This window comes from Bacillus zhangzhouensis (genome assembly GCF_000715205.1).
GTDB lineage: Bacteria > Bacillota > Bacilli > Bacillales > Bacillaceae > Bacillus > Bacillus zhangzhouensis.
Genome location: NZ_JOTP01000020.1, coordinates 1 through 55,750, shown reverse-complemented (window position 1 = coordinate 55,750; position 55,750 = coordinate 1). Strand labels below are relative to the sequence as shown.

54 protein-coding genes and 2 pseudogenes are annotated in these 55,750 nt (G+C 41.3%); 32 read left to right on the top strand and 24 right to left on the bottom strand.

All coding sequences use genetic code 11. The annotated features are described in order from the left end of the window. Nucleotides 1-168 precede the first annotated feature (168 nt). A complete protein-coding gene (locus BA70_RS14580; protein WP_034323674.1) occupies nucleotides 169-1,218 on the top strand; it encodes a M42 family metallopeptidase in 1,050 nt (349 codons plus the stop codon). A gap of 33 nt (nucleotides 1,219-1,251) precedes the next feature. Here BA70_RS14580 and BA70_RS14575 read toward each other — a convergent pair whose 3' ends face one another. Then, nucleotides 1,252-2,541, bottom strand: a complete 1,290-nt coding sequence (locus BA70_RS14575) for a cation:dicarboxylate symporter family transporter (protein WP_034323671.1) — start codon at nucleotides 2,539-2,541, stop codon at nucleotides 1,252-1,254. A 338-nt stretch (nucleotides 2,542-2,879) separates the two neighbouring features. Then, nucleotides 2,880-3,017 (bottom strand): protein YhfH, encoded by a 138-nt coding sequence (gene yhfH / locus BA70_RS19620; protein WP_008359029.1) that lies wholly within the window; start codon nucleotides 3,015-3,017, stop codon nucleotides 2,880-2,882. Between the two features lie 156 nt (nucleotides 3,018-3,173). Between yhfH and BA70_RS14570 the strand changes: the two genes are divergently transcribed. The 3 genes from BA70_RS14570 (at nucleotide 3,174) to BA70_RS14560 (ending at nucleotide 6,637) form a co-directional block, all read left to right on the top strand. After that, on the top strand, nucleotides 3,174-3,917 hold the full coding sequence (locus tag BA70_RS14570) for an MBL fold metallo-hydrolase (protein WP_034323680.1): 744 nt from the start codon (nucleotides 3,174-3,176) through the stop codon (nucleotides 3,915-3,917). 2 nt (nucleotides 3,918-3,919) lie between these two features. Beyond that, nucleotides 3,920-4,909 carry a lipoate--protein ligase gene (locus BA70_RS14565; RefSeq protein ID WP_034323669.1) on the top strand — a complete coding sequence of 330 codons (990 nt, stop codon included), beginning with the start codon at nucleotides 3,920-3,922 and terminating at the stop codon, nucleotides 4,907-4,909. A gap of 174 nt (nucleotides 4,910-5,083) precedes the next feature. Then, a complete protein-coding gene (locus BA70_RS14560; RefSeq protein ID WP_034323667.1) occupies nucleotides 5,084-6,637 on the top strand; it encodes a fatty acid--CoA ligase family protein in 1,554 nt (517 codons plus the stop codon). A gap of 76 nt (nucleotides 6,638-6,713) precedes the next feature. Here BA70_RS14560 and BA70_RS20620 read toward each other — a convergent pair. Beyond that, a pseudogene (locus BA70_RS20620) lies at nucleotides 6,714-6,842 on the bottom strand (S8 family serine peptidase); the annotation flags it as partial. Between the two features lie 69 nt (nucleotides 6,843-6,911). Further along, complete coding sequence (locus tag BA70_RS14555) at nucleotides 6,912-7,328, bottom strand: YhfM domain-containing protein (protein WP_034323665.1); 417 nt, start codon at nucleotides 7,326-7,328, stop codon at nucleotides 6,912-6,914. A 177-nt stretch (nucleotides 7,329-7,505) separates the two neighbouring features. Between BA70_RS14555 and BA70_RS14550 the strand changes: the two genes are divergently transcribed. After that, the gene (locus BA70_RS14550; RefSeq protein ID WP_034323662.1) at nucleotides 7,506-8,789 is read left to right on the top strand and encodes a M48 family metallopeptidase; all 1,284 of its coding nucleotides are present in this window, start codon (nucleotides 7,506-7,508) and stop codon (nucleotides 8,787-8,789) included. A 45-nt stretch (nucleotides 8,790-8,834) separates the two neighbouring features. Here the strand turns inward: BA70_RS14550 and BA70_RS14545 are convergent, their stop codons facing one another. From BA70_RS14545 to BA70_RS14530, 4 genes and pseudogenes are all read right to left on the bottom strand, one after another. Then, nucleotides 8,835-9,980, bottom strand: a complete 1,146-nt coding sequence (locus BA70_RS14545) for a serine alkaline protease SapB (RefSeq protein ID WP_034323660.1) — start codon at nucleotides 9,978-9,980, stop codon at nucleotides 8,835-8,837. A gap of 389 nt (nucleotides 9,981-10,369) precedes the next feature. Then, a complete protein-coding gene (locus BA70_RS14540) occupies nucleotides 10,370-10,960 on the bottom strand; it encodes a histidine phosphatase family protein (RefSeq protein WP_034323657.1) in 591 nt (196 codons plus the stop codon). A gap of 61 nt (nucleotides 10,961-11,021) precedes the next feature. Then, nucleotides 11,022-12,323 (bottom strand): annotated as a pseudogene (locus BA70_RS14535) (globin-coupled sensor protein); the annotation flags it as partial. A 78-nt stretch (nucleotides 12,324-12,401) separates the two neighbouring features. Further along, complete coding sequence (locus BA70_RS14530) at nucleotides 12,402-13,934, bottom strand: FAD-dependent oxidoreductase (RefSeq protein WP_034323651.1); 1,533 nt, start codon at nucleotides 13,932-13,934, stop codon at nucleotides 12,402-12,404. A 141-nt stretch (nucleotides 13,935-14,075) separates the two neighbouring features. Here BA70_RS14530 and BA70_RS14525 point away from each other — a divergent pair, with 141 nt between their 5' ends. Then, entirely contained in the window at nucleotides 14,076-14,936 is an 861-nt protein-coding gene (locus BA70_RS14525; RefSeq protein WP_034323647.1) for an SDR family oxidoreductase, read from the top strand. Between the two features lie 62 nt (nucleotides 14,937-14,998). Here BA70_RS14525 and BA70_RS14520 read toward each other — a convergent pair whose 3' ends face one another. After that, on the bottom strand, nucleotides 14,999-15,229 hold the full coding sequence (locus tag BA70_RS14520; RefSeq protein WP_003210924.1) for an IDEAL domain-containing protein: 231 nt from the start codon (nucleotides 15,227-15,229) through the stop codon (nucleotides 14,999-15,001). 289 nt (nucleotides 15,230-15,518) lie between these two features. Between BA70_RS14520 and BA70_RS14515 the strand changes: the two genes are divergently transcribed. After that, complete coding sequence (locus tag BA70_RS14515; RefSeq protein ID WP_034323644.1) at nucleotides 15,519-16,097, top strand: competence protein ComK; 579 nt, start codon at nucleotides 15,519-15,521, stop codon at nucleotides 16,095-16,097. A gap of 518 nt (nucleotides 16,098-16,615) precedes the next feature. After that, nucleotides 16,616-17,095, top strand: coding sequence for a hypothetical protein (locus BA70_RS14510; protein WP_034323642.1), 480 nt, complete (start codon nucleotides 16,616-16,618; stop codon nucleotides 17,093-17,095). A 32-nt stretch (nucleotides 17,096-17,127) separates the two neighbouring features. Here the strand turns inward: BA70_RS14510 and BA70_RS20615 are convergent, their stop codons facing one another. Both BA70_RS20615 and BA70_RS20610 read right to left on the bottom strand, forming a co-directional pair. Beyond that, entirely contained in the window at nucleotides 17,128-17,931 is an 804-nt protein-coding gene (locus BA70_RS20615; protein WP_239646678.1) for an aminotransferase-like domain-containing protein, read from the bottom strand. Nucleotides 17,932-17,963: 32 nt separating this feature from the next. Next, complete coding sequence (locus BA70_RS20610) at nucleotides 17,964-18,566, bottom strand: GntR family transcriptional regulator (protein ID WP_239646677.1); 603 nt, start codon at nucleotides 18,564-18,566, stop codon at nucleotides 17,964-17,966. Nucleotides 18,567-18,711: 145 nt separating this feature from the next. Between BA70_RS20610 and BA70_RS14500 the strand changes: the two genes are divergently transcribed. The 7 genes from BA70_RS14500 to BA70_RS14470 all read left to right on the top strand — a co-directional run bounded on the left by BA70_RS14500 (nucleotide 18,712) and on the right by BA70_RS14470 (nucleotide 25,099). Next, the gene (locus BA70_RS14500) at nucleotides 18,712-19,881 is read left to right on the top strand and encodes an MFS transporter (RefSeq protein ID WP_034323639.1); all 1,170 of its coding nucleotides are present in this window, start codon (nucleotides 18,712-18,714) and stop codon (nucleotides 19,879-19,881) included. Between the two features lie 65 nt (nucleotides 19,882-19,946). Then, nucleotides 19,947-20,222: a barstar family protein gene (locus BA70_RS14495; protein ID WP_034323636.1), complete on the top strand. Its 276-nt coding sequence runs from the start codon at nucleotides 19,947-19,949 to the stop codon at nucleotides 20,220-20,222. 167 nt (nucleotides 20,223-20,389) lie between these two features. Then, nucleotides 20,390-21,340 (top strand): ABC transporter permease, encoded by a 951-nt coding sequence (locus tag BA70_RS14490; protein WP_034323633.1) that lies wholly within the window; start codon nucleotides 20,390-20,392, stop codon nucleotides 21,338-21,340. Beyond that, nucleotides 21,333-22,283 (top strand): iron chelate uptake ABC transporter family permease subunit, encoded by a 951-nt coding sequence (locus BA70_RS14485; RefSeq protein ID WP_034323630.1) that lies wholly within the window; start codon nucleotides 21,333-21,335, stop codon nucleotides 22,281-22,283. Before BA70_RS14490 ends, BA70_RS14485 begins: the two co-directional genes overlap by 8 nt. Next, complete coding sequence (locus BA70_RS14480) at nucleotides 22,274-23,032, top strand: iron ABC transporter ATP-binding protein (protein ID WP_034323627.1); 759 nt, start codon at nucleotides 22,274-22,276, stop codon at nucleotides 23,030-23,032. The genes BA70_RS14485 and BA70_RS14480 overlap by 10 nt, the downstream gene beginning before the upstream one ends. Nucleotides 23,033-23,054: 22 nt before the next feature. Beyond that, nucleotides 23,055-23,999 (top strand): siderophore ABC transporter substrate-binding protein, encoded by a 945-nt coding sequence (locus BA70_RS14475; RefSeq protein WP_034323625.1) that lies wholly within the window; start codon nucleotides 23,055-23,057, stop codon nucleotides 23,997-23,999. A gap of 143 nt (nucleotides 24,000-24,142) precedes the next feature. Beyond that, nucleotides 24,143-25,099: an LCP family protein gene (locus tag BA70_RS14470; protein ID WP_034323623.1), complete on the top strand. Its 957-nt coding sequence runs from the start codon at nucleotides 24,143-24,145 to the stop codon at nucleotides 25,097-25,099. Between the two features lie 38 nt (nucleotides 25,100-25,137). Here BA70_RS14470 and BA70_RS14465 read toward each other — a convergent pair whose 3' ends face one another. Together BA70_RS14465 and BA70_RS14460 are read right to left on the bottom strand one after the other, a co-directional pair. Further along, nucleotides 25,138-25,572, bottom strand: coding sequence for a hypothetical protein (locus tag BA70_RS14465; RefSeq protein ID WP_034323620.1), 435 nt, complete (start codon nucleotides 25,570-25,572; stop codon nucleotides 25,138-25,140). Between the two features lie 86 nt (nucleotides 25,573-25,658). Beyond that, entirely contained in the window at nucleotides 25,659-26,021 is a 363-nt protein-coding gene (locus BA70_RS14460; RefSeq protein ID WP_034323617.1) for a YhjD family protein, read from the bottom strand. A gap of 159 nt (nucleotides 26,022-26,180) precedes the next feature. Here BA70_RS14460 and BA70_RS14455 point away from each other — a divergent pair, with 159 nt between their 5' ends. Continuing rightward, nucleotides 26,181-26,798: a TVP38/TMEM64 family protein gene (locus tag BA70_RS14455; protein WP_034323615.1), complete on the top strand. Its 618-nt coding sequence runs from the start codon at nucleotides 26,181-26,183 to the stop codon at nucleotides 26,796-26,798. Continuing rightward, on the top strand, nucleotides 26,798-27,310 hold the full coding sequence (gene lepB / locus BA70_RS14450) for a signal peptidase I (protein WP_034323614.1): 513 nt from the start codon (nucleotides 26,798-26,800) through the stop codon (nucleotides 27,308-27,310). Before BA70_RS14455 ends, lepB begins: the two co-directional genes overlap by 1 nt. 35 nt (nucleotides 27,311-27,345) lie before the next feature. Here the strand turns inward: lepB and BA70_RS14445 are convergent, their stop codons facing one another. After that, nucleotides 27,346-28,491, bottom strand: a complete 1,146-nt coding sequence (locus tag BA70_RS14445; protein WP_034323612.1) for an AbrB family transcriptional regulator — start codon at nucleotides 28,489-28,491, stop codon at nucleotides 27,346-27,348. A gap of 288 nt (nucleotides 28,492-28,779) precedes the next feature. Here BA70_RS14445 and BA70_RS14440 point away from each other — a divergent pair, with 288 nt between their 5' ends. From BA70_RS14440 to BA70_RS14430, 3 genes are read left to right on the top strand one after another with little or no spacing between them, the layout of a single operon-like run. Further along, nucleotides 28,780-29,202 carry a BlaI/MecI/CopY family transcriptional regulator gene (locus BA70_RS14440; protein ID WP_034323609.1) on the top strand — a complete coding sequence of 141 codons (423 nt, stop codon included), beginning with the start codon at nucleotides 28,780-28,782 and terminating at the stop codon, nucleotides 29,200-29,202. Continuing rightward, nucleotides 29,195-30,034, top strand: a complete 840-nt coding sequence (locus BA70_RS14435; protein WP_034323607.1) for a M56 family metallopeptidase — start codon at nucleotides 29,195-29,197, stop codon at nucleotides 30,032-30,034. The genes BA70_RS14440 and BA70_RS14435 overlap by 8 nt, the downstream gene beginning before the upstream one ends. A 57-nt stretch (nucleotides 30,035-30,091) precedes the next feature. After that, nucleotides 30,092-30,502: a DoxX family protein gene (locus BA70_RS14430; protein WP_034323605.1), complete on the top strand. Its 411-nt coding sequence runs from the start codon at nucleotides 30,092-30,094 to the stop codon at nucleotides 30,500-30,502. 196 nt (nucleotides 30,503-30,698) lie between these two features. Here the strand turns inward: BA70_RS14430 and BA70_RS14425 are convergent, their stop codons facing one another. After that, nucleotides 30,699-31,145 carry a ferritin-like domain-containing protein gene (locus tag BA70_RS14425; protein ID WP_034323602.1) on the bottom strand — a complete coding sequence of 149 codons (447 nt, stop codon included), beginning with the start codon at nucleotides 31,143-31,145 and terminating at the stop codon, nucleotides 30,699-30,701. Between the two features lie 167 nt (nucleotides 31,146-31,312). Here BA70_RS14425 and addB point away from each other — a divergent pair, with 167 nt between their 5' ends. The 5 genes from addB to BA70_RS14400 are packed head-to-tail and all read left to right on the top strand — an operon-like array spanning nucleotide 31,313 to nucleotide 43,417. Then, on the top strand, nucleotides 31,313-34,822 hold the full coding sequence (gene addB / locus BA70_RS14420; RefSeq protein ID WP_034323600.1) for a helicase-exonuclease AddAB subunit AddB: 3,510 nt from the start codon (nucleotides 31,313-31,315) through the stop codon (nucleotides 34,820-34,822). Further along, nucleotides 34,800-38,504 carry a helicase-exonuclease AddAB subunit AddA gene (gene addA, locus BA70_RS14415; RefSeq protein ID WP_034323597.1) on the top strand — a complete coding sequence of 1,235 codons (3,705 nt, stop codon included), beginning with the start codon at nucleotides 34,800-34,802 and terminating at the stop codon, nucleotides 38,502-38,504. The genes addB and addA overlap by 23 nt, the downstream gene beginning before the upstream one ends. A 26-nt stretch (nucleotides 38,505-38,530) precedes the next feature. Continuing rightward, entirely contained in the window at nucleotides 38,531-39,706 is a 1,176-nt protein-coding gene (gene sbcD / locus BA70_RS14410) for an exonuclease subunit SbcD (RefSeq protein WP_034323594.1), read from the top strand. Then, a complete protein-coding gene (sbcC, locus tag BA70_RS14405; RefSeq protein WP_034323591.1) occupies nucleotides 39,703-43,098 on the top strand; it encodes an exonuclease subunit SbcC in 3,396 nt (1,131 codons plus the stop codon). The genes sbcD and sbcC overlap by 4 nt, the downstream gene beginning before the upstream one ends. 19 nt (nucleotides 43,099-43,117) lie before the next feature. Continuing rightward, nucleotides 43,118-43,417, top strand: a complete 300-nt coding sequence (locus BA70_RS14400; protein ID WP_034323589.1) for an HNH endonuclease family protein — start codon at nucleotides 43,118-43,120, stop codon at nucleotides 43,415-43,417. A 47-nt stretch (nucleotides 43,418-43,464) separates the two neighbouring features. Here the strand turns inward: BA70_RS14400 and BA70_RS14395 are convergent, their stop codons facing one another. The 8 genes from BA70_RS14395 to BA70_RS14360 all read right to left on the bottom strand — a co-directional run bounded on the left by BA70_RS14395 (nucleotide 43,465) and on the right by BA70_RS14360 (nucleotide 46,931). Next, on the bottom strand, nucleotides 43,465-43,683 hold the full coding sequence (locus BA70_RS14395; protein WP_003211468.1) for a spore germination protein: 219 nt from the start codon (nucleotides 43,681-43,683) through the stop codon (nucleotides 43,465-43,467). 22 nt (nucleotides 43,684-43,705) lie between these two features. Next, complete coding sequence (locus BA70_RS14390; RefSeq protein ID WP_034323588.1) at nucleotides 43,706-44,137, bottom strand: spore germination protein GerPE; 432 nt, start codon at nucleotides 44,135-44,137, stop codon at nucleotides 43,706-43,708. After that, entirely contained in the window at nucleotides 44,137-44,313 is a 177-nt protein-coding gene (locus BA70_RS14385) for a germination protein GerPD (protein ID WP_003210893.1), read from the bottom strand. The genes BA70_RS14390 and BA70_RS14385 overlap by 1 nt, the downstream gene beginning before the upstream one ends. Then, a complete protein-coding gene (locus BA70_RS14380; protein WP_034323587.1) occupies nucleotides 44,310-44,924 on the bottom strand; it encodes a spore germination protein GerPC in 615 nt (204 codons plus the stop codon). Before BA70_RS14380 ends, BA70_RS14385 begins: the two co-directional genes overlap by 4 nt. A gap of 31 nt (nucleotides 44,925-44,955) precedes the next feature. Beyond that, nucleotides 44,956-45,189: a spore germination protein GerPB gene (locus BA70_RS14375; protein WP_034323585.1), complete on the bottom strand. Its 234-nt coding sequence runs from the start codon at nucleotides 45,187-45,189 to the stop codon at nucleotides 44,956-44,958. A gap of 14 nt (nucleotides 45,190-45,203) precedes the next feature. Further along, complete coding sequence (locus BA70_RS14370) at nucleotides 45,204-45,425, bottom strand: spore germination protein (protein ID WP_003211745.1); 222 nt, start codon at nucleotides 45,423-45,425, stop codon at nucleotides 45,204-45,206. Nucleotides 45,426-45,552: 127 nt separating this feature from the next. Continuing rightward, a complete protein-coding gene (locus tag BA70_RS14365) occupies nucleotides 45,553-45,714 on the bottom strand; it encodes an aspartyl-phosphate phosphatase Spo0E family protein (RefSeq protein WP_008355160.1) in 162 nt (53 codons plus the stop codon). Nucleotides 45,715-45,836: 122 nt separating this feature from the next. Continuing rightward, nucleotides 45,837-46,931 carry a CotH kinase family protein gene (locus tag BA70_RS14360; RefSeq protein ID WP_034323582.1) on the bottom strand — a complete coding sequence of 365 codons (1,095 nt, stop codon included), beginning with the start codon at nucleotides 46,929-46,931 and terminating at the stop codon, nucleotides 45,837-45,839. 206 nt (nucleotides 46,932-47,137) lie between these two features. Between BA70_RS14360 and BA70_RS19615 the strand changes: the two genes are divergently transcribed. From BA70_RS19615 to BA70_RS14345, 3 genes are all read left to right on the top strand, one after another. Next, nucleotides 47,138-47,638, top strand: a complete 501-nt coding sequence (locus BA70_RS19615; RefSeq protein ID WP_078061734.1) for a CotG/ExsB N-terminal domain-containing protein — start codon at nucleotides 47,138-47,140, stop codon at nucleotides 47,636-47,638. A 126-nt stretch (nucleotides 47,639-47,764) separates the two neighbouring features. Then, a complete protein-coding gene (locus tag BA70_RS14350) occupies nucleotides 47,765-48,670 on the top strand; it encodes a fumarylacetoacetate hydrolase family protein (RefSeq protein WP_034323579.1) in 906 nt (301 codons plus the stop codon). Nucleotides 48,671-48,761: 91 nt separating this feature from the next. Further along, on the top strand, nucleotides 48,762-49,130 hold the full coding sequence (locus tag BA70_RS14345) for a YisL family protein (RefSeq protein WP_034323576.1): 369 nt from the start codon (nucleotides 48,762-48,764) through the stop codon (nucleotides 49,128-49,130). 38 nt (nucleotides 49,131-49,168) lie between these two features. On the opposite strand, the gene BA70_RS14340 is transcribed toward BA70_RS14345, so the two are convergent. Next, nucleotides 49,169-49,696, bottom strand: a complete 528-nt coding sequence (locus BA70_RS14340) for a DUF2777 family protein (RefSeq protein ID WP_034323574.1) — start codon at nucleotides 49,694-49,696, stop codon at nucleotides 49,169-49,171. Between the two features lie 154 nt (nucleotides 49,697-49,850). On the opposite strand from BA70_RS14340, the gene asnB reads away from it, so the two are divergent. From asnB to BA70_RS14320, 4 genes are all read left to right on the top strand, one after another. Then, nucleotides 49,851-51,692, top strand: a complete 1,842-nt coding sequence (gene asnB, locus BA70_RS14335) for an asparagine synthase (glutamine-hydrolyzing) (protein WP_034323676.1) — start codon at nucleotides 49,851-49,853, stop codon at nucleotides 51,690-51,692. Nucleotides 51,693-51,839: 147 nt separating this feature from the next. Next, nucleotides 51,840-53,357, top strand: a complete 1,518-nt coding sequence (locus BA70_RS14330; RefSeq protein WP_034323571.1) for a phytoene desaturase family protein — start codon at nucleotides 51,840-51,842, stop codon at nucleotides 53,355-53,357. Then, complete coding sequence (locus BA70_RS14325) at nucleotides 53,354-54,829, top strand: phytoene desaturase family protein (RefSeq protein ID WP_034323569.1); 1,476 nt, start codon at nucleotides 53,354-53,356, stop codon at nucleotides 54,827-54,829. Before BA70_RS14330 ends, BA70_RS14325 begins: the two co-directional genes overlap by 4 nt. After that, on the top strand, nucleotides 54,822-55,661 hold the full coding sequence (locus BA70_RS14320) for a phytoene/squalene synthase family protein (RefSeq protein ID WP_034323566.1): 840 nt from the start codon (nucleotides 54,822-54,824) through the stop codon (nucleotides 55,659-55,661). The genes BA70_RS14325 and BA70_RS14320 overlap by 8 nt, the downstream gene beginning before the upstream one ends. Nucleotides 55,662-55,750 lie beyond the last annotated feature (89 nt).

The following is a 55,750-nucleotide window of genomic DNA, read 5'->3' as shown; positions in this document are numbered from 1 at the left end:
ATTACATTATAAAGCGTTTTCAAGAATCTGATCCTTTCTCTTTCATAGAGAAAGGATTTTTCTATTAGAAATTAGACATCAGGAACCCGAAGAGATATATTTTAAGAAGAGATGCTGAAAAAGGCATACATGGAAGGAATTGCTTTCAGACAAAGGAGGAAATGCCGAATGACGACTGAAGTAAACGAAACGATTCAGCTTATTCAAAAGCTCGTATCAATCCCAAGTCCATCAGGGAATACAGAAAAGGTGATCGGCTTTGTTGAACGTTTTTTACAAGATTTGAATATTGAGACAAAGCGTAATCGAAAAGGCGGATTAATTGCCACAATAAAAGGAACAGATGACGAGGAACACCGCATGCTGACAGCGCATGTCGATACGCTCGGTGCGATGGTAAAGGAAATAAAATCAAATGGCCGAATTCGTCTTGCACTCATCGGGGGCTTTCAGTATAACTCGATAGAAGGCGAGTATTGTGAAATTGAAACAGCATCAGGTCATACATACACAGGAACAATCCTCATGCATCAAACGTCCGTTCACGTATATGAGGATGCTGGAAAAGCGAAACGAAACCAAGAAAATATGGAGATTCGCCTCGATGAAAAGGTGAAAAATGCAGACGATGTCAAAGCACTTGGGATTCAAGTAGGAGACTTTATCTCGTTTGATCCTAGAGTGGAAGTGACGTCTTCAGGCTTTATTAAATCAAGACATCTTGATGACAAGGCAAGTGTGGCGCTATTGCTGCGTTTAATCCACCGGATTCAAACAGAGAACATTACTTTGCCACATACGACACACTTCTTAATTTCAAATAATGAAGAAATTGGCTACGGTGGAAACTCGAATATTCCAGAAGAAACGGTGGAATACCTGGCAGTAGACATGGGGGCCATTGGCGACGGTCAATCAACGGATGAATATAGTGTGTCTATTTGTGTGAAGGATTCAAGCGGTCCTTATCACTACGGATTACGCAAGCATTTAGCTGCATTAGCAGAAGAGAATGAAATTGATTACCGCCTTGATATTTATCCTTATTATGGCTCTGATGCGTCAGCAGCAATTAGAGCAGGACATGATATCATTCATGGACTGATAGGTCCCGGCATTGATTCCTCGCATGCCTTTGAAAGAACACATGAAGATTCACTTATCCATACAGCTAATCTTCTTTATCATTATGTTCAATCAACATTAATCACAGCATAAAAAAAGAACCCCAGCTATTGGGGTTCTTTTTGGTTAGCTTGAAAGTTGTGTTGGCTCAGGAACATCTTGTCCAGTCATCACACGATGTCCTTTTTCAGGGTCATATTGCCCTTCCCATTTAGACATCACGACAGCTGCAAGTGCATTACCTGTTAAGTTGACAACAGTTCGCGCCATATCCATGATACGGTCAACACCTGCAATAAATGCGAGACCTTCAGCGGGTACACCGATTGTTCCTAGTGTTGCGAGTAATACGACAAATGAAGTACCAGGAACGGCAGCCATACCTTTTGATGTCACCATCAGCACAAGAACAAGTGTAAGCTGCTGTACGATCGTGAGGTCAATGCCATATACCTGTGCAAGGAAAAGCGCAGCGATGGCTTGATACAAGACGGAGCCGTCCAGGTTAAACGTATAACCAATTGGGATAACGAAAGAGACAATTCCCTTTGGACATCCGATGCGCTCCATTTTATCCATAACTCTTGGTAAAACTGTTTCAGAGCTGGATGTACTAAAGGCAAGAAGCATTTCGTCTTTCATGTAAGCAAGAAATCTGAAAATATTGACGCCGATCATCTTTCCAATAATTCCGAATACAACGATAAGGAAGAGAGCCAGCGCAAAATAAACAAGACCTACGAGCTTACCTAATGAAATCAGAGATTCTAGACCAAATTTTGAAACTGTCACACCAATGAGTGCGAAGACACCAAATGGTGCAGCTTTCATCACAACATTGACGACATGGAACATGGCGTGTGATACACCTTCAAAGAATGCGAGCACTGGTTTACCGCGTTCACCAATGGCTGAAACGCCAAGTGCAAATAACACAGTGAAGAAAATAATCGCAAGCAAATCACCTTCCGCCAATGATTGGAAGAAGTTCGTTGGAACGATATGAAGGAACGTATCAGCAACTGATTTACTGCTTTGCTCTTTTTCCGTTTCAACATACTGGCTAATATCTTGTTTTTCCGTATTTCCAAAGTCAACGCCTGCACCAGGTTGAACAAAGTTAGCAAGCACAAGACCAAGGACAATCGCAAATGTTGTGATAATTTCAAAATAAAGAATGGTTCTAAAACCGAGCTTCCCTACTTTTTTGCCATCACCGGCACCTGCAACACCTAAAATTAAGCTAGAGACGACAATCGGTATGACAATCATCTTAATGAGTCTTAAGAAGAAGTCTCCAATTGGTTTTAAGTATGTCTCGACACCTGGGTTACCGAAAAAGATCGCACCAACAACGACACCGAGAATAAGACCGATTAGGATTTGTGTAGCTAATCCAAATTTTAATTTTTTCATAGATTTCCTCCCTACTTATTCATCAAAGGAATATTCCCATCATATTAAGTTTTAATATATGAATTAAAGTATAACTAAAATTAAAGAGGTTCGTCCACGGTTAAATTATATTAAGAAAATACAAAATTGTTTGAAAAAATGAACATTTAGAACCTCCTTCATTGTTTCAAGTCAATAAAAAGTGTCTTCAGAACTAAAAGTCATCATATGAAAATACTAAAAAACCCTTTTGTGACAAGGGTTTTACCTTTTTACCTATTTTTCAGAAAAAATAAAAAGCACTTTTAACTCCAACTGACGATGGAGGAAAAAAGTGCTTTTTAATTCAATTTATTTCCTTATTTAAGATAACTTACTTGTGAGCATTCCTCACATTCATTACCATAACACTCGTGCTGTTCCATTAAATCATTTCCACATTTTGTGCATTTCTTCGAGGGCAAATTTCTAAAAAACTCAGTGATTTTTCCTAGCATTTGTCATCCTCCAATACATTTTGTTGTTATCATTGTATTATAACAGATTTACATTTGTCAATCTGTTTTGTAACAACAGGCAAGAAGAATGCTTTTTCTATGAAAAATGGGTATATTGTAAGAAGGGGATTTTGACAAAAGGAGGGAAGAATGACGATGAAATTAACCGTGATTGGATGCTACGGAGGGTTTCCAGCAGCCGGTGAAGCGACATCAGGTTATCTGTTTGAATCAGATGGTTTCCGGCTGCTTGTAGACTGCGGGAGCGGAGTTCTTTCAAAGCTTCAGCAAACCATTGATATAGAAGAACTAGATGCTGTTCTCCTTTCTCATTATCATCACGATCATATTGCAGATATCGGACCTCTCCAATATGCGAAATTAGTGGGTTATCATTTAGGGAAAAGCAGCGGTCCACTTCCGATCTATGGACATACAGGTGATCAAGAAGCATTTAGGCGGCTCTCTGATGATGTACATACAAAGGCAAAGCCTTATCATCCAGCAGAAGGCATTCAAGTGGGTCCATTTCAAGTTGATTTTTTGAAAACGGTTCATCCGGCAGAATGCTATGCCATGAGAATTCAGGCAGATGATGCTGTGGTGGTGTATACAGCGGATTCAAGCTATCAGGACGCATTTATCCCATTTAGTAAGAATGCAGATCTGCTCATTGCCGAGAGCAATTTTTACGCCAGGCAAGACGGATCAGGTGCAGGACATATGAACAGCACTGAAGTAGGGAAGATAGCAAATGAAGCAAATGTTGGGGAGCTCATCATCACCCATCTGCCTCATTTCGGACGGCATAAAGACCTAGTCAATGAAGCACAGGCGTTATATACTGGCAGTATACAGCTTGCCCATTCAGGGCTTAGATGGAACAAGGAAGGAAGATAGAGATGCTGTTTATCGATAACGAACAACATGTTGATCCAATGATTAATCTGGCAATTGAAGAGTATTGCTTAAAATATTTAGATCCAGAAGAAACGTATTTGCTGTTTTACATCAACCAGCCGTCCATTATTATTGGAAAGAACCAAAATACAATAGAAGAAATCAATACAAAATATGTGGAAGACAACGGAATCAAAGTGGTTCGCCGTTTATCCGGCGGTGGTGCCGTTTACCATGACAAAGGAAACTTAAATTTCAGCTTTATCACAAAAGATGACGGGGACAGCTTCCATAACTTTAAAAAGTTCACGGAGCCAGTCATCAAAGCACTTGAAAAGCTAGGCGTCAAAGCTGAATTAAGCGGCAGAAATGACATCATGGCAGATGGACGCAAAATTTCTGGAAATGCCCAGTTCGCCACACGAGGACGTATTTTCAGTCATGGCACACTGCTATTTGATTCAGAAATTGAACATGTTGTCTCTGCATTAAATGTAAAAAAAGAAAAGATTGAATCTAAAGGCATTAAATCCATTAGAAGCAGGGTCGCGAATATTAGTGAACTGATGGATCAAAAAATGACAACAGAAGAATTTAGAAAAATTCTTTTAAGCTATATTTTTGATACGGATGGGGACGTGCCTCAATATCAACTGACTGATAAGGATTGGCAAAAGATTCATGAAATTTCCCGGGATCGATATCAAAAATGGGAATGGAACTACGGCCGTTCACCTAAGTTTAATTTACAACACTCTAAGCGGTTCCCAGCTGGCTCGATTGATCTGCGATTAGAGGTGAAAAAAGGCATGATCCAAGACTGTAAGATATTTGGTGACTTTTTTGGCGTAGGGGATATTGCCGATATTGAAAAAAGACTCATCGGACAGCAATATGATCGTAAAACCATCAGCGATGTATTAGAGGATATGGATATGCGCCATTATTTCGGCAACGTGTCAAAAGAAGATTTTCTTGATTTGATTTATTAAGCGCGGGACAAGCACAGCTAGAGATAGCGGTGCTTTTTTTGATTGAAAGAAATGAAAGCGATGAACATTTGATCTTGTGGATTTTTTCGATTGTCTATTATAATAGGAAGGAGGAATGTTTGGTCATAAAATGAATGGCTATTCATTCATTGACGACGCATAAGGGGTGGGAGAATGGATTTGATCAAAAATCTTGAGCAGACTGCGATGACCAAGGGAGAAAACATCGCACTGATCTTTGAAGGAAACAAGTGGACCTATCGAGAGCTGATGACAAGTATTGAGCGTTTTGCAGATGGCTTAGTCAACGAAGGGTTTCAAGCTGGGGATCATATCGCGCTTATTTTAGGAAATTCACCGCATTTCGTCATTTCTTTTTTTGGGGCATTGAAGGCAGGGCTTATCGTTGTACCTGTCAATCCAACATACACGTCAAGTGAAATTGGATATATGCTGATCACAGGTGATGTAAAAGGCATTGTTGCACCTGATCAGCTTCTGCCAGTATACGAGCAGGTGTATGAACAGCTTCCCTCTATTGAACGAGTGATTATTTGTGCAGAAAATGAATCTGCGTGCAGATCAAGTTTCAAGGAAGTATCTGATCGTCTTGTCTTCTTTGGAAAGCTTGTGTCTGGACGTGCACCAGAAGTGACACATCCTTCCATTCAGCGTGACGATACTGCAGTTATTTTATTTACATCTGGCACGACAGGAAAACCAAAGGGTGCGATGCTGACTCATTTCAACCTTTATTCAAATGCCAGAGACATTGCTGAGTACCTATCGATTGATAAAAGGGACAAGGTCATCGCCGCTTTACCTATGTTCCATGTATTTTGTTTAACGGTCTGTATGAATGCACCGTTGATTCACGGCGCGACCATTTATGTCCTGCCGCATTTCAGCCCATCAGAGCTTTTGCGCATGATGGAAAAAGAAAAACCCACGCTATTTGTTGGTGTTCCAACCATGTATAACTATTTATACCGCCAAGAGGGACATGATGAAGCGATGACATCAGTGAGGATTTGTATATCAGGCGGTGCCTCGATGCCTGTTGCCTTACTACACGGCTTTGAGAAAAAGTTCGGAGTCACGGTGCTGGAGGGCTATGGATTATCAGAGGCTTCCCCAGTGACTGCTTTCAATCCTCTTGATGGAAAAAGAAAACCGGGTTCAGTCGGGACTGATATTATGAATGTGAAGAATAAGATCGTGAATGAACTTGGAGAGGAAGTCGGTCCGAATGAAGTCGGAGAACTCATTGCAAAAGGGCCAAACATCATGAAAGGCTATTATCAAATGCCAGAAGATACCGAAGCTGCACTGAGGGACGGATGGCTATATACAGGTGATCTGGCGAGAAGAGATGAAGATGGATATATTTATATTGTCGATCGAAAAAAGGATATGATTCTCGTTGGCGGCTATAATGTCTATCCAAGAGAAGTAGAAGAAGTGCTTTATCAACATGAAGCTGTAGCAGAAGCCGTTGTCATCGGTGTACCAGATCCAAACACAGGTGAGGCTGTCGTCTCTTACATTTCCCCTAAGAAACATGCTCACATCAATCAAGAAGACATCATCACACATTGTTCACGCTATTTAGCGAAATATAAGCAGCCCCAAACGATCCATTTCATAGAAGATATTCCAAAGAACACAACAGGTAAAATTTTAAGAAGAGCGCTAAAGGACAAGTATCATACAGAAGAAAGTAAATAAAAAAGAGTCTCTTATAAAGAGGCTCCTCAGCGTGAAGACAAACCCTCGCATTCGGTGTCAGTTCTGCATGCGGGTGAACGTTAATTAACCCTTTTCCGTAATAGAATGAGTTACCAAGCGGTGTTGCCGTGTTTTCCAAGCGCTGGCGAACCTGAGAAGTCGATAGATTCGGATACTTAGAAAGGATAAGCGCTGCTGCAACCCTCGCATTCGGTGTCAGTTCTGCATGCGATAAAGATCATTTTAGCCCTTTGTCAACTATCTGGAGAGCCTCTTATGAAGAGACTCCTTTTTGAATGGCTTCTTTTAACTGTTTCTGAAAAGCATTTGACTGTTTTTGATTCAGTTCATAATACGTACCATCTACTAAAAAAACGACCTGAGAACGGTTGGTCCATAGCTGAAAGGTGGTGCCATTTGTTCGTCCAAACATCACCTTGGCAATATAATCAGGTTTTTTTATATTTTTCTTAAGATGATTGCTTGTTTGTTTGCCTTTGTTTAATTCTTCAATTAAATCTTCAGCTGTGTCTTTATCATCTATTTCATAAGAAATGGACTGATTAGTCGGTGAAAGCAATAACTTTTCTGCTCGATTCTCATCGAAGATTTCACTCGTCCGGCTGAACACATAAAAGAAGGTGATCAGTAGAAGTCCAAAGATCACAATTCCTGCAAGGATTTTCTTCATTTTGATCCTCCAACTCACTGTTTTACTTTTAGTTTCTCCGATTTTATAGAAGCATAATCATTTTTTTCGCTGAAGCTTTTTCAGATGGGGCATGCTATGATGGAGCCAAATGAGACAGGTTCTAAACAAAAATGTGCGTGATTAGAATAAAGAGAGGGATGGAAAGGAGGCTGACCTGTGCGAGTACGTAAATGGGTAGCTCTTGCAACGTTAGCATACATATTGTACGGTCTTTTTATTTATTTTTATTTGTTTCTAATGGGGGATTCATCGGTTCCTGAAAGTGTGAAAGGGACAAGTGCAGACCCGCATACTTTTATGACAAGCCATGAGCTTGTGATCAGTGAGAATTTCTCGAAAATACGTAACCTGCTGTACTTTATGACAATACCGTTAGATTGGTATGTCTTTTTCCTTTTGCTCATTTCAGGGTTTTCACGGAAATTAGCAGACTGGAGCTTTGCAGCAGCTCGTTTCACATTTTTAAGTAAACTTGTTTATGTCTTCGTGCTATCACTTCTAACGATGCTGGTTTCATTGCCGATCAAGTGGATTGGCTATCAGCTGTCCTTACACTACGGAGTATCTGCTCAAAGCACAGCAAGCTGGTTAAAAGATCAAACGCTGGATTTCTGGATTCAATATCCGCTCCTTGCCCTATGTGCCCTTGTGTTCTTTTGGCTCATTCAAAAGAGAAGGAAATTATGGTGGCTGTATGCCTGGTGTTTGACAGTCCCAGTCACACTCTTCCTCTTCTTTATACAACCAGTCGTCATTGATCCTCTATACAACGATTTTTACCCATTAAAGGATCAAGCACTTGAGAAAAAGATATTAACCCTTGCAGAAAAAGCGCATATCCCGGCTGATCATGTATATGAAGTCAACATGTCTGAGAAAACAAACACGATGAACGCTTACGTAACAGGGATTGGTGAAAATAAACGCATTGTTTTATGGGACACGACGCTGCAAAAGCTAAAGGATCAGGAAATTTTATTTATCATGGCGCATGAAATGGGGCATTACGTCATGAAGCATGTCTATATTGGTCTAGCAGGATATTTAGTGCTGTCACTAGCAGGATTCTTTGCAATGGACCGCCTTTATTTTTACCTTTATCAAAAGGGAGCCGCCTTATTTCGGCTGAAGGGATCACAGGATGTCGCTGCTCTTCCGATTCTTTTGATCCTTGTATCCATGCTGTCATTTGCGGCGTCCCCTTTTACAAATGCAGTTTCAAGGCATCAAGAACAGGCAGCTGATGAATATGCCGTGAACCTGACAAAAGATGGGGAGGCGGGGGTGACGTCTTTTCAAAAACTTGCAAAATCAGGTCTGTCCCAAGTCAATCCACCGCTTCTCGTGAAAATATTCCGCTATGGACATCCGACAATGATGGAGAGAATCATGGACATGGAAAAAGCAGCAGAAAAAGAGGAAACGTCGAAAAAGCAATAAGCAAAGAAAATCCGGCTAGGTCAGCCGGATTTTTTGCACACTTGTTTAGTTAGAAGCCGCTTGAACGTTAATTAACCCTTTTCCGTAATAGAATGAGTTACCAAGCGGTGTTGCCGTGTTTTCCAAGCGCTGGCGAACCTGAGAAGTCGATAGATTCGGATACTTAGAAAGGATAAGCGCTGCTGCTCCTGCTACATGAGGAGAAGCCATAGATGTTCCAGTATAAGATGTGTATCCACTGCTTGGCACTGTACTTAAAATAGAAGTACCAGGAGCGGAAACATTTAATTCAGGACCTGCGCTAGAAGATGAGTTTCTTACATTGTTGCTGTTCACATTGGCAACGGCAATGGTAGAATCATATTTTGCTGGATAGCCGACAGTACTTGTAGAGCCAGTGGAACCTGAATTACCTGCAGCAGCAACAACAACAATTCCGCGATTGTTTGCTGTATCAACAGCATTTTTAAGCGCTGTTGAACCGATTGGTCCGCCTAAGCTCATATTGATGACATCCATGTTATTGGCAACAGCCCATTCAATACCGCTAATAATCCAGCTGTATTGTCCATCGCCGTAACGATCTAACACTTTAACGGCATATAGGGAAGCACTTGGAGCGACCCCAAGAACACCAATTGTGTTATCAAGGGCAGCGATCGTTCCGGCTACGTGAGTTCCATGTGATTGAAAATCTTGGGTGGCATTTGGCTCTGAAGGGACGAAGCTAGCACCGCCTGCAACATTTAAGTCAGGGTGTGCAGCGTGGATACCAGTATCAAGGACAGCTACTTTGACATTAGCACCTTTATAGCCTTGAGCGTGTATAGCTGGAGCTTTGATTTGAGGGATACCATAAGGGACGGTTTGTGCATATGCTTCTGCTTTGTGATCTTCTTCTACATAAGCAATGCTAGGGTCATGCTCAAGTTTTTTTGCGGCTTGTTCGGACATCTTCACTTGTGCAGCATTAATGAGCCGATATTGCTTTTCTAGTTTTCCGCCATTTTGAGTCACCGCATGTTTCTTAGAGCTGTTTGTCGTGGCAGAAGCTTTAAAGCCAACGATATAGCTTTTTTCACTATCTGACTTTGAGACAGTCTCGGCATTTGCCATGGAGCCTCCAAACCCTGCTGAAAACAGAAGAGGGACAGCCAATAAAACACTTGTCATCACATTTTTCTTTTTCACGCACGTTCCACATCCCTTTTTTCTTATTTCAGAATAATCATCCGTAGTCTATAAGAATGATCCGTTTGATTATTCTGTATTTTCAGTTTAAGGGAAGTAGGCAAATAAGAGTAGACCTGAATTTTTGTGAAAGTCCTAGCGGAAATTAGGGAATTAAGTCGCTTGGAATGGATGGTAAATTATGTTTGTTTTAGTTTTCTTACGTTTTCCTATTAAAATGGAAGGGTGCTTTTTTTCTCATGAGCAATTTGGGGACAAACATTCGATACCCGAAAGGTCATTAAATAGGTAGAAAAGGCTAGCGTTTATCTCGAATTTCGATATAAAAAAATATTATTTTATCATTGTTTCTGTCATAAAAAAAAGAACCTGCTAAGATCACAGGTTCTTTAAGAAGGGGAAGATTGAGTTAAATGGTTGACCACGTTGTAATCACGCACCTTCCATTCGCCATCTTTCCATTCCACATAATTTAAGCAAGCATTGACAAGTCTTGTGTCCTGAAGACCCATGTGTTCATCAGCAAGAATGGTGAGTAAGCAGTGGATGGCGGCACCGTGAGCCACAATCAGTACATGTTGATCTGGGTATGTGGCTCTGACCTTTTCAATACCTTCTAACATTCGGTCTTGCATAGCCTCTAATGGTTCCATATTTGGATATTGTTTATCTGGAAACAGCTTCTGGCGCTCCTCAAATGATATGCCTTCAGCGTCTCCAAAATCACGTTCAATAAAATCATCCATGATGACGAGAGGCGCATGCACATGCACATGTTTTAAAATCAAATGAGCTGTTTCTTTTGCCCTTGATAATGGACTGGAAATGACGACATCCCAATGGGAATCCTTTAAGTAAAGTCCAGTTTGTTCAGCCTGCCATTTACCTGTCTCATTTAAAGGGACATCTGTTCGCCCTTGAATTCTTTGAGCTGCATTCCAATCTGTTTCACCGTGTCTGACTAAGCAAATTGTTGTCAATCAAATCCCGCCTTTTCTGTCTTTTCTTCTATTATACTAGAACAAAAGAAGAATGGCTGGATTAGCGATTTGTCAGACTGGTTAAGGATTCGACTGAGCTGGCAACTTGGGAAACCGTTTGTTTGACTTCCTTCAACTCGTTTAGGAATGTTTGGAGATCTATTTCAATTTTTCCGTTTTGGTTTTTACTTAAGTTCATACTGCTCACGATATCATCGAAGAGCGAATTGATTTGAGTCATTTTTTCTTTACTGTCTGTCACAAGTAAATTCACGTCCGCAATGTGCTGTGACACAATGGAGATTTGTGAATTGGTATTATTGACAAGCTCTGAAACAGTTGAAACCGTTTTCTTTGTGTCCTCTGATAATTTGCGAACCTCGTTTGCGACGACAGCGAATCCTTTTCCATGTTCACCTGCACGCGCAGATTCGATTGAGGCATTTAAAGATAACAAATTCGTTTGCTCTGCTATGCCTGTGACGATCCCAAAAATTTGTTCAATTTGTTTTGCGATTTCTTCTAATCGTTTAATTTCTGTTTCAATCTTTGTCATGCTGCCATCAATTTGATTCATTTGTGTTTGCTGAATTTCTAATTCTTTTTTACCGCCGATTGATTTTTCCTCGACCTGTGCTGATATTTTCGTTCCAGCTTGTGACATATCTGCCATCTCATCAGATTTTGATACAAGCTTGTCCACTGCACTTGTTGTGTTGGAGAAGAGAGAAGCAAGCGAATTTGAGGTTTCTGTGATTTTTGTATGAAGCTCTTGCTGCTGTTCTTCCGCTTCATCACGAATTTTAGAATATTCATTTTGGAACGTATCTAGGACAAGCTGCTGCTCTAAATTTAAAATTTTCGTCGTCGCTTTGACTGCCGTCTGATATTCTTTGAAATCTTGGATATGCTGGACAAATAAATCCATAATTGATAGCAAAAGGTCTTGGAATGCCGCCATATACCATTTAGGCTGGAGGCCAATTCGTAAATGAACTTGTGCAATTTTAATCCTTTTTGCCACGTAGGCATCGTCAATCACACCTGCAAACATTTCGCTAATATGAATACGCAGTGTTTTTTTCAAACGATCGACAGAACTATTATCTTGAATGATATGCATCAAGGAAGACTCTACTTCTAAATTTTTATAAAATTTATCAACGATATGTGTAATATCATCTTGAACGATTGGATTCAATTGTTTCAGTATAAAAAGGTCTTGTTGTGTCAGGTCAATCATTTTGATTTGTTTGGCAATGTCCGTATTCTCCGAAAAGTTGATTCGTTTTATCTCATCATCCTGCTGCGTGAAAAAGGCAGTGCTTTTTCTTTCTTTTTTAAATAACAATGTTTTTGTCCCCCCATAATCATCACAAATATCAGACTTTATGTTTCTTATCGGATAATAATGGATTTTTTAAAGGGAACCAGTGAAATTTTACTGTTCTTTATATGACCTTTTTAGTGGTTTCTTTGCTGGTCCTGCTACTACGTCTCCAGTAATTGAAAAACGTGAACCGTGACAAGGGCAATCCCAGGTGCGGTCACTATTATTCCAAGCGACTTCACAGCCTAGGTGAGTACATGTTGTATCAACAAGGAAGACATTCCCATTCTCTGATTTAAAGGCCCCGCATTTCTTATGTTCATAAGATACAATGCCGCCTTCGCCTGGTTTTAAATCATCAATGGTTTGATCAGTTCGTTTTAATTTACCACTGACCAGATTGGTAGCAACATTGGTATTTTCTTTCATAAAATCTTTGATGAATGAGTCAGAAACAAGTCTTGATGGTGTAAAGATTGATTCGTAGGGATTAGATTTTCCCTCAATTAAATCCCCGATAAGAGTTGCTGCGACATGGCTTGTCGTCATGCCCCATTTTCTAAAGCCGGTAGCAACGAAGATATTCGGATGGTGTTTGGTCAGGTGGCCAATGTAAGGGATTTGATCCATTGTGACCATATCGTGCGTCGACCAGCGATAAAGAACCTCCTCAATTCCAAGTGTATCGTCTCCAAACTTTTCTAGTGCTTCATAGTGTGCGGATTCATCACCGCCTTGCCCTGTTTTATGGCCTTCTCCTCCGATGAGAACCACTTCTTCACCGTGAAGTTTTGCCGTTCTTAAAGAGTGAGCGGGCTGGTCAATTCCTAAGTACATGCCGCCTGAAAGAGGCTTGGTTGTTTTGGCTGCTACTATATAAGATTGCTCGGGATGAATTCGAGTGAAATAAAGTCCTTTGCCATCATAAAAAGGAAAGTGTGAACAGGAAATGATATAGCGGCCCGTCAGATGATGCCCACTTTTTGTGACGACAGCAGGCCGTTTCCCTTCTTTGACATCGACTGCGGTTGTTTGTTCAAAAATACGCACACCTCGCTCAATGAGCTGGTCGATCAGTGCATTTAGATAATGAAGGGGATGAAACTGCGCCTGCTGGGTCATGGCAAGGGCAGCTTTTATGTCAGTGTCAAAAGGAAGCTCTGTTTTCCATTCTCGGTCAATGCCGAGCTGTTTGTAGGCATCTAATTCTTTCTTTAACTTTTTGACGCCTCTTTCTTCCTTTGTATATAGGTAAGCATCTTTTATCTCTAACTGACACTTGATTTGGTGCTCATTTATACGTGCTTGAATGAGCTCTTTTGCTTTCTCATTGGCTTCTACATACAAACGGGCTTTTGGCATGCCAATTTGCTGAATCAGCTCATGATAGTACACATCGTGCTGTGAGGTGATTTTAGCTGTCGTGTGTCCGGTCGTGCCTTGCAGTAATTGATCGGCATCAATGATGATGACATCTAATCCACGTTCTGTCATGTCAAACGCAGTAGCGATACCGGTAATTCCGCCACCTACAATGATCACATCTGCTGTGAGATCCTCTGTTGCAGAAGGAAAAGAATGCTTTTGACTCTCTGCTAACCATAACGATTTTGCCTGGTTCATTCCTTTATGTTCTTGTTCCATGCTGTCGCCTCCAGTTTCTTGTTGTGTGTAATTTTTCCACAATGTAGAAAATCATACATTCGAAAGGAAACAAGCATGACATACATAAAAAAATAGCCAACACATAAAAATAAACAAGATATAAGGAAGGAGTGGACTTGCGTGTCTACAAAGCAGCCGAAGAAAACATTGCCGCCTCAACATCAGAATGAACGTCCAGGTCTTGAATATAAAATGAACCCTAGACCTATTTTTGATCGAGAGGTGCAGGGCAAAAAACTAGCTGGAAAAACGGCTATTGTGACAGGTGGAGATAGCGGGATCGGAAGAGCAGTCTCTGTCTTATTTGCGAAGGAAGGGGCCAATGTGGCGATTGTTTACTTGAGTGAACATCGTGATGCAGAGGAAACGAAGGACTATATTGAAAAGGCGGGAGGACACGTGATCTTAATTGCAGGTGACTTAGGGGATGAGGCTTTTTCAAATGAGGTCGTCAAAAAAACAAAAGATGCTTTCGGTTCTATTGATATTTTGGTGAACAACGCAGGGGAACAGCATCCGCAAAAAAGCATTGAACAGATTACCTCTCATCAGCTTCTTCGGACATTTCAAACGAATATTTTCGCCTTGTTTTATTTAACAAAGGCTGTGCTCCCTCATTTAAAGAAAGGAAGCAGTATTATTAATACAACCTCCGTCACAGCCTATAAAGGGCACGAAACCTTAATCGATTATTCATCGACAAAAGGGGCGGTTGTAACATTTACCAGATCATTATCCTTATCGCTCATTAAACAAGGGATTCGAGTGAATGGGGTAGCTCCGGGACCTATTTGGACGCCGCTGATTCCATCAACTTTTACAGAAAAGGAAGTCTCTGAATTTGGCGGAGATGTCCCAATGGAAAGGCCTGGTGAACCAGTAGAGCTTGCGCCAAGTTATTTATTTTTAGCGAGCGAAGACTCGTCTTACATGAATGGACAAATCCTGCATGTGAATGGCGGAACCATTTTAAATGGGTAAACAAAAAACTTGCGGTAAAGAGACGAGTTGCTGTCTCTCTGCCGCAAGTAAAATCATCATGATTAATGTAAGCAGTGCTCTGCATATTGAGCTGACAGGTCATTGAATCGCTTTTCATCACGCTGATCCAGTGCCTTATCAATCTCTTCTCTAAGGAAGGTTAAGCGCTGTTTATAAAGCGCCTCATCTAAAACCATTTGAATATAGATGTCTAAAATGGTGACGCCGTTTTCTTCGGTTTTTTGGGTGTTGCGGGACTTCATGAGCTCAGCATACGTTTTTTTCTCTTTCATAAAGAATCCCCCCGATGCCTTTTTTATAGTATATGGATTGCTGGAGAAAAAATCAACAAGAATTTATAATTTTTAGACAATTTATTTTTGAGCAAAATCGACACCTCTTGTCCAATCGACAGAATGCGATATACTTTTAAAAATGCCTTTTAGATAGATCGAATGTACTAAAAAATATGGTAAAAAGATGATTTTAAATAAATTTTGAAAAAATCCTGTCGTTTCTTATACGTTGGTGATAGATTAATAGTATCTAAAATAACCAAAAATTAACACAGGAGGAAATGAAGTGTCAGGAATTAGCGAAACACCTTTAGATTCATATGTCATTAATCAAACAACGATGGCGATCCTTCCAGTTGAAGAAGGAAAAAGAGTATATTCAAAAGTCATAGAAAGAGAGACAAGCTTTTACGTCGAATTAAAGCCGCTGCAAATCATTGAACGCAGCTGCAGATTCTTCGGCTCAAGCTATGCAGGCAGAAAGGCGGGAACATACGAAGTAACAGGAATTTCTCACAAGCCTCCAATCGTGATTGACTCATCCAATCATCTGTATTTCTTCCCAACCTGTTCATCCAATCGTCCTCAGTGCGGCTGGATCTCCCACAAATACATTCATACCTTCCAAGAATCATCCCTCGGGGACACGCTGGTCACGTTTACAAATGAGCAAACCGTCAAACTGGATGTCTCATATAAATCATTTGAGAGTCAGGTGCACCGGACAGCGTATCTCCGAATGAAATTTCAAGATCGTCTTGATGGAGGTCTTCCTAAAAAACAAGAATTTATGCTGTATCCAAAGGAACAGCAGCTCAATCTTGTATACGATTTTATTTTAAGAGAACTTCGTAACAGATATTAGCCAAAAACCAGCGGCAGACAGCCGCTGGACTCCTCAACCTACGTGAGCTTAGCACATCGTCATTTCTTTCTCGTAGAAAAAACAACCGATAATCGTATAAAAAATTATACAATTTAACTATAGTGTATAAAATTTTATGTATCGAGTGGCAGTGACTAGTGTTCAGTAAATGTTGTGAGTTTGTCTTTTAGATGAATTGATTTCAATCTATGATCCCTCTTTGATTTAAACTGCTTTTAAATGGTCTTTTTTTTAGAAAAAATCATGAAGATGACATACATTGAAACCAATTATATCTCTTTAGTCGTCTATTGACTGTATCGGTAGGATGTCAAAGAAATGACAGGGAAATGTGGATCATTAGACGTATTTTCATCCATTTGCTCATAAATCACAGAAGTGACACGAGCCGTCTGTTACAATAAAAGAAATCATTTCTTACAAAGTGTTCGTATGAGGTAAAGGATGCTCATATTTGACCGATATGAACGAATGGGAATTAGAAATGGAGGCTCTGTATGAAAAAACGATTGCATTTGATGCTGCTATTCACCGTGACAGTGATATTACTAGCAGCCTGTCATCAAGCAGGTCAGTCGCCTTCAAAACAAGACACAAAAGAAGCTGCGTATGAACAATGGGTTCATCGTTATATGGATGAGTTAAATGAAGCATATGAAAACATGACAGACCAATTTATTTCAGATGGACATGGTAAGATTCAAGCAACTGAAAAATTGGCAAAAGCGACAAAAGCATTTGATCGTGTGATTCAAAAAGGACTTGCTCATCAAGAAGTTCCAGCTACGTACAAACAGGCTGACAAACAATTAAAGACAGGACTTTCTTCATTTGAAAAAGGGATCGATAAGGTGGAGCAGCTGTTGAAGCATCCTGATCAAGAAAAGCTGTTTATTTCCGCTACCCATCATTTACAAGATGGATTGCAACAGACAGCCGTGTTTATTGAAGAAGTAGGTCACATTCAGCAATCATGAAAAAAGCTTGGAAGTTCACTTCCAGGCTTTTTTTAGATGCGCAGTGTTTGCTTTAAACGGCGCACGCCCTCTTGAATCATTTCTTCATCTGTACAGGCGAAACCAAGCAGCAATCCCTTTCTGTTGCTTTCATAGCAATAGGGGCTTAATGGATAAATTCCGACACCAGCGGCTTTAGCAGCCGCAATACTGCCTTTTTCATCAAAGTCTGGCGCTCCTTCCAAAAAGACATGAAGGCCAGTATCGGTTCCATATAAATGGAAATGTTTGTCGAATTGATGTATCAAAAGGGCTTCCATCATGGCCGCCTGCCTTTTTTTATAAAGCTGTCGCATTCGCCTGACATATCGCGTGAATTCTCCTTCTCTGAAAAATGAAGCAAGTGTAATTTGCTCCATGATCGGCAGCTGTCTTTGGATGAGGGATTGCAGCGCAGCGATTTCTTTGATAACAGCTTTGGAGCCGATGATTGCAGCAAGGCGTATGCCTGGTGCCAGCACCTTGGAAAAGCTTAAGATGTATATCACATGATCGGGTGCTTCTGAAAATAAAGAGGGAAGCGGCCCGCCATGATAACGATAATCCCCATCAAAATCATCCTCTAATATGTAAGATTGGTGACTGACAGCAAACTGTATCAGCAGCTGTCTTCTATTTACACTCATACATACACCGGTTGGACGTTGATGGGAGGGTGTCACAGCGATCATCTTGGTTCCCCCCGGCAATGTGTTCACAATCATACCTTCCTCATCTACTGGTGCGGGGTAAATGTTCATTTCACGATGTAAAAACGAAAGCCTTGCTCCAGGAAAACCTGGATCTTCAACAGCCACCGTATCGCCTTTTTTGAGCAGTACCTGTGAAATTAAGTCAATGGCTTGCTGCGTGCCCCTGTTAATACCATTTGATCTTCTTCTACATTGATCCCGCGTTCAACAGATAAATATTGGCGTATTTCTGAGCGTACCTCCCATAATCCGTGCGGGGAAGAATAGCCCCAATCCTTCATGTCTAAGTGCTGTAATGCTTTCATAAGCGAGCGTTTCCATATGTTTTGAAAATGTTCGTCGATGGCTGGCTCTTGATGGCGAAAGTCGATATCGAGCTTCTCATGAAATTCATTGGCCGAGAGCCAGTGCTCCATTTGTTTTTCAGCCTCGTCAAAATGAGGCCTAACGGGGAGTGCAAAGGGCGGCTCACTTTGATGGGGAGTGGAAGCTACGTATTGGTCACTTGAGATGACCTTAGTCCCGCCTCTTCTAGATGTGCTGACATAGCCTCTTGCCAGCAATTCATCATAGGCAAGTTGTACGGTTGATCTTGATACATTTAGCTCCTGTGCTAACACGCGTGTCGGCGTTAACTGATCGTTAGGATTCAGTTTTTGTGAATGAATTTTTTGAATGATACCGGTCACGATTTGCTGCCATAGCGGGGTAGAGCTTGAGCGGTCTAAATGAATATACATGTGGCACCTTCTCTCTTTGTCACGTCATTTATGATGATGACACGGAATTATGGACTGGTCAATAGAGTTATTTTTGGATGTAGGAAGTAAGCCAAATGGTGTGTAAACTGTGATCAGATGTCATTTACATAGAGGAGAGAGTCAAATGATTCCTGCATCAAAAGAAGAAACGGCTCAACAATCCATGATCCCGTTTATTTTCGTTTTATTTGGTCTTTTCATGATTACGACCGCTGTGAATCTGCAAGTGCCTCTTTATACGGCGTATGCAGATCAAGCAGGGTACGGAAAGGCGGCAACAGCACTTGTATTTGCTGCGTATGTATTCGGACTTATTCCAGTATTGCTTTTTCTCGGCGGCATATCTGACCGGGCTGGACGCAAACCAATTTTATTGGTCGCGCTTTGCTTTTCGTTATGTGCCACCCTTTTGATGATCGTGCATCCTTCCATACAGATGCTCTTTGCTGCCAGGCTGCTGCAAGGAGTGGGGCTTGGTCTAAGTGTTGGAACATGCACGGCCTATTTGATTGCTTTATATCCAGAGAAATCAGGCTGGATCCCGACCTTTATTGCCTTATGTAGTTCGGTTGGATTTGGGGGAGGTGCTCTTTTTACAGCGCTTCTTTCTTTTCAGCGTGTGTCGCTCACGCCGCTGAGCTATTGGATTGTTTTGGCCTTTTTGATGCTGACGATTGTTGGTGTATTCTTTTTTGTGCCGCCTATACAAGGAAATACGAGTAAACCGATGATGAATATGCCAAGGTTTCCAAAAGGGACGATGCCGGCGAACTTGGCGATTGCCATTGCATGGTCAGTGTGTGGGCTTGTTATTTCTATTTTGCCAGCACAGCTGAAATTAAATGGATATGAATTATGGGTAGGGCCGGCGCTGTTTTTTATTAATATGGCAGGTGTCCTCATGCAGCCCTTTGTTCGTAAAATGAATAGCAGCGCAGCGCTCCGGGTGGGTTTTATCTGTCTTCCGTGCGGATATGGCCTGCTGCTGTTCGGTGCAAATGGTGGGTCCATCTTCCTTGTACTTGCCGGGACCATGCTTGCGGGCACTGCTTGCTATGGATTTACTTACTTAGGTGGTCTTCAGCTGATTGTCGAGCGAGGGAAGAAGGAGGCGGCTAGAGCGGTTGCAGGATATTACTTGTTTGCTTACTTAGGTCTAGGCATTCCGAGTGTTTTTGTCGGTCTCTTTGCTGATATGTACGGTACTCAGACGGTGTTAACTTTCTTTTTCTTGGTCGTTTTGGCCGCCTGTCTCATACTGTTTATCTCAGGTTTCAAGCGGAAACAAACGTGAGATGTCCATCTTTCTCTTTTTTGATCAATTCGTTTAAAATAAAGACAAGAGAGGGGAAGATGAATATGAAAAAAGTGCGGCTGGACGGTGCGATATGCAGGTCGCAAGAGGAGCTTCATGACCAACTAAAAACAGTTTTACACCTTCCTGACTATTACGGGAAAAACCTTGATGCCCTTTGGGACTGTTTAACAGGAGAAGTGAATCTTCCTGTAGAGCTTACATGGGTGAATTTTCAAACAAGTAAAGACGCTCTTGGCAATTATGCAGAGAGCTTGCGGCAGTTATTTCAAGATGCGGAAGAGGAACTGAAGGGACAATTTCAAGTGAACATTCAATAATTGGGGAAAAAACAGCTGATACCGTAGGCTGTTTTTTTATGTGCTTTACTCCTTTTTTATTCCGGTATTGAATATTTTACTAAATGTGATAATATATGAACTATCGCTTAATTGATAATGATAATCATTTATAGCGGAAAGAGCTTGATAGAAAGTGAGAAACCTGTATGAAGTTGTATCAATTAAGTTTGTTATTTGTGTGTTTGGCATGTGCATCACTGTTTGTCGGTGTACAGGATCTGTCCATTTTACAGCTGTTTCATCTAACAGATGGGCAAATGCATACCTTATTGTCAAGTCGCATCCCACGACTGATGAGTATTGTGCTTGCTGGCATGAGCCTTAGTTTATGCGGCTTTATGATGCAAAGCATGACGAGGAATAAATTTGTTTCACCAACCACTGCAGGAACAATGGATTGGGCCAAGCTTGGTATTTTAGTAGCAATGCTCGTTTTTACACATGCGAGCCCGCTCACGAAAATGGGCATCGCATTTCTATTTACTCTAGCTGGCAATCTCCTTTTCTTAAAAATCCTGCGCCATATTAAGGTGAACGATACGATCTATGTACCGTTAGTCGGCTTGATGTTTGGCGGGATCGTCAGTTCAATTTCTACGTTTATAGCCTATAAATATGATCTGATCCAAAACGTATCCGCATGGCTTCAAGGGGATTTTTCTCTTATTGTTCAGGGGCGTTATGAACTGCTCTATGTGAGTGTTCCACTTTTGATCATCGCCTATTTATATGCTGACCGCTTTACAGTGGCCGGTATGGGAGAGAGCTTTGCCGTCAACTTAGGTTTAACGTATAAACGTGTGATGGCGGTTGGCTTGGTAATCGTTTCGATGATTACGTCTGTCACCATTTTAACTGTCGGAATGCTGCCATTTCTCGGCTTAATCATTCCTAATATTGTATCGATCTACCGAGGCGATCACTTGAAAAAAAGCCTCCCGCATACAGCCTTACTAGGTGCCATTTTTGTTCTGATTTGTGATGTGCTCGGAAGGGTGATCATTTATCCATATGAAATTTCTGTTGGGCTCATGGTAGGCATCATCGGAAGTGCGATCTTCCTGTACATGCTATTAAGGAGGAAGCGCTATGCATAAGAAACGTATATTATTTCTCATTGCAGCCATTGCAGCCGTGCTGGTCGTGATCTTCATCACCTTTCAAATGGGATACTGGCAGTACACAGTCCCGAGCCGTTTAAAGAAAGTGCTTGCGATGACATTGACTGGAGGCGCTATTGCCTTTTCATCCGTTGTGTTTCAAACGTTGACCAACAATCGAATCTTAACGCCAAGCATTTTAGGCTTAGACGCACTTTACTTATTTTTGCAAACAGCGATTATTTATCTTTTTGGATCGACCAATTTGATGATCGTCAATAAAAACCTGAATTTTTTCCTTTGTGTTGGGCTGATGATTCTTTTTTCCGTGCTGCTATATACGGTGATGTTCAAACGCAAAAACAAGCACATTTTCTTACTTCTACTTGTTGGTATTGTATTTGGTACATTGTTCAAAAGTCTTTCTTCCTTTATGGAAATGCTCATTGATCCGAATGAATACCAGGTCGTACAGGATAAATCCTTTGCAAGCTTTAACCACATGAATACGGATATCCTACTCATTGCTTCTATTTTATTTGTAGCGCTATGTTTTTATATTTGGACATTCCGCTCCAAATTAGATGTGATGTCCTTAGGAAAGGAACATGCTGTGAATCTAGGGATTGACTATGATGGCATCACAAAAAAGATGCTGATCGTGATTGCCGTCCTTGTGTCTATCGCAACGGCTCTTGTCGGACCTATTACGTTTCTTGGCTTACTCGTCGTGAACGTGGGAAGAGAGCTATTTCGTACATACCGGCATACGTACTTGCTATTAGGTTCTTTTTTCATCAGTGTCATTGCCCTTGTAGGCGGGGAGTTTCTTGTAGAAAAGGTATTTACCTTTCAAACGCCGCTGAGTGTCTTGATTGATTTAGTCGGCGGATTGTATTTTATTTACTTACTTTTAAAGGAGAGTCGTTCATGGTCGTGATGAAGGGAGTCAGTAAGACATATAACGGAAAAACAGTGCTTCACAAAACAACTGTCAGTGTGAAAAAAGGACAGCTGACCTCTCTCATTGGTCCAAATGGTGCGGGCAAGAGCACGCTTTTGTCCATCATGAGCCGCCTGATTCAGCCAGACACAGGTGCAGCGTATTTACAGGACAAACCGTATAGCGCGTATCCTCCGCAGGAGCTTGCGAAAAAGATGAGTATTTTAAAGCAGTCCAATCACATGAGTGTGCGCCTGACCGTACGGGAGCTTGTCAGCTTTGGACGTTTTCCTTACTCACAAGGCCATCTGACAAAAGAGGATGAGAAGATGATCGATGTGTCCCTTCAATACATGAGGCTCGTCGATATCCAGCATCAATACTTAGATGAACTTAGCGGCGGACAAAGGCAAAGAGCCTTTATTGCGATGGTGCTGGCTCAGGATACGGACTATATTTTCCTAGATGAGCCTTTAAACAATTTGGACATGAATCATTCTGTTGAAATGATGAAGCTGTTTAAGCAGCTCGTTCATGATCTCGGGAAAACGATTGTTGTCGTTCTCCATGATATTAACTTTGCATCTGTGTATTCCGATCATATCGTCGCCTTAAAAGATGGACAGGTGATCCAAGAAGGCGGAGTAGATGAAGTGATTCAAACAGATGCACTTGAACAAATTTATGACATGCGCATACCGATTGAAGTCATTCGTGGTGAGCGTATTTGCTTATATTTTTCTTAAAAAAATGAAGAGGTGATCAAGCATGAAAAAATGGATATGGATGATGACTGTATTAACAGCGATTGTTGTACTCGCTGCCTGCGGTAACCAAGGGAAAACAGAAGGAACTCATGAGGAAACCGTGACGGTAAAAGACATGCTGAATAAAGATGGCGTGAAAATCAAGAAAAACCCGAAAAAAGTCGTCGTGTTTGATATGGGAAGTCTTGATACGCTGGACAAACTAGGTGTGAATGTGACAGCTTTACCAAAACAAGTGGTCCCAAAATATCTATCCAAATATGAGGATGACAAATATGAGAATGTCGGCGGTTTAAAAGAGCCGAATTTCGAAAAAATTGCAGAGATGAAGCCCGACTTGATTATTATTCAGTCTCGTCAATCAGATGCATTCGATGAATTTTCTAAAATTGCTCCTACGATTTTGATGGATGTAGACACTGCCAACTATATGGAATCATTTAAAAAGAATGCCACGACGTTAGGAAAGATTTTTGATAAGGAAGACAAGGTCAAAGAAGAACTTGCAGCCATTGATCAAAAAGTGGATGCGTTAAAGAAGCAAGCAAAAGAGTTAAAACAAAATGGGTTGGTGATCATGGCGAACGACAGCAAAATGACTGCCTTTGGATCTAAATCAAGATATGGTCTCATCCATGATGTGTTTGGTATCACGCCGGCAGATCAAAAGCTTAAGCCATCTGACAAACACGGACAAAGCATTTCGTATGAGTACATGGTCAAAACGAATCCGGATTACTTATTTGTCATTGATCGAGGCGCAGCGATCGGAGAAGAAACTTCTGCGAAACAGCTTGTTGAAAATGATTATGTGAAATCGGTCAAAGCGATCAAAAACAATCATGTCGTGTATTTGAACTCTGATATGTGGTATTTATCTGGCGGCGGACTTGAATCATTGACTGCCATGATTGATGAAGTGAAAAAAGGAATTGAACAAAAATAAATATTGGATAAAAGGCTGCTCGTTTTGAGCGGCTTTTTTATTGTGGATTCATAAAAATATGTTGCGTGCAGGAAACTTTCTTCAAAATATGTTATAGTGGAACCTACATTGCTAGACTAAGATAGAGTGAGGGTTCGGAAAGGATGAAGGAGAAAACAAGATCAAAAAGAAGGCTGAGACCTTGGGTGAAAGTCGTGCTGTTTATCATAGCATTTGTTATGGTGATGGCGGTATCTGTGACAGGATACGCCTATTATAAAATTTCAAAAGCGTCGAATAAGGCGCAAGTCTCATTAGAAAGAGGAGACACCTCGCAAAAGCGTGTGAAAGCTTTTGATCCAGGGAAGGATAGCTTTTCGGTACTGCTGCTTGGAATTGACAGCCGTCCAGGTGAAACGGTAGATGAAGCAAGAAGTGATGCGGTCTTACTGGCGGCGGTGAACCGAACAGAGAAAACCATCAAGCTCCTCAGTATTCCTCGTGATTCTTATGTAGATATTCCGGGAAGAGGATATGATAAAATCGCCCACGCCCATGCCTTTGGGAGTGCAGATTTGTCAGTCAAAACGGTAGAAAACCTGTTGAACATTCCGGTAGACTATGTGATTTCAGGGAACTTTAAGGCGTTTCAAGACATTGTAGACGAGCTAAATGGAATTGAAGTAACGATTGAAGATGAAGGCATCGCAAAGCAAATGGAAAAGGATTCAAAGGGGAAAGTTCATGTGCAAACAGGCACACATACACTAAATGGCGAAGAAGCATTAGCCTTTGTGAGAACGAGAAAGGCAGATAGTGACCTCATGCGTGGAAAGCGCCAAATGGAAGCACTTCAAGCCATCTTTGAAAAATCTAAATCTATTTCTTCGATCCCGTCATATGACAACATCATTGATACACTTGGTGATAATGTCTCAACCAATCTGTCCATGAAGCAGTTTATCGGTCTTTTCCCTTTACTGAGCTCGTTGAAATCAGTGGACACCATTCAGCTAAAGGGGCATGATTATCAGCCTGGAAATGTGTATTACTTTGAGTTAGATGGAGCAGGATTAGAAGAAGTCAGAACAGAGCTGAGAGAACAGCTTGAGTTATCATAAATAAGAAGGAGCCTGCCGCTATGGCAGGCTTTTTTCTTTTAATAGTAGAGGGTTGCAGGCATCGTTGGGTACCACACGCCATTTAAAGCAAGCGCCCAGCCGTACACTTTTTGACCTGATTCAATCTTGTCCTTTACTGAGATGAGCGTTTCGTATGAAGTGACTTGATAAGCCTGACCGGTTTTTTTAGCGACAATGACAGATAAAATATTATCATTGAATACACTCGGTTCTTCGTCATTACTCGTCCAAGCGATGCGTTGATAAAAATTTGAATTAAAATGATTTTCCAGTGCCTTTACTTCAAACTTCACTCGTTTTCCAACGATGGAAACCGTTGTGTAGGCTACACTTGTAAATTGTGCCGTTGCTGCTGGTTCCTGTTTTCCTGCTTGTAGTGGTTCTGTTGCAGAAACTGCGCTTGGCACAAGTAATCCTGCTGCTAAAGTGAATGCTGCTATTTTTTTGATCATCTTTTTGAAACCTCCTAATTTTTGGTATATTGATCAATTCGCCAAAAATCGAAGGGTTCCTTTAATTTTGTAAAATATAACCATTTTTATTTTTCTTGATGGAGAAAATATCGAGTAAGCAGTTCCTCTACACGATGTCGTATACGCGGATTAAAGTATTTATGCTTTTCTTCATAGCCATTCATGATAAATAAATACGTCGTAAACCCTTCATCGTGTTCAATTTGCTGTACCTTCATTTTTTCTTTACGTAAATGCTGCTTCAGTTCATAAAGTGCTTTCTGTGCTTCCTTTAACGCAGAGGTAACAAGCTGAATATATGGTTCATTAAGTTTAAATGTTTGGTGTTCTTTTAAGTGTGTCAAATCACGATTGAGGATGGAGATGACCATTGGAAGAAAGATGGCCTGTTCCATCATCTGAAGTTGTATTGTTGATAGTCTTGTCATATCCATGCCTGCTTTCTTTATAAATAGAACGTTTGTTCCTGTTTATTATATCGGATGAGTCAAAGAATCTCAAGGGGGGATGGAGAGGGATTTATTTGTATATTTTTATGTTTTCCATGTAAAATGAAAAGTAGACAAACCTTGAAGGAGTCAAATAAGTTGCCATCATTTCTTTCCATCTTTACTCATGAAAATATCACATCATTTTTTGAGAGCTATAAGGCCTTTGGACCATTTGTGGCCATATTGCTCCCTTTAATAGAAGCATTTCTACCGTTTTTACCTCTTATTGTGTTTGCTGTGGCAAATGCAAATGCGTTCGGCCTTTGGGAAGGCTTTTTATTGACCTGGATCGGTGCAAGCGCAGGGTCTATCCTTGTGTTTGTACTGATCAGAAAATTTGGGCAGATGAGAATGCTGAACTTTATCAGCAGACACCCTTCCATTAAGAAATTGATGCTTTGGGTGGAAAAGCGGGGGTTTGGTCCGTTATTTATTTTACTCTGCTTTCCTTTCACACCTTCTGCTGCCGTCAATGTAGTAGCAGGCCTATCAAGAATTAGCATCTGGCAATTTTCATTAGCCGCTTTATCAGGTAAGTGTGTCATGCTTTTGATCATTAGTTTCATTGGCTATGATCTTTCTGCTTTAGTAAAGAATCCGTTAAGAAGTGTCTTTGCAGTTCTAGTTATCGCTTTATTATGGTATGTTGGAAAGAGAGTAGAAAATAGGTTGAACATTCGAATGAGCAAGCGTGAGGACAAAGGAGGCTCTTAATGAAAAAGAAGCCATTGCTATGGTTGATGATTATTACATGCATCGTCTTATTGTTCCAAGTAAAGAATTTCATGTTTGTCACGTACAAAGTAGAAGGGGTTAGTATGGACCCGACATTTACAGATGGAACAGAATTATTAATCAATAAGTTCTCGCCAAAACTCACGAAAATTAGCCGGTTTGATTACGTTTTATTTCATGGACCTAAAAATCAAATTTTGATCAAGCGGGTCATTGGGCTTCCAGGAGAAAAGATCAAGTATGAAGATGATCAGCTATTTGTCAACGGTGCAAAGTGGAAAGAACCATACTTAAAAGAGCAGAAAAAACATAAAATGGGGAACGTCCTGACAGGAGATTTTCAGCTGAAAGCCATCACAGGACACGATAAAATACAAAAAAACCATTACTTCGTCATCGGAGATAACCGAATACATAGCTTTGACAGCCGGCATTTTGGGACCATCTCAAAGGACCAAGTAGTCGGTGTAAAGAGGAATAACGATGAATAAAAAAGAGGCGCTCTGCTCATGCAAAGCGTCTCTTTTTATTTTGCAGCTTTATAATCAGTCTGTCTTTTCGCCCAGAAATGATGTAAGAATCGAAAAAACGGTGGCAGCATGGCAATTACAAGAATGATTCTGACGACTTGTACAGCGACAACAAAGGTGGAATCCTCATGAAGTGTGACTGCTGTTGTCGCCATTTCTGCAATCCCGCCAGGCGAAAAAGCAAGAATGGCTGTAATGACAGAAATACCTGTGATTTCTGCTATCGCAATTGAACTGAGAACAGTCGCAGCAATGAGCCCGGCTGAGCTGACGATGGCCACTATTAAGGTGTTTTTTAGCCCAACAAACATCTGTTTATTCATTTTTGACCCGATGGTTGCACCTAGAAATACCTGTGACGCAATATTGGCTTGTGCTGGCCAATAAGGAATCAAATCATGACCTGTGAGCGCACCCGCACCTACTTGAAGGGCTGCGACCCCTAACATGCTGCCGATCAGCCAAGGGGCAGGGAAATGAAGGCGAACCGCTAGGCGTGACATGAGCCAGGCACCTAAGATGAGCGTAGCAGTCCAAGAGATATTTGATAGGGTGAAAATGCCTGATGAGAAGGCGCTGCCCTGTGCTGCTATAGCCGCACCAGATTGGTTTTTTGTATTTAAATAGAACACCATAAATGGGATGGTGAGTACAACCATTAAAACACGTATCGTTTGCACGAGACTCACAACAGCTGTATTTGCTCCAACCTCTTGGGCAATCCCTGGCATCGCGGATAGACCGCCTGGTGCAGTTCCGACAAAGCTGGTCAGCATATCTGTTTTGCTCAGCTTCCATAAGAGAAAGCCAGAGAGCATCGCTAGTAGAATAGAAAAGACGAGCATGAAACTCACAGGGAGCCAATTGTCAGCGAAAATGTGGAGGACTTTCATGTTCATTTTCTGTCCAAGTTCGATTCCGAGAATGAATTGACCAAGGAGTAGCCATCTGCTATGAATACGTAAGGTGTTGTTTTCTTTACGTTGAAACAGGGTGGGGCGGCGCATGGCAATAAATGCAGCTGTGATTAACGTACCGACCATCCAGCCAATAGACATTCCTGTTAAAGACAAAAGAAATCCACCCAAACCGCTTATCGCGATCAGAATCAGATCGGTTCGAAGGCTGTTTCCTTGTTTCATCACATGTAAACCTTCTTCCTATATGTTTGTTCAGTAAGTGAAATGTTGTTATGTTCACTATAATACAAAAGTCTCTATAAATAAAATACGAATTTTTTTACCATTTTCATAAGATTATCTTATCATTAAGAGGCTCCATTTATCTTCATGTAAAAATATCGGATTTATATAAATAAAGAGATCATTTTTACCAAAAACAAAAACAATACACAACGATTTTCCCCTATTTTTGTTATCAGTTGACTATCATTTTCAATTACACTACACTACATAGTGTGAGGTGATGACATGAAAATTCCTTCTTTTAAATATAATGAAAAGGGATTGAATCGTTTTTTTGGTCCTTTAGAGGGAAGGATTATGGAGATCCTTTATCAAGGCGAGGATATGCCGATTAAAGAAGTACAGCAGAAGCTGTCAAATGAGAAGCCGATTAATTTCAACACGGTGATGACTGTGCTGAATCGCTTAACCGAAAAAGGAATTGTGGAAAAGAAAACAAAAGGGCGTTCATCTATTTATAATCCCATTTTAACAAAAGAAGAATTTCTAAATGAGCAAACAAAGTGGATTACGCAAGGGCTGATGGACGATTTCGGTCCACTGGCAGTGAATCATATGGTGGATGCGATTGAAAGTGCTGATCCTGAATTACTCAAAATACTTGAAGCAAGGCTTGCATCAAAAAAAGAGGAGCAGCAAAATGAATAAAATGAAGTCGAGTCTGCTGTTTTTAGGCGGTATATTGATTGGTTTAGTGATTTTTTATCAGATGGGTTATTATGTGCTCTCGAGCTTTTTTGGCTGGAATCAAGCATATAACCTGATCCATGTGTGCCAGTCTGTTCTCGAATTCTACGGTTTCACTCCTTTAAAATATTTTCTAGATGCTTTAGTTCTCTACACATTGGGATTTGCGGCTTTCTATATGACGAAGCAAATCAGAAAGTATATCCAATTCAAAGGAAATATGATGATGGCAGTCGATCAGGAAACGACCGATTTTCTATCAGAGAAATATGCAAATGACATCATTGTTTTTCATTGTCATGAACCACTTGCTTTTGCAATGGGGATGCTTCATCCAAAGGTTTACTTATCAACGGCACTTATGGACATGCTTGATGAAGGGGAAATTGATGCTGTTGTTCATCATGAATTGCATCACAAATACAGCTATGACCCTTTAAAGTCTTTCGCTTTTTCAATGCTCACAAAAGTGATTTGGTACATTCCAGTGTTAAAGCATATGAGACAAAGTTACTCTGTTTTTCGTGAAGTGATTGCAGATGACTATGCTATTCGGCAGACAGGTACGGAGCTTGGAGTGGGGCAAGCCCTTTTGAAACTCATTAAAAAGAGAACCCAGTTTCAAAAACAAACGAAGTTTGCGGTGTCCTTTGGAGATCGGGCGTTAAATTTAAGAATACAAAAGATCTTAAACCCAACATACAATATACCTTTCAATGTACCACTTATTCCAATCGTGACATCCGCCATTCTCATGGTGGTCTTAATGATTATGCTCAACCTAAATTACTAATTTTTTTTACTTATTCACATTACATTATGTAGTGTAAAAACAGGAGGAAATCACTATATGAAAACGAATCAAGAAATAGGAACACTTTTCGTACGCGTTATCCTAGGTATCATTTTCTTTTTACATGGGCTTCAGGCATATCAAGGAGGCCTAGGGGGTACAGCTGCATTCTTTGGTCAAATCGGTGTGCCGGAATTTATGGCCTATATTGTGAAGACAATTGAGCTAGTCGGTGGAATAGCCCTGATTTTAGGTCTAGGAACACGTATTTTCGCAGCTTTATTTGTGCCAATTATGGCTGTGGCGATTATAACAGTTGGTTTTTCTAGAGGATTTGTTGGCGGTTATGAATTTGAACTTTCTTTATTGGTCATGGCGCTTTATTTGACGCTTAGCGGAAGTAAGGTACTGTCAATTGATGGGTTATTAAAACATCAGCAGCAAAGCAATGAAGCAAAATTTCATTAAAATATCATAAAAAAACTCCTCCTGCCTTTTGTGGCAGAGGAGTTTTTTGTTGGTCAAATCGTCGTTTTCTCGGTTGAAAAAGCGAAAGGTAAGAGAGGTTTTGTTGATGATAGTACTTTATTTCACATGTTGAGTGAACAAAAAGGCATTTTCATTTTTTGACGGAACATACGATCTCCTATTAAAATAGGACTATCTAAGATACATGGTGCGTTAAAAGATATAAAAACCATACAGCATGCTGCTGTTCGTCTTGTGCGATACGTTTCATTAGCTCTTTTGTTCCTTGATCACGGACATAGTCTGATACGCTTAAGTAAAAATCGACCGTTTTTTGTTCGTCTTTAAAGGCAAACATAAGCCCTTCTCTGAATTGGTCTGGACAAGGTTCTGTTACGCTTGGTTTGTGGTTTTTACCTGTTAAAGAATAATATAGCTTTGAAAATAGTTGATAGTGTCTGACTTCGTCCTGGCGTATTTCTTGAATGATCTTTTTCGCCTCAGGATTTTTTGCTTTTTGGGCAAGTTTTTCGTAGCATTGGATCGCAGAATATTCACCATTAAGAGCCTTCTCAAGGTCTGAAATGATTCTTGTGTTTTGGCGCATGTCATAGGGCGAGTAGTCATAGTAACCGTAATACATGATATTGCCAGCCTCCTTTTAGATCATCATGGTTTATGATATGAAAAGAGCTAGGAAAGGTGCCTATTTCTTTTCAATAAAGAGGGAGAAAGGGAACGTGATAGGAAAATAGCTATTTACCCTTATTTTCGCTAGAATATGAGTACATAAGAAAGGTGTTGTGGAACGTGGAGATTCAGTTTTTAGCAGGCAGATCGGGGAGTGGAAAAACGACTGCAATCTTAGAGGAGATGAAAGAACAGCTTCGGCTTGATCCGTTGGGTCCGCCAATCATTTTTTTAGTCCCGGATCAAATGACATTTTTAATGGAATATGAGCTTGCAAAAACGTCTGAAGCTGGAGGAATGATCAGGGCCAAAGTATTTAGTTTCACTCGTCTTGCTTGGTCTATTTTACAGCAGACTGGCGGAGCGAACCGGCAATTTGTTACAAGCACAGGGGTTCAAATGCTTTTAAGAAAAGTGATTGAAGAGCAGAAAGAAAAGTTTAAAGTATTCAAAAAAGCGAGTGATAAGCCGGGATTTGTTGAGCAAATAGAAAAAACGATGGCTGAATTCAAAAGGTACTGCATGTTACCGGAGGATATTGAAAAAATTTCAGCGTCCAGCATGCATTCAGAGTATACAGAAGAAAGACGGGCAGCCGAAAAATTGCATGATCTGCATGTTCTTTATCAGCAGATGGAGCAGCATTTACAAGATGAATATGTGCACTCAGAAGATTATTTGACACTTCTCACGCAGCAAATTCCTTTATCTGATGAACTAAAAGGAGCGCATATTTATATAGATGGTTTTTATCAGTTTACCCCGCAGCAGCTTCTCGTCATTGAGCAGCTTTTGCTGCATGCCACAAAAGTAACCGCTGCTTTCACAGTAGATCGTTCATATCATGACACGCAGCCGAATGAACTTGATTTATTTCGTATGACAGGTAAAACGTATTTTCAGCTCTATCAGCTTGCCAAAGAGTGTGGAGCGGCCATTTCTGAGAACATTTTGGAGGGAAATAAGCGGCATCTACATACACCAGATCTAGCTTATTTAGAAAACCAATATGAGCAGAGACCGCAGCAGCCGTATCAAGAAGAAACGCCTCATCTCACAGTATCTAAAAGTGCAAACAAACGGGCTGAAATTGAGGGAGTAGCGAGAGACATTCTTGATTTAGTGAGAGAGGAAGGCTTTAGGTTTCGAGATATTTCGATTGTTGCAAGACATGTAGACGACTATAAAGATACGTTAAAAGAGGTTTTTCGAGATTATGATATTCCTTTTTTTATTGATGGAAATGAATCGATGCAGTATCATCCGCTCATTGAATTGATTCGTTCGAGCATGGATGTCATAAAAGGGAACTGGCGGTATGAAGCGGTGTTTCGCTGTGTGAAAACAGAGTTCCTATTTCCGCTAGAACTCGCCAAAAACAAAGCGAGAGAACAGGCAGATCAGCTTGAAAACTATTGTATTGCTTATGGTGTAAAAGGGGAGCGCTGGACAAACGGCTCACGTTTTCATTACAGGCGATTCCAATCATTAGATGAAGATTTTGGACAAACAGATCAAGAAATTGAAATGGAACAAATGCTGAATGACGTAAAAGAATGGATTGTTCCCCCTCTTTTTCAATTGCAAAAAAGATTGAAAAAAGCACAAAAAGTGAGGGACATGGTGGAGGCCATCTATGTCTTTCTAGAGGAAATACAAGTGCCGGAAAAGCTTGAAAAGGTAAGGCTTGAGGCTGAAGAAGCAGGTAGATTAGCTGAAGCGATGCAGCATGGACAAGTATGGGGTGCTATTGTTCAACTAATGGATGAATTTGTTGAAATGCTCGGAGAAGAGGAGCTCTCATTTCCTTTATTCCAACAGATGATGGATACAGGTCTAGCATCTCTAAAGTTCGCTTTGATTCCGCCTTCACTCGATCAAGTATTTATCGGAAGTATGGATTTATCCAGAATGTATCAAGTGAAGTGCACGTTTATCATTGGTGTAAATGATGGCGTTATTCCGGCGCGGCCTTCTGATGAAAGTGTATTGTCTGAGGATGACCGGGAATGGTTAAAGCGAGCAGGAGCAGAGCTAGCAGAAACAGGAAAGGAACGGCTGCTAGATGAGCAATTTTTAATTTACCAATCGCTATCAAGTCCATCCCATCATTTGTATCTATCCTATTCAGCTTCAGATGAAGAAGGACGTTCTCTATTGCCTTCGACTTTCATCAAGTATTGCCAAGAGCTTATGCCACATCACCAGCATGCTCTTTATGTGTTAGATCCAGAACAGCTGGATGACAAGGATCAATTAAAATTTGTAGCGAATGAGCATGTCTCGTTATCCTATACTGTCTCGCAGCTGCAGCAATGGCTCAATCAATATCCCATCAGTGGCGTATGGTGGAGTGTATATAATAATTTAATGACATCACCCAATCGAGATGTATCAAAAAAGATCATGTCAAGTTTGTTTTTTACAAATAGAGCGAAGCGCTTAAAGCCAAATGTCACAAAAGAGCTTTACGGTGATCATATTCAAGGCAGTGTTTCAAGGATGGAGAAATTCAATGCGTGTGCATTTTCTCACTTTGCTTCCCACGGGTTAAAACTAAAGGATCGACAATTTTACAAATTGGAAGCACCCGATATCGGTCAGCTGTTTCACTCAGCGTTAAAACATATTTCAGATACGCTCATTGAGCAAAAAAAGGATTGGAAAAACTTAACGAAGGAAGATTGTGTCACCTACTCAAGACATGCAATTGAACAGCTTGCCCCGCGTCTGCAAAAGGAAATTTTATTAAGCTCTAATCGGCATGCTTATATTAAAGAAAAGCTTCAGAAGATCTTGATTCGCGTCTCTTCTATATTAAGTGAACATGCCAAATTGAGTGGATTTTCTCCAGTTGGGCTTGAGTTAGGTTTTGGAGGTCAAGGACCTCTGCCGCCGTTTACTTTTCAATTGAAAAATGGCTGCACGATGGAGCTTGTCGGAAGAATTGACCGAGTGGATAAAGCAGAAGGTTCAAAAGGGCTGCTTTTGAGAATTGTCGACTATAAGTCCAGCGAGAAAGGGCTTGATTTAGCAGAGGTATACTATGGCTTGGCCTTGCAAATGCTCACTTACTTAGACCTCACAATTACTTATTCTAAAGAATGGCTAGGCATGGAGGCGACTCCTGCTGGAATTTTATATTTCCATATTCACGATCCGCTCATTCAAGCGCCTATTCCGCTCGCAGAGGATGAAATTGAGCAGGAAATATTCAAGAAATTCAAAATGAAGGGTCTATTGCTTGAAGATGTAGAAGCAGTAAAACTAATGGATCAAACGCTTGAGTCAGGAAGATCCCAAGTCATTCAAGCGGGCTTAAAAAAGGATGGATCTTTCCGTTCGGATTCTGCAGTTTTAAGTGAAGATCATTTCCACATACTCACAAAACACGTTCGACGCACTTTTGAAGAGGCAGGGGAAAGAATTACAAATGGTGAGGTAGAAATTAATCCATATAAATTGAAGGATCAAACACCTTGCCGTTTTTGTTCATTCAAGTCTATTTGTCAGTTTGATGAATTAATAGAGGATAATGAATTTCGGGTGCTCACATCAGACAAAGATGATGTCATGATAGACCGGATCAAAAAAGAAGGGGATCAGTATGCAAATACCAAAACCGAATAACAGTACTTGGACAGATGACCAATGGGAAGCCATCGTTTCAGAAGGACAAGATATCCTTGTTGCGGCGGCGGCTGGGTCAGGTAAAACGGCTGTCTTGGTTGAACGGCTGATTCGAAAAATGACCCGGCCTGAGCAACCAGTTGATGTGGACCGTCTCCTCGTTGTGACTTTTACAAATGCATCTGCGGCAGAAATGAAGCACCGGATCACTGAAGCACTTGAAAAGGAATTATCAAAAAACCCTGGGTCCCTTCATATGAGGAGACAGCTGTCACTCATGAACCGTGCCAACATTTCTACCTTGCACTCATTCTGTTTACAAGTTCTGCGCACCTTTTACTATGAGATTGATCTTGATCCAGGCTTTCGTTTGGCCGATCAAACAGAAGGAGAATTATTAGGAGATGAAGTGTTAGACGAGCTGTTTGAAGATGAATATAAGGCTGGAAAGCCAGCATTTTTTGAATTAGTTGATCGTTACACATCTGACCGTCATGACTTAGATTTGCAGTGGCTCGTGAAGAGAATTTATGAATTTTCTAGGTCTCATCCTTCTCCTGAGCAATGGATGCGGGCATTCCTTTCTCTTTATGATGTGGATGCACAAACAAAAGTAGAAGAATTACCGTTTTATCCATATATCAAAGAGGATCTTTCTCTCGTTTTCCGGAGCTGTCAGGAGCTGCTCGAACGGGCTCTTACCCTATCGAAAGAGCCGGGTGGTCCAGCACCGAGAGCAGAGAATTTTATAGATGATTTAGAGCAAGTCAATGAATTAATCAGGCATCAAGATGATTTTGAAAAGCTCTATGAGCTCTTACCGAACATCAATTTTAAAAGGCTAAAGACGTGCAAAGGGGACGAATACGATCCTGTTCTGTTAGAAAAAGCCACAGATGCACGCAATCAAGCAAAAAAACAATTAGAAAAGCTAAAAGATGAATACTTTATGCGAAGTCCTGCACAGCATTTAAAAAGCTTGGCTGAAATGAAGCCAGTTGTTGAGACCCTTGTGGAGCTTGTCATCCAATTTGGAGAACGTTTCGAAAGAGCAAAACAAGAAAAATCAATCGTAGACTTTTCGGATTTAGAGCATTATTGCTTACGGATTTTAGCGAAGCAGGATGCGGAAGGAAATCTGATCGAAACAGAAGCAGCTAAATACTATCAACAGCAATTTGAAGAAGTGCTTGTTGATGAATATCAGGATACAAACCTTGTACAAGAAACAATTTTAAAGCTTGTGTCTAAAGGGGAACTTCCTGCAGAAGGCAACCTTTTTATGGTTGGTGATGTAAAGCAGTCCATTTATCGGTTTAGACTTGCTGAGCCGATGCTCTTTTTAAATAAATATAAGCAATTTAAAACAGACAGCAAAGACACAGGTAAAAGAATCGATTTAAATAAAAACTTCCGAAGCCGATCTGATGTTTTAGACAGTACAAACTTTCTGTTCAAACAGCTGATGGGGGAAACAGTTGGAGAAATTGAATATGATGAACAAGCTGAATTGAAGCTTGGAGCCAGTTATCCGCAAAGCGAAGATACAACGACAGAAATGCTCCTTGTCCATCTAGATCAACATGAAACGGAAAGCGATGAAGAACGAGAAGAACTAGAGACCGTGCAATTTGAGGCAAGGGTCATTGCAAAGAAAATAAAAGAATTGGTTGAACAGCCTTTTCAAGTGTACGATGCAAAACAGCAAATGACCCGCAACTTGCAATATCGAGATATCGTGATTTTGCTTCGCTCTATGCCGTGGGCTCCGCAAATGATGGAGGAATTAAAGAAGCAGGGAATCCCTGTGTATGCGAATCTTTCCTCAGGCTATTTCGAAGCAACAGAGGTGTCTGTGATTCTTTCTCTGTTAAAAGTAATCGATAATCCATATCAGGATATCCCGCTTGCAGCTGTTTTAAGATCACCTATTGTTCATTTAGATGAAAATGAAATGGCACTTATTAGAACGAGTGATAAAAAAGGAACTTATTATGATGCTGTGAAGGCATTCATGAGTGTAACCCATTCTGATCACCCTACATGTAAAAAACTAGAGAGATTCTTCCAATTGCTGCGTAAGTGGCGTGATTTCTCCATGAATCACTCGGTAGCAGAATTGATTTGGGAAGTGTACCGCGATACTCAGTATGTAGATTATGTTGGCGGGATGCCTGGTGGAAAGCAGAGGCAGGCGAATCTTCGTGCTCTTTATGATCGAGCAAAGCAGTATGAAAAGGCTGCCTTTAGAGGACTGTTTCGATTCCTTCGTTTTATTGAAAGAATGCAAGAGCGTGGAGATGATCTTGGAGCAGCGAAAACGTTCAGTGAAACAGAGGACGTTGTTCGTATGATGACGATTCACAGCAGTAAAGGTTTAGAATTTCCAGTTGTCTTTACTGCAGGACTCGGCAGGAACTTTAATATGATGGACTTAAACCAGTCCTACTTGCTCGATAAAGAACTAGGCTTTGGAAGCAAATATATTCATCCAGAGCTGAGAATTAGTTATGCGACATTACCGCTTGTGGCCATGAAAAAAAAGATGAGAAAAGAGTTATTATCTGAAGAGCTAAGGGTTCTATACGTGGCGCTTACAAGGGCCAAGGAAAAATTATTTCTTGTCGGTTCCGTCAAAAATCAGATGAAAGCATTAAGTAAATGGCAAAATGCCGCAAATGGAGAAGAGTGGCTCCTCCCTGATTTTGAACGATACCAAGCCAAAACTTACTTAGATTTTATTGGACCTGCTCTCATCCGTCATCAAGCGATGTCATCTATTTTAGAAGAAGCAGGCGATGTTGTTCTCTCGCATCCATCATTATTCACCATCTCATTTACTCAAGCCTCAGATCTTCTAAAAGAAGATGTGTCACTTGAAAAGAAGCAGCACGACGAAGTGATACAAGCGTTAATGGAAGGTCTTCCTGTTGAAGGACATGGTGATTATGAAGAGGAGGTTGCCGAGAGACTCTCATGGAAATACCCATATGTAGCGGCCTCACAAGTCGGTACAAAGCAGTCTGTCTCAGAGATAAAAAGGATGAAAGAAGTACAGGATGAGTACAGTGTTCCTGCTTCTATTCGAAAAGCTCGTGCAACCTTGTATGACAGGCCGGCTTTTATGAAGAAAAAAACACTCACTGCCGCAGAACAAGGTACTGCGATGCATACAGTCATGCAGCACATTCCGCTTCCTTCAGAAGAGCCTTATGATGAATCTCGTATCGAGCAGCTGCTCGATTCCTTAAAGCAGCGAGACTTACTAACAGATGAGCAAATCCAGTCTATTGATCGAGAAGGGATTATGTCCTTCTTTTCTACTTCTATTGGTCAAAAACTGCGGAAAGCGGACTGGGTGAAACGAGAAGTGTCATTTAGTATGATTTTACCTGTCAAAGAGGTGTACAGCCATATTGATGCAGAGGATGAACCTGTGCTTATTCAAGGAATGATTGATTGTTTGTTTGAAGCAGATGGAAAGCTTTATTTACTTGATTATAAAACAGATAGAGTGCAAGGCAGATATTCAGGCGGACTAGAGGTTGCCGAACCGATTTTGAAAAAGCGCTATGAAACCCAATTAGCGTTATACGCAGCAGCAGTAGAACGTTTAACAAACAGAACATTAGAGGAGAAGATTCTCTATTTCTTTGATGGGAATTTAGAAATTTCTTTATAAATGTATCGGAATGAGAGGTGAATCACATGAGGATTTTGCATACGGCGGATTGGCATTTAGGGAAAACCCTTGAAGGCCGAAGCCGGCTTGACGAGCAAGCTCAGTTTTTAGATGAGCTGTATCAAATCGTCAAAGACGAACACATTGATGTCATTGTGATGGCTGGAGATGCCTTTGATACAGTGAACCCACCTGCTAGAGCAGAGCAGCTTTTTTATGAAAGTCTGTCTGCATTATCTGATAAAGGAAAGCGTCAGGTTGTGGTCATCTCAGGTAACCATGATAATCCGGATCGCTTATCAGCCGCATCTCCTTTAACAAATGATCAGGGAATTCATTTAATTGGCTATCCGACAAATGACATCATCCGCGTCAATGTTCCTTCTTCAAGTGAACGTCTATCCATTGCAGCACTTGCTTATCCGTCCGAGGCGAGGCTAAATGAGGTGCTGGCTGAAACATTTGAAGAGAAACTGCTTCGTGATCATTATAATTTAAAAATACAACAAGCGTTTCAACATTTAAGTGCTCAATTCCAAGCTGATACGGTCAATATCGCAACGAGCCATATTTATGTGGCAGGAGGAAGCCAAACAGATTCAGAAAGACCGATTGAAGTAGGAGGTGCATATACTGTTGCGGCTGAAAGTCTGCCCGAGGCCGCTTGTTATGTCGCACTCGGTCATTTGCATCGTCCGCAAACAATCAAACGTGCCAAAACGATTGCCCGCTATTCTGGATCACCGCTTGCTTATAGCTTTTCAGAGTCAGGCTATGCCAAATCAGTCACCATTGTAGATGCAAAGCCTAATGAAAAAGCAAGCTGGAAAGAAGTGTTTTTATCAAGCGGTAAACCACTTGTGAAATGGAAGGCGACTGAGGGGCTGAGTCAAGTACACGAGTGGCTAGATGAGAAACGGGATCTTCATGCCTGGATTGATTTAGAGATTCATTTAACAGATCAACTGTCCATTGAAGAGATCCATCAGCTCCGAAAGCAGCATAGTGGTTTTGTCCACATTAGACCAAAGTTCAAAGAATTACAGCAAATGGAAGAACAAAAACAAGTGGAAAAGCTCTCAATCGAAGAGCGGTTCGTGAAATTTTATGAGCGTCAGACAGGAGGCGGTCTGCCTGATGAAAAAACAGTCAAGCTGTTTTTAGAGCTTGCCAATGAAATGCAAGAGGAGGAAGCGACTTGAAGCCGATCACGCTAACCATTAAAGGACTTCATAGCTTCAGAGAAGAACAAACCATTGACTTTAGCTCTTTATGTGAAGCGGGTGTGTTTGGCATTTTTGGACCGACAGGAAGCGGAAAGTCATCCATATTAGATGCCATGACACTAGCACTCTATGGCAAAGTCGAACGTGCGTTAAATAATACACATGGTATTTTGAACCAAGCTGAAGAAAAACTGTCGGTTTCCTTTACATTCGCTTTGCAAAAGGAGCATCACATTTCTTATAAAGTTGAACGTGCTTTCAAGCGGGCAGATGAAATGAAAGTCAGAACGTCATTATGCCGCCTGATTGAAATCAGTGATACGCAGACAGTTCTTGCAGATAAAGCGAGTGAGGTCAATCGTAAAATAGAAGAATTACTTGGATTAACAATTGATGACTTTACGAGAGCGGTTGTCTTACCACAAGGGAAGTTTGCTGAATTCCTTTCATTGAAAGGAGCCGACAGACGCCAAATGCTTCAGCGTTTGTTTAATCTAGAAAAGTATGGTGATCAGCTCGTTAAGCGTTTGCGTGCAAAGGCTCAGAACCGGTATGGGCAGAAAAATGAACTGCTGGCTGAACTGAATGGTTTAGGAGAAGCTGGCCCAGAGGCATTAGCAAAAGCGAAGGAAGCCGCTGAGCAGGCAAAGGTCATTTTTCTTGAGAAAAAACAAATGCGGGACAAAGCGTTAACTGCTTTTACAAAGGCACAAGCGATTTGGCAGTATCAAAAAGAACAAGAGGCGTATGAGACTGAACAAAACAAGCTCAACCTGTTGGTGCCAAAGATGGAAGAGAAAAAAACTCAACTCAACATCGCGGAGCAAGCAGAGACATTAAAGCCCTATGCGGATGCATTAACAAAGGCTGAACAGCAGCTTTCCCAAGCGTCAAATGAGAAGCAGGAAGCAGAAAAACTGTTACTTCATCAACGAACGATCTATGATCAAATGACGCAGGAATATGAGCGAGCGCGTCAGAAAAAAATAGAGACTGAGCCAGCGCTTCTTCAAAAGAAAGAACAGCTGATTCAGTTAAAGGAAATTGAACGGAAAAAAGAGGCGGCTCTTCAGGAAAAGACGGGACTCGAGCAGCAAAAAAATGAAAAAGCGCAGCAATTGATACAAAAAAAAGCAGAAGCAGAGAATCTCCAATCTCTATTAGAGCGTGCACTGACGAAACAAACACAGCTGAAGCGTGAGCTGGAGCAATTACAAGTCTCTGTAAAAGAGCGGAAAAGTGTACAGGAGGCTTTGCGTTTAAGTGAAAATGTGCAAAGAATCAATCAGAGCATTCAAAAGGAAGAACAAAAGATTGGGGAGCTAAAAAAGCGATCCTCACAGGCTGCAGAAGCTTATGAAAAGCTTCAAAAACAGCAAAAAGATTCTCATGAAAAAATAGACCAATCGTTTCAAGCGATTGAACAACTTTATTTTTATGTATGTGAATTTGAGCGAGCTCTTACAGAATGGAGTAAGAGAGAACAAAAGCAGAAGCTCGAAAAATTAAAACAGCGTGATGCTGTAAGGGCAGCAGAATTAAGAAAAGAATTAGCGGCAGAGCTAGTAGATGGTGAGCCATGTCCCGTTTGTGGGTCGATTCATCATGATCCAAAGGCTGCGATAGCCAATGACCATGAAGAAACTGTTGCCCAAATCGATGAAGTCATTCAAAGAATAGACAAAGAGCTCAAGCAAGCAGAGGAATATGCTAGAGACATGTATGCAGCAAAGCAGCTGCTAGAAACGCATGCCAATCAATTAGTAAAGCAGTTCGCCTTTTTATCTCAAAAAGCCCCCGGTGCGGAAGTAGCTGCAGCAGTAGAAACAGTGCAAAATCCGCAGTCCTTGCATCATCTGATTCAAGAATGGAAAGGCATGAAACAAGATATTCAAGAAGTTGAACGTAAACGTGCTCGTTTAATGGATGAAACCCATGATCAAGCAGCAGAGATGAGCAAAATGGCAGAGCAATTGACATTTGAACAGCAGCGTATTCAAGAATTAGAGGTGCTGATCAAGGAGCTTCAATCTGAGCTTTCAGAGCAAACAACACAATTTGAGCAGGCCTTCCCGCGCTTTACATTGAGCCAAGTGCAAGAGATGCAAAAGCAAATAGATGAAAAGGACCAACAAGCAGAAGGCTATAAAGAGCGTATTGAGAAAAGTATTTCGTTTTTAGAAGAAAAACAGCAGATAAAAGAGCAGCTGCAAACAACGATATACGATGTAGAGAAGGAGCTTGATAAACTAGCGCATCAGCTAGAAAGTCAGCAGAAGCTCATCCATCAGTATGAAACAGATATAGGACGATATCCATTAAAAGCAGCCTCTATTTCTGATGAACTCATCGAGGTTGAACAGTCTCTTGCTCATCTAAATGAGACAGAGCAGCAATCGTACCAGCAATTAAAGCATGCGCAGCAACTGTTTAGTGAGGCGCAAAGCCATTTTTCAAGCAGTGAGCGTCAACTCCAAGAGGCTAACCGGCGAAAACAAGAAGCTGAAGCAGCATGGCAAAAAGAAACAGAGTCTTCTCCTTTTCATAAGCCAGAGGAGATTGAGTCTGCTTTCATGGATCAAGCATTACGTCTTACGGTCAAACAGGAAATTGAGGAATTTGAGGATAAAAGAAAGCAATGTGCTGCAAACTTAAAGCGAATTTCTGAACAGCTGAAAGATGAGTCACTAGATGAAGAGCAGTGGACAGATGTTCAATTTAGAAAAGAAGCGGCAGAAAAGGAATTGGAAGAAGCGACAGTGATGAGCGGGTCTGCACATGAACACCTGCGTGTGATTGAAGAAAATCATCAGCGCTTTGCAAGTATTCATGAACGCTTGGAAGTACTGCAACAAGAAATTGATCGGCTTGATAAGCTGCAAACCGTTTTTAAAGGGAATACGTTTGTTGAGTTCTTAGCAGAAGAACAGTTAGAAAGTGTCAGCCGTGATGCATCAGCCCGTCTTGGCATTTTGACAAGACAAAGGTATGCAATTGAAGTCGACTCAGAAGGTGGCTTTGTGATGCGTGATGATGCCAATGGCGGTGTCAGACGCCCGGTGTCCAGCTTGTCTGGCGGAGAAACTTTCCTGACGTCATTGGCGCTTGCGCTTGCTCTTTCCGCACAAATCCAGCTGAGAGGTGAGTTCCCGCTGCAATTCTTCTTCCTTGATGAAGGATTCGGTACACTCGATCAAGACTTGTTGGATACGGTAATTACGGCACTAGAGAAACTACAGTCTCAAAATTTAGCAGTTGGTGTGATCAGCCATGTGGAAGAATTGAAGATGAGACTGCCGAAGAAACTGATTGTCCATCCAGCAGATCCAAGCGGGAAAGGGACAACGGTATCAATGGAATTAATGTAAATGTTGAGGTGATGACAGGGTGGCAAAGCAAACGATTGGATTATGTGAGCTGTGCGGAAGACAAGATGTCTTGCTCACGGAACATCACTTAACGCCAAGAGAAGAAGGTGGGGCATTTTTACCAACTGCCTTCCTGTGCATCCCTTGCCATAAACAAGTGCATGCCCTCTTTACAAACCAGGAGCTTGCCGCACGTTTGAACACGCTTGATGCGCTAAGACAAGATGAAAAGCTTGTTCCGTACATCAAATGGATTCGAAAACAGCCGGCAAGCAAGCTGGTCAAAACAAAAAAATCGAGACAACGCAGACAGAAATAAGCATAAAAAAGCACTCCTCTAAATGAAATGGGTATAGAGGAGTCGCTTTATGCATTGCCTACCATATTCTGATCATTTAAGTCAGGATCCACATAGTTGGTGGCGCTGATGCCATTATTTAATATCAAGAAATCTCCGGTATTCCCCGCTCCAGAGCCTAAAGCAGATTTTGACGAACTTTTAGGCGAAAGGTAAAATGAGTCACCGACGTTTACGACGCCTCCAGAAATAGAGTTAATGTAAATGGGTCCGACAATTGCTGGCATAATCGACATCCTTTATTCGAAGTCATATCACCATCATATGCGCAGGTAGGTCCACTTGTGAGTTTGGCGGACTTTCGTCGTTGCTAAATAACTCTCGAATATGCTTCACTCGCGCTATGCCATTCATTCTACAAGTAGAACCGATTTGATAGACAGAGGACGATGATACCCCTTCTACATGTATCGAAGAAACTTTAATCACAGGCTTTTCATGGTAAAATGCCGTTCTAACTGTTCGTTCTGGCAGCATCAATGGAATCGGCTCATAATACACTTCAAATTCTTTCGCATTTAAGTTTTCTGCTTCATAGCCATAAAACAAACTAAGCGTCCGTTGAACAGCTAACACCTTGACCTTCGGGCATAGCTCCTGTGTATCACCAATTTGAACGACACTCGAAATCCCGACAGAATTCACCTTCGAGAACTTCACTTGAGATGTGCGCTTAATCATTATCGAGGTGCCAGAGGAACAAACGGTCCAATGATAAGAGATTCTGGCGGTGTATCGAAAATCGAGGATAATTGTACATGGTCTGTGTCCCCGATGATGAATAGGGAAGAGGACGATACCCCAACTACTTTAATGCTTCCGGTCTCGATGTTGCGGTTGACAACTGTGAAATTCATCCGTTTTCCTCTCCTTTCGTTTCACTTGGAATATGGGCTAAAAAATGCTCAATCGCCCGCTTCACATCATGCTTCACATATTCAGCAATTTGCTCTGAACGCTGCAGCGGTGTCATATCTTCACGATGTGGCAGCTGTCCTGCATAGTATTTGATCCTGCTGTCAATTTGTTTTCGAATGTCCTCAATGATATGGTGTTTATTGCTTTCATCAAGAGAGCCTTCATATCGCTGCTCTAGTTCTTCAAGAAGTTCTGGTGCTTCTTCATTTAAGAATGCATCGACAAGCTGGCGTGTTTGATTGAAAAATTGATCAGCCATTTCTTGCTGCATCATTCCAATTCCCGGGGTTGTTGTTTGGCCCACTTCAAAATTTTGAACACTGTTTGGATCAGATGGATTGAGGCCGATATTCAATGTACCTTCCAGCCGCTCGATTTTCAGTTGATCAAATTGATAATCAATCCGTTCAATATTCGTTGTCGGTTTGTCTTTGATCATTTGCATTTCCTGCTGAAGCTCGTTAAGCCTTTTTTCAAGCATCATGATTTGCTGTGTTTGTTTTTGAATGATGCCATACACTTGTGAAGCGTTGCTTTGATAGTCATACATTTACATACACCTCCGGGGATTGCAGATGAACTTAAGTTGTTGGTGACTGAAGCGGTACAAAAGGTGCTGTGCTTGCGCCTTGAGATTCTTCAATTCCTTGTGAGCCTGCTGCGGCAGGTGCTGATTCTACGTAGCTGCCTGTGTTATACAGGTTGGAAAGCGCCTTGATTGATCCAGCACTCCCAATTTGCAGAACAGATGAGTTACTGACAGACTCCACGCGTAAATAATTAATTTGTATCGCTTGATTAATATAGAAGTTCAACGGATTCTCACTCCTTACAAGTTACCAACAAGCGGTTGATCAATGACATCACTGTCGTACGTATTTGTTACACTCTTATAGTTGCTGATGCGCAATTGATCACCAGTGTTAAAACTGCCTGCGCCAGCAAACGTTTTAACCTGACTATTTGGAGAAATGGTGATGCAGTCTCCAACATGAACGACTCCGCTCGTTCCGACGGCATTTACTTTAAAGGCTCCAACAATAGCCGGCATAGCGGTGCACATCCTTTATAAAATTAGGGCGCTTTGTTTTTGGGCGTTTCACCATAGCTTATGATGGGTCTTTTAATGTGTGATTGTCTTTTTAAAAGCTTTTGATGAGAGGAATGAGGTGTATGGTTTACCCTTTATTCGAGCATTCTTTAGAGGTGTATTTGATGCCTTTATTTAAGAGTGTGTCAAGCTCTTGACTGCACCTGATGGTTTCTTCAGCATTCATACCGAATTTTTTTGCAGTCTCAATTAAATGTAATCTTTTTTGTTCAATTTCATAATTGATCATAACGGACGCCAACTCTCACATTTTTTATCAAATAGAAGGATATGGTTAGTATACCCTATTTTTCTATAAAAAAAGCTGTTTCGTCAATATGAGTAATAAAGTGACAAAATTCGAAATCATCCTCACGTTCCCAATGTCTCTTTTCTAATCTCAGCCTGTAAATAACGTCGTCTTTTGTTGATATACTGCCGGATTAACTCTCTCTCTGACTGTAGTACTTCTTTTCGATCTTTCGTATATGGGTCGTCCCCGATGCGGTGCTCAATCGAGTCATGCCATTTCTCGATGATTGGACAGAGACGGTCCTGTGAAAAATGCGTATCTAGTACATGCTGGAAAAGAGCATAATAGGCTCTCTTGAACGAAGGAATATCTAGTAATCTAGCAGTTAATGTGTTAAATCCACTTACTGGGATATAATCGAACGCCATTTCTTCTCCATGAATGTCACGGCCCCATGTTGCATCATAATCCCAAGGAAGCACTTGAAACCTTCCTTGTTCATTCACATAAAGAGCGTAGTTATGAACAAAGCCATCAAAATTTTGGGTGCACACCACACCAATGAGCCAGCGGAAATATTGTGTCACATCAAGGTATTGCTCGATTTTTTCTGCAAATACGTCGTCTGTTGCTGTGTTGAGGAAGTAAATAAATTCGCTCAGTTGCTTGTCATGTCTTGATGTACCCGTTTTTTTCTCGTACCCGAGAAGAAGATGCTTTTTGGGCTTTTTATCAAACGAACTCAAAAGGGAGAAATTAGCGTCGTCATCTACTGCATAATAAATACCGCCTCCTGATAGCTGCCGTTTTTGAAGAAATAACTCATCGACGGATTCTATTTTTAAATAAATGCCCTCTTTTCTTCCATTAATGGTCAGGAATACATGAGAAGCAGCAGGGCTTAGCACCCCCATCTGCTCGAAGAAATAAAAGGACAGCCTGTTTCGAATAAAAGAAGGGTCATTGTACTCTGCATTTAAATGAAAGATGGATTCGCCTTGTCTTTGTTTTGGCTTTCGATATTCAATTTGATAGGACTTTTTCTTAAGCTTTCTAATGTGTGACCCGCGGTATGAAGCATAAATATGTGATTTGATTTGGCCTGTTTTCAGAATCGCCTCAACAGGTTCATCGTTCCAAATGTCTTTTTTTAATTCAATCAGGTCCTTAGGATGAATCCACATATCAAGTTGTTTTAAAGGTTCTGTGCTCATACGTTCATCAGCCTCCTATATGCTCTTCTTTACGATATGAAAATGAAGGAATGTCCTGTACCGGCTGGTAGGTGTTCATGGAGTTTTAAAAGAAAGAGGCATTCGTCACGAACACTTGTCTACCGAGTCTCGTAACATAAAGCAGAGAAGATAAGCAGCTTTGTCTGTTTGTTTTGTCGAAGCATAGACTGGGAGGGGAATTGTTCGTGAGTACATTTGATCATTCACACATTGAACATGCAGTGGATTCACTTCGAAGTGAGGGACGTGATCATCACTTAGATCGTGAACCAGAATCGAGACGTTCGCACAAATCAGCTCGTTCTCGTCATTCAAGTCGCCATCATTGGTTCTTTGGCGGATGCCGTAAATCACGCCGTAGCAAAAAAAGCTACAGAAGCTATCGCTCGAAGAAAAGCCATCGTTCAAAGAAAAGCTATCGCTCAAAGAAAAGCATGAAGAGTAAAAAATCTTACAGAAGCAAAAAGAGCGAACCGAAAAAGTCACACCGCAGCAAGCACAGATCTCATCATAAGAAAAGCTGCCGCAAGTCACATCGCAGCCATCGATCTAAGCGCTCTCATCATCACAGACGAAGTCATTCTTGCCGAGGATGCGGAAAGAAAAAGCACCATTCCCGAAGCAGAGGAAATGTTGATCGTAAATGGGATCAAGGGAATATGTGGGAATATCGACGCTACCGCTAAACATGAGGTCATCATTTTTGAAACCCTTTTTAAAAGAGAGTATGATAAAAAAGGGTTTTTTTTATTTCGTAGAGAAATAAAATGAGACATCATAACTTAGCGAAATGAAGATTGCGAGGGGAAGACATGAAGTTTTTTACAGGTGAGATACATAACAGGATGTTTATTGGGGTGGTCATTGATGATGAATGGGTGATGGACGTTAAAAAGGCAGAGGCTAAATTATTTGAGCTGGAGACATTGCCAAACTCTTTAGCTGAATGCATCAACATGGGGGACAAGTTTGTCGAACACGTCAGACAGCTTCTTGATTGGGCTGAGAAAAAAGAAGAAGACCGCGGCTCTTATGTATATCCGCTTTCGGGCGTCAAGCTCCATGCACCGATTCCAAAACCAGCTAAAAACATCATGTGTGTCGGAAAGAATTATCAAGATCATGTTTTGGAGATGGGAAGTGCTGCAGATATTCCTAAAGACGTGATGATTTTTACAAAGGCACCTACTTCAGTGGTTGGACACGAAGCGGACATTCTTCTTCATGAAGATGTGACAAGTGAATTGGATTACGAAGGTGAGCTTGCCATCGTCATGGGGAAATCAGGGAAGAATATTGCGCCTGAACAGGCCCGCGATTATATCTTCGGTTACACCATTTTAAATGATATAACGGCAAGAGATTTGCAGAAAAAACATAAACAATTTTTCATAGGCAAAAGCTTAGATACATCTTGTCCGATGGGACCTTATATCGTCCATAAGTCAGTGATCGAGGATCATGGAGCACTCCATGTGGAAACAAAGGTAAACGGAGAGGTTCGTCAGTCTGCCAGTACGGAATTAATGATCTTCCCAATTGAGGACATTGTTTCAACTCTTTCAAAAGGGATGACGCTAGAAGCAGGTGACATCATTGCAACGGGTACACCTTCTGGCGTTGGAAAAGGCTTTGAACCGCCAAAGTTTTTAGCTTCAGGAGATCAGATTGAAATCACGATTGAACCGATTGGGACGTTATCGAATCGCGTCAAATAAAGGGCTGTTGACACAGGATTGTCGCTTTGTGTTCGACTTATTTCGTGGTACGATGAGAAGGTACTTGTTCTGATAAAGGGGGAAATAACAGATGGGGACACATTTACATATTACAGCGTGGGTGCTAGGGATTATTTTATTCTTCGTGGCCTTTGCTCTAGCAGGTAAAAATGACAAAGGTGCTAAAATTGTGCACATGATCGTCAGACTACTCTACTTGCTCATTATTGCAACAGGCGTAGAGCTGTATGTTCGCACAGGAATGAAAATTCCAGGTTTCGGGGGCGAGTATATCGGCAAAATGGTACTCGGTATCCTTGTGATCGGTTTCATGGAAATGGTTCTTGTACGCAAGAAAAAAGGAAAATCAGTGACGGGTGTATTGATTGGTTTTATCGTGATTGCGATTGTGACCATTCTTCTTGGTTTACGTCTGCCGATCGGTTTCCATATCTTTTAATATAAAAAGGGCATTGCTTATAGGAAGCAGTGCCCTTTTTATGTGACATCAAACGTGGAAACCGACCGGTGACCGTCAGAAGTGGTCCATTCAAAACGCATTCGGCCGGCGGCAGGCTCATGGTGGCATTGAAGTGCTAGCGATTGTGTATCTGCTGAAAACTGAAAGAAAGAGACGCATTGAAAAGCATGAAAGGAGGAGAAGACACAATCGTAGACGGAAAAGCCCAGCTGTTCTACTTGTTCTATGATTTGATAAAAGACGTTTTCTGGTACGAACATGAGTAAGTCAAGCCAACCTTTGGCAAGAGATGCTGTATATTGAATCATTTCACCGCCTTGTACCTCCAGCAACTGCCCGTTTTCATGAAGAATCATAGACCCGAGCAATTCTCCTTTTGTCCATCGGTCATTTTCTTTCAAACAGATCATAGAGCTTTGAAGACTTTCTGGCAGCATGATCTCTCCTTCTTCATCTTCGATCAGACAATGCCCATTTTCAATCAGTAAATACCCGATACACCACCTTCTGCTAGAGCGCTCAAGATGCTTCATTCGTTTCTCCATTGACAAAAGCTCCTTTCCTCTTTCCTTTCTTACCAAATGATGCTTGTCCTATACGCCGGGAAAAAAGGACAAATCAACTATCAAGGAGACGATGCATAAACTAAGAAAGGCTGAATGAGAACACTTGATGAAAAACGGATGGGAGCTGATGATGATGTGTGGAATAACAGGCTGGGCAGACTTTAAAAAGCAGCTCATCCAACAGGAACATGTAATCAATCAAATGACAGATACATTATCTAAAAGAGGGCCAGATGATACAAATACGTGGAAAAATGAGCACGTTCTTTTTGGGCATAAAAGGTTAGCGGTTGTAGATATAGAAGGTGGAAAGCAGCCGATGACTTATACACATCAAAACCATGCTTATACGGTTGTATACAATGGAGAGCTCTATAACACGGAGGACATAAGAAAAGAATTATTAAAAAGGGGGCACCGCTTTCTTGGGCATTCTGATACAGAGGTTCTTCTTCACGCCTACACAGAATGGAAGGAGGAGTGTGTCACCCATTTTAATGGTATTTTTGCATTTGTGATCTGGGATAGTGAGCGTGAATTATTATTTGCAGGGAGAGACCGGCTCGGCGTCAAGCCATTTTTCTATACAGAACGTCATCATTCCTTTTTATTTGGTTCAGAGATCAAAGCCCTTCTTGCTCACCCTGATATGAAAGCAAAGGTTGATCATGAGGGGTTATCGGAGATCTTTGGCTTAGGACCGTCTAGAACACCAGGGCAAGGGGTATTTAAAGGTGTAAAAGAGCTGAGACCTGCACATGCTTTGACCTTTTCAAAAGATGGACTGCGTGTGTGGAGGTACTGGAATGTCAAAAGCGAACAGCATACAGACTCACTTGATGACACCGCTCAGCACGTCAAGCATCTCTTTACAGATGCTGTCACAAGACAGCTCGTCTCTGATGTGCCTGTTTGTACATTTTTATCTGGTGGCGTTGATTCTAGTGCCATTACCGCCATCGCCGCCAAGCACTTTGAGAAAATAGGGAAAGCGCCGCTTCATACGTATTCGGTTGATTACGAAGGAAATGACCAATTCTTTGAGGCAAGTCAATTCCAGCCGAATGCTGACGGTCCTTGGATTGATCAAATGACCAAAGCATTTCAAACGAATCACCACAGCAGTGTCATCGGGCAAAAGGAACTGGCTTCGTATTTGAAGGAAGCGGTTGAAGTTCGAGATTTACCGGGCATGGCAGATATTGATTCATCCTTACTTTGGTTTTGCCGAGAAATTAAAAAGGATTTCGTTGTCGGCCTATCAGGTGAATGTGCTGATGAAATATTTGGAGGCTATCCGTGGTTTCATATGTCAAATGAAACGAATGGTTTTCCTTGGATGAGATCGACTGAAGCCCGCACGCAGCTTCTTCAAGACTCGTGGCAAAAGAAGCTATCACTGAAGGAATATGCGCAAAGCAAATATGAAGAAACCGTGGCAGAAACACCTCTTTTAGATGGAGAAACTGGAGTAGATAAAGCCCGGAGAGAACTTTTTTACTTAAATATGATCTGGTTCATGACAACGCTGCTAGATCGAAAAGATCGAATGAGTATGGGCGCGAGCCTTGAGGTGCGTGTGCCATTTGCAGACCATCGCCTTGTCGAATATGTTTGGAATATTCCTTGGGAAATGAAAATGCATGGAAATCGTGAAAAAGGGGTTTTACGAAAAGCATTAGAGGGAATTTTACCGAATGAAGTGCTTTATCGCAAGAAGAGTCCTTACCCGAAAACGCATCATCCAGCCTATACCCAGGCTGTGAAAGAGATGTTAACAGATTGCCTTGCGCAAAAAGATTCTGTGCTTCATGAATTTTTAGATCCACATCAATTGAAACAGCTGATTGAAACTGAAGGGGCTTCCTTTCAAGTGCCTTGGTATGGCCAGCTAATGAAGGGCCCACAGCTAATCGCCCATCTGGCGCAGATTCATCACTGGTTTGAAACATATCGAATTGATATAGACGCGTAATAAAGGGTCGGCTTTCTTACACTTGTTGAAAGGAAGCTGGCTTTTTTGATACATAACATGAGACTTTTAGAGCACATCGAAAGTTGATCTAACCTTTCTAATTTGTATAATTAACTTAAAGTGAATTAATTTGGAGGAAAAAGGATAATGAAAATCATTGTGATCGGAGCAGGACCAGGGGGACTTGCGGCAGCTATGATGCTTCAAAGCAAAGGACATGACGTTCATGTATACGAAAAACAGCCCTTTGTTGGCGGACGTAACTCTAAGTTTCAACTTGGTGATTTCACGTTTGATACAGGTCCTACCTTTCTCAGCATGATTCATATTGCAGAGGAGCTGTTCACCTTTGCTGGCAAAAATCTTTATGACTATATCGATGTCATTGAATTAAAAGAAATGTATAGATTAATCTTTCAAGACGAGCAGCTTGATATGATTCGAGATCGAGACGAAATGTACAAACGGTTAGAAGCCTTTGCACCTGGTGAGGGCGAAGGATATGTACGCTTTATGAACGATACAAAGCGCAAAATGGACCGCCTTACGCCAATTTTACAAAGTAAAATGGATCGTTTTCATCATTATTTGCGTCCAAAGGTGATAAGAGCACTTCCGCAGCTTTCGTTAAATAAGAGTTTATATGATGTGCTCTCAGACTATTTCTCGAATGAGTCGGTGAAATATGCATTTACGTTTCAATCAAAGTATTTAGGAATGTCACCATGGGAATGCCCTGGAGCGTTTTCGATTCTTTCGTTTATGGAGCATGATACAGGCGTTTTCCATCCGAAAGGCGGCGTGAATCAGCTGTCAGAAGCGATGGCAAAGGCGGCGGTTGAATCTGGTGCAACCATTCATTTGTCATCTGGCGTCGAAAAGCTGATGACTGAAGGCAGGAAAGTAAAGGGCATTCGCTTAGAATCAGGGGAAGAAGTACACGCAGATGAGGTTGTCGTCAATGGAGACTTTGCATATGTGATGACAAAGCTGGTAGAGCCAGGTTTATTAAAGAAATATAGCGAAAAGAAATTGAAAAAGAAAAAATTCTCATGCTCCACCTTTATGCTTTATTTAGGATTAGATACAATTTATGATGAGCCGCATCATACCATCGTTTTTTCCGATGATTACGCTAAATTTGTCAAAGGGATTACGAAAACGTATGAGCTGCCAGATGACCCGTCCATTTATATTCAAAATGCAAGTGTAACAGATGACTCGCTTGCGCCAAAAGGAAAGTCAGCTCTTTATGTGTTGGCACCCGTTGCCAATAATCAAAGCGGTATTGACTGGGAAGCGCATCAAGATGAATTCAGAGAACTTGTGCTGGACACACTGGAGTGGAAAACCGGCTTTAAGAATATTAGACAGCATATAGATGTCGAGCGGATGATCACCCCGAAGCATTGGGAGGAAGACCTTTACGTATATGAAGGAGCTACATTTAACCTTGGCCATCAGCTTACGCAAATGATGGTGCTAAGGCCGCACAATGAATTTGATGAATTGAAGCACTGCTGGCTTGTTGGAGGAGGAACGCACCCAGGAAGCGGTTTGCCGACCATTTTAGAATCGGCACGCATCACGACAAATGCGATTCTCTCAAAAGAGAAACATACGCACAAAACGATGCCACATCACGAAAAGGGGAGCGCCTCATGAAGAAACATATATTGATTGCAGGTGGCGGTATTGGCGGAATGATCTCAGCGCTCTATTTAAAAAAAGCTGGACATGATGTCACCCTTGTCGAAAAAAATGAACGGCTTGGCGGTCGGCTTGCTTTTGTACGTGAGAAAGGATATAAAGTAGATGAAGGTCCGACCATTGTCCTACTTCCTGGAATGTTAAAAGGCATTTTACATGAGGTGGGAATTGACGAAACCTCTCTTGATCTTTTGCAGCTTGATCCGCTGTACACGATCCAGTACCAGGATGGAACCTCCTACACGAAGTACTCTGATTCACAGCGACAGTTAGATGAAATCAGACGTGTATTTCCAAAGGAAGATCAAGGGTTTCTGAAATTTATAGAAGACATGACGAATCGGTTTCAAGAAGGGCAGCAAGCTTTTCTAGAGAAATCGTTTCATGAAAAACGAACATTTTTCACAAAAGAAAACATGAAGATTTTGATGAAATTAAAAGCGTACCGAACGGTTCAAAGCGCTCTAAAAAAATACTTCTCAGATGAACGCCTGCGAGATGCATACGCACTTCAAACCCTCTATGTCGGCGGAAACCCATATGAAGCATCTGCTATTTATTCGCTTGTTTCATATAGTGAGCACGCACACGGAATCTACTATTTAAAAGGCGGATATGCCAGTTTAGTAGATATATTGGAGAGACAACTCATTGAGATGGGTGTGAATGTAAGACGAAATGAAGAAGTGACGCAATTGGAGTTTGAGGGCAAACGGGCGGTCAAGGCAAAAGTAAATGATGAACACATAGCAGCTGATGCCTTTGTGATCAACGGGGATTATCCAGCGGCGTTAAAACAGCTTGGTTTAGATGAACAAGACCGGCGTAAATACGTTCCATCCTCTGGCTGCGTGATGGTGTATCTCGGTTTAAATAAGGTGTACCATGAAGCACCTGTTCATCAATTTTTTATGGGAGAACACTTTGATCAGCATATGAAAGAGGTTTTTCAAACGAAAACAGTCCCTCAAGACCCGTCATTTTATACATTTAATCCATCCATCATTGATCCAACTCTTGCCCCAGAAGGCTGTAGTGTCTTGTATATGCTCATTCCTGTTCCTTCAGGAGATCACATCAACTGGGAAGAGGAGAAAGACTTTGTGGGAAACATGCTGAATCGTCTTGAGAAAAGAGGCTTTCCGCAATTGCGAGAGTCGATTGTATGGAAAAAGGTAAGAACACCAAATGATTCACTGCGAGAAGGATTGTTTGAGGGAGGCAGCTTTGGACTTGCACCTAATTTGTTTCAATCAGGCGTCTTTCGCCCGCAAGTGAAGGTGGCAGAGACAGACAATCTTTATGCGGTAGGTGCCTCCATTCATCCTGGCGGCGGGGTACCGATCGTCATGCAAAGTGCAAAGCTCATGGCTTCTGTGCTACTAAAAGATTTGAATGACAGAAAGGAAGTGAAGCTAAGTGGTTGATGTGCAAACAGCATTGAAAGTATGTGAAGAGACGATTCAAATCCATTCAAAAACGTTTTATCGCGCCTTTTCTATGCTGCCTAAAAAGAAAAGACAGGCAGTCTGGGCTGTTTATTCCTTTTGCCGGAGAGCGGATGACATTGTAGATGAGTCCCCTTCACCAAAAGAGGAGTTAGCATCCTTTCGGGAGGCGTTTGATCAATTCTTACATGGTGAGGTAGACCGGAATGATCCGATATGGGTGGCGCTAGAGCATACATTTCAGGAGTTTCGTATGGATGAAGCTCCGTTCCGTGACCTGCTCCATGGACAGGAGATGGATTTAGAGCATCAAAGATACGAAACGTTAGATGAATTGCTCATCTATTCCTATCATGTAGCGAGTACAGTTGGACTCATGCTGCTTCCGATTATTGCTCCCCGTAAAAAGGAACAACTCAAAGAAGCAGCCATTTCGTTAGGGATTGGCATGCAGCTCACCAACATCCTTCGTGATATTGGTGAGGATGCAGCTGAAAGAAATCGCATTTATTTGCCTAAGCAAGTGATGGATCAATTCGGCTATACAGATCAAGAATTGCAAGAAGGTGTGGTCAATCAAGCATTCCAGCACGTATGGGAGTACATTGCCTTTGAGGCAGAGGCGTACTATGAGGAATTTTTTGACCATCTTCATGAATTTCCACTTTATTCACGTATGCCGGTGAAAGCAGCTGCTCACTTTTATAAAGCCATTTTAGATAAAACAAGAGAAAATGAATATCGCGTCTTTACACAGCGCTCGTTTATTTCAAATCAGGAAAAAGCACTGATTTTAGAAGATATGAAGTAATAAAAGGACTGCATCCGCAGTCCTCAGATTGTAGAGAAACTCATGTTTTTATACAATCTTTTTTATTTTACTCGCAATGATGATGGATG

What these genes read in the sequence shown, in the direction of transcription:
- BA70_RS14580 (WP_034323674.1), top strand. Translation starts at nt 169, where the DNA reads ATGACGACTGAAGTAAACGAAACGATTCAGCTTATTCAAAAGCTCGTA.
- BA70_RS14575 (WP_034323671.1), bottom strand. Translation starts at nt 2,541, where the DNA reads ATGAAAAAATTAAAATTTGGATTAGCTACACAAATCCTAATCGGTCTT.
- yhfH (WP_008359029.1), bottom strand. Translation starts at nt 3,017, where the DNA reads ATGCTAGGAAAAATCACTGAGTTTTTTAGAAATTTGCCCTCGAAGAAA.
- BA70_RS14570 (WP_034323680.1), top strand. Translation starts at nt 3,174, where the DNA reads ATGAAATTAACCGTGATTGGATGCTACGGAGGGTTTCCAGCAGCCGGT.
- BA70_RS14565 (WP_034323669.1), top strand. Translation starts at nt 3,920, where the DNA reads ATGCTGTTTATCGATAACGAACAACATGTTGATCCAATGATTAATCTG.
- BA70_RS14560 (WP_034323667.1), top strand. Translation starts at nt 5,084, where the DNA reads ATGGATTTGATCAAAAATCTTGAGCAGACTGCGATGACCAAGGGAGAA.
- BA70_RS14555 (WP_034323665.1), bottom strand. Translation starts at nt 7,328, where the DNA reads ATGAAGAAAATCCTTGCAGGAATTGTGATCTTTGGACTTCTACTGATC.
- BA70_RS14530 (WP_034323651.1), bottom strand. Translation starts at nt 13,934, where the DNA reads ATGGAACAAGAACATAAAGGAATGAACCAGGCAAAATCGTTATGGTTA.
- BA70_RS14520 (WP_003210924.1), bottom strand. Translation starts at nt 15,229, where the DNA reads ATGAAAGAGAAAAAAACGTATGCTGAGCTCATGAAGTCCCGCAACACC.
- BA70_RS14510 (WP_034323642.1), top strand. Translation starts at nt 16,616, where the DNA reads ATGAAAAAACGATTGCATTTGATGCTGCTATTCACCGTGACAGTGATA.
- BA70_RS20610 (WP_239646677.1), bottom strand. Translation starts at nt 18,566, where the DNA reads ATGTATATTCATTTAGACCGCTCAAGCTCTACCCCGCTATGGCAGCAA.
- BA70_RS14500 (WP_034323639.1), top strand. Translation starts at nt 18,712, where the DNA reads ATGATTCCTGCATCAAAAGAAGAAACGGCTCAACAATCCATGATCCCG.
- BA70_RS14495 (WP_034323636.1), top strand. Translation starts at nt 19,947, where the DNA reads ATGAAAAAAGTGCGGCTGGACGGTGCGATATGCAGGTCGCAAGAGGAG.
- BA70_RS14490 (WP_034323633.1), top strand. Translation starts at nt 20,390, where the DNA reads ATGAAGTTGTATCAATTAAGTTTGTTATTTGTGTGTTTGGCATGTGCA.
- BA70_RS14485 (WP_034323630.1), top strand. Translation starts at nt 21,333, where the DNA reads ATGCATAAGAAACGTATATTATTTCTCATTGCAGCCATTGCAGCCGTG.
- BA70_RS14480 (WP_034323627.1), top strand. Translation starts at nt 22,274, where the DNA reads ATGGTCGTGATGAAGGGAGTCAGTAAGACATATAACGGAAAAACAGTG.
- BA70_RS14475 (WP_034323625.1), top strand. Translation starts at nt 23,055, where the DNA reads ATGAAAAAATGGATATGGATGATGACTGTATTAACAGCGATTGTTGTA.
- BA70_RS14470 (WP_034323623.1), top strand. Translation starts at nt 24,143, where the DNA reads ATGAAGGAGAAAACAAGATCAAAAAGAAGGCTGAGACCTTGGGTGAAA.
- BA70_RS14465 (WP_034323620.1), bottom strand. Translation starts at nt 25,572, where the DNA reads ATGATCAAAAAAATAGCAGCATTCACTTTAGCAGCAGGATTACTTGTG.
- BA70_RS14460 (WP_034323617.1), bottom strand. Translation starts at nt 26,021, where the DNA reads ATGACAAGACTATCAACAATACAACTTCAGATGATGGAACAGGCCATC.
- lepB (WP_034323614.1), top strand. Translation starts at nt 26,798, where the DNA reads ATGAAAAAGAAGCCATTGCTATGGTTGATGATTATTACATGCATCGTC.
- BA70_RS14445 (WP_034323612.1), bottom strand. Translation starts at nt 28,491, where the DNA reads ATGAAACAAGGAAACAGCCTTCGAACCGATCTGATTCTGATCGCGATA.
- BA70_RS14440 (WP_034323609.1), top strand. Translation starts at nt 28,780, where the DNA reads ATGAAAATTCCTTCTTTTAAATATAATGAAAAGGGATTGAATCGTTTT.
- BA70_RS14435 (WP_034323607.1), top strand. Translation starts at nt 29,195, where the DNA reads ATGAATAAAATGAAGTCGAGTCTGCTGTTTTTAGGCGGTATATTGATT.
- BA70_RS14430 (WP_034323605.1), top strand. Translation starts at nt 30,092, where the DNA reads ATGAAAACGAATCAAGAAATAGGAACACTTTTCGTACGCGTTATCCTA.
- BA70_RS14425 (WP_034323602.1), bottom strand. Translation starts at nt 31,145, where the DNA reads ATGTATTACGGTTACTATGACTACTCGCCCTATGACATGCGCCAAAAC.
- addA (WP_034323597.1), top strand. Translation starts at nt 34,800, where the DNA reads ATGCAAATACCAAAACCGAATAACAGTACTTGGACAGATGACCAATGG.
- sbcD (WP_034323594.1), top strand. Translation starts at nt 38,531, where the DNA reads ATGAGGATTTTGCATACGGCGGATTGGCATTTAGGGAAAACCCTTGAA.
- BA70_RS14395 (WP_003211468.1), bottom strand. Translation starts at nt 43,683, where the DNA reads ATGCCAGCAATTGTCGGACCCATTTACATTAACTCTATTTCTGGAGGC.
- BA70_RS14390 (WP_034323588.1), bottom strand. Translation starts at nt 44,137, where the DNA reads ATGATTAAGCGCACATCTCAAGTGAAGTTCTCGAAGGTGAATTCTGTC.
- BA70_RS14385 (WP_003210893.1), bottom strand. Translation starts at nt 44,313, where the DNA reads ATGAATTTCACAGTTGTCAACCGCAACATCGAGACCGGAAGCATTAAA.
- BA70_RS14380 (WP_034323587.1), bottom strand. Translation starts at nt 44,924, where the DNA reads ATGTATGACTATCAAAGCAACGCTTCACAAGTGTATGGCATCATTCAA.
- BA70_RS14370 (WP_003211745.1), bottom strand. Translation starts at nt 45,425, where the DNA reads ATGCCGGCTATTGTTGGAGCCTTTAAAGTAAATGCCGTCGGAACGAGC.
- BA70_RS14365 (WP_008355160.1), bottom strand. Translation starts at nt 45,714, where the DNA reads ATGATCAATTATGAAATTGAACAAAAAAGATTACATTTAATTGAGACT.
- BA70_RS14360 (WP_034323582.1), bottom strand. Translation starts at nt 46,931, where the DNA reads ATGAGCACAGAACCTTTAAAACAACTTGATATGTGGATTCATCCTAAG.
- BA70_RS14350 (WP_034323579.1), top strand. Translation starts at nt 47,765, where the DNA reads ATGAAGTTTTTTACAGGTGAGATACATAACAGGATGTTTATTGGGGTG.
- BA70_RS14345 (WP_034323576.1), top strand. Translation starts at nt 48,762, where the DNA reads ATGGGGACACATTTACATATTACAGCGTGGGTGCTAGGGATTATTTTA.
- BA70_RS14340 (WP_034323574.1), bottom strand. Translation starts at nt 49,696, where the DNA reads ATGGAGAAACGAATGAAGCATCTTGAGCGCTCTAGCAGAAGGTGGTGT.
- asnB (WP_034323676.1), top strand. Translation starts at nt 49,851, where the DNA reads ATGTGTGGAATAACAGGCTGGGCAGACTTTAAAAAGCAGCTCATCCAA.
- BA70_RS14330 (WP_034323571.1), top strand. Translation starts at nt 51,840, where the DNA reads ATGAAAATCATTGTGATCGGAGCAGGACCAGGGGGACTTGCGGCAGCT.
- BA70_RS14325 (WP_034323569.1), top strand. Translation starts at nt 53,354, where the DNA reads ATGAAGAAACATATATTGATTGCAGGTGGCGGTATTGGCGGAATGATC.